General features: G+C 66.0%; 49 protein-coding genes and 1 tRNA gene (2 of these 50 cut by a window edge). 30 read left to right on the forward strand and 20 right to left on the reverse strand.

The window, feature by feature from the left end; translation table 11 throughout:
* On the forward strand, positions 1-4 hold the 3' end of the coding sequence (gene fdhD, locus IPV08_RS08590) for a formate dehydrogenase accessory sulfurtransferase FdhD (protein WP_207411532.1). It extends 854 nt beyond the left edge of the window; 4 of the gene's 858 nt are visible here — the last part of the coding sequence; its start codon lies off the left edge, out of view; its stop codon occupies positions 2-4.
* A gap of 43 nt (positions 5-47) precedes the next feature.
* Entirely contained in the window at positions 48-341 is a 294-nt protein-coding gene (locus tag IPV08_RS08595; RefSeq protein ID WP_207411533.1) for a formate dehydrogenase subunit delta, read from the forward strand.
* An 85-nt stretch (positions 342-426) separates the two neighbouring features.
* On the opposite strand, the gene IPV08_RS08600 is transcribed toward IPV08_RS08595, so the two are convergent.
* A complete protein-coding gene (locus IPV08_RS08600) occupies positions 427-1356 on the reverse strand; it encodes a hypothetical protein (protein WP_207411534.1) in 930 nt (309 codons plus the stop codon).
* A 651-nt stretch (positions 1357-2007) separates the two neighbouring features.
* Here IPV08_RS08600 and gltB point away from each other — a divergent pair.
* The 3 genes from gltB (at position 2008) to IPV08_RS08615 (ending at position 8865) form a co-directional block, all read left to right on the forward strand.
* The gene (gene gltB, locus IPV08_RS08605) at positions 2008-6720 is read left to right on the forward strand and encodes a glutamate synthase large subunit (protein ID WP_207411535.1); all 4713 of its coding nucleotides are present in this window, start codon (positions 2008-2010) and stop codon (positions 6718-6720) included.
* A gap of 7 nt (positions 6721-6727) precedes the next feature.
* Positions 6728-7330 (forward strand): glutathione S-transferase family protein, encoded by a 603-nt coding sequence (locus IPV08_RS08610; RefSeq protein WP_207411536.1) that lies wholly within the window; start codon positions 6728-6730, stop codon positions 7328-7330.
* Positions 7331-7431: 101 nt separating this feature from the next.
* Positions 7432-8865, forward strand: a complete 1434-nt coding sequence (locus IPV08_RS08615) for a glutamate synthase subunit beta (RefSeq protein WP_056431403.1) — start codon at positions 7432-7434, stop codon at positions 8863-8865.
* 78 nt (positions 8866-8943) lie between these two features.
* On the opposite strand, the gene IPV08_RS08620 is transcribed toward IPV08_RS08615, so the two are convergent.
* The 3 genes from IPV08_RS08620 to galE all read right to left on the reverse strand — a co-directional run bounded on the left by IPV08_RS08620 (position 8944) and on the right by galE (position 12678).
* The gene (locus IPV08_RS08620) at positions 8944-10350 is read right to left on the reverse strand and encodes an SGNH family hydrolase (protein ID WP_207411537.1); all 1407 of its coding nucleotides are present in this window, start codon (positions 10348-10350) and stop codon (positions 8944-8946) included.
* A gap of 112 nt (positions 10351-10462) precedes the next feature.
* Positions 10463-11689 (reverse strand): lytic murein transglycosylase, encoded by a 1227-nt coding sequence (locus tag IPV08_RS08625; protein ID WP_207411538.1) that lies wholly within the window; start codon positions 11687-11689, stop codon positions 10463-10465.
* On the reverse strand, positions 11686-12678 hold the full coding sequence (gene galE / locus IPV08_RS08630) for a UDP-glucose 4-epimerase GalE (RefSeq protein ID WP_056431395.1): 993 nt from the start codon (positions 12676-12678) through the stop codon (positions 11686-11688). Before galE ends, IPV08_RS08625 begins: the two co-directional genes overlap by 4 nt.
* A 188-nt stretch (positions 12679-12866) precedes the next feature.
* On the opposite strand from galE, the gene galU reads away from it, so the two are divergent.
* Entirely contained in the window at positions 12867-13733 is an 867-nt protein-coding gene (gene galU / locus IPV08_RS08635; protein ID WP_056431393.1) for a UTP--glucose-1-phosphate uridylyltransferase GalU, read from the forward strand.
* A 330-nt stretch (positions 13734-14063) separates the two neighbouring features.
* Here the strand turns inward: galU and IPV08_RS08640 are convergent, their stop codons facing one another.
* A complete protein-coding gene (locus tag IPV08_RS08640) occupies positions 14064-14972 on the reverse strand; it encodes an N-formylglutamate amidohydrolase (RefSeq protein ID WP_207411539.1) in 909 nt (302 codons plus the stop codon).
* 208 nt (positions 14973-15180) lie between these two features.
* Here IPV08_RS08640 and IPV08_RS08645 point away from each other — a divergent pair, with 208 nt between their 5' ends.
* From IPV08_RS08645 to IPV08_RS08660, 4 genes are all read left to right on the forward strand, one after another.
* The gene (locus tag IPV08_RS08645; protein ID WP_003603128.1) at positions 15181-15537 is read left to right on the forward strand and encodes a response regulator; all 357 of its coding nucleotides are present in this window, start codon (positions 15181-15183) and stop codon (positions 15535-15537) included.
* Positions 15538-15635: 98 nt separating this feature from the next.
* Positions 15636-15908 (forward strand): glutaredoxin 3, encoded by a 273-nt coding sequence (gene grxC, locus IPV08_RS08650; protein WP_207411540.1) that lies wholly within the window; start codon positions 15636-15638, stop codon positions 15906-15908.
* The gene (locus IPV08_RS08655) at positions 15905-16780 is read left to right on the forward strand and encodes a carbon-nitrogen hydrolase family protein (RefSeq protein ID WP_207411541.1); all 876 of its coding nucleotides are present in this window, start codon (positions 15905-15907) and stop codon (positions 16778-16780) included. Before grxC ends, IPV08_RS08655 begins: the two co-directional genes overlap by 4 nt.
* A 25-nt stretch (positions 16781-16805) precedes the next feature.
* A complete protein-coding gene (locus IPV08_RS08660) occupies positions 16806-17291 on the forward strand; it encodes a DUF1178 family protein (protein WP_207411542.1) in 486 nt (161 codons plus the stop codon).
* 18 nt (positions 17292-17309) lie between these two features.
* On the opposite strand, the gene IPV08_RS08665 is transcribed toward IPV08_RS08660, so the two are convergent.
* Positions 17310-17801: a disulfide bond formation protein B gene (locus tag IPV08_RS08665; protein ID WP_207411543.1), complete on the reverse strand. Its 492-nt coding sequence runs from the start codon at positions 17799-17801 to the stop codon at positions 17310-17312.
* The gene (locus IPV08_RS08670; protein ID WP_207411544.1) at positions 17798-18379 is read right to left on the reverse strand and encodes a YqaA family protein; all 582 of its coding nucleotides are present in this window, start codon (positions 18377-18379) and stop codon (positions 17798-17800) included. The genes IPV08_RS08665 and IPV08_RS08670 overlap by 4 nt, the downstream gene beginning before the upstream one ends.
* Before the next feature lie 143 nt (positions 18380-18522).
* On the opposite strand from IPV08_RS08670, the gene IPV08_RS08675 reads away from it, so the two are divergent.
* Positions 18523-18609, forward strand: a tRNA-Leu gene (locus IPV08_RS08675).
* A 42-nt stretch (positions 18610-18651) separates the two neighbouring features.
* Here IPV08_RS08675 and IPV08_RS08680 read toward each other — a convergent pair.
* The 3 genes from IPV08_RS08680 to IPV08_RS08690 form a co-directional block, all read right to left on the reverse strand.
* Positions 18652-19350 (reverse strand): type 1 glutamine amidotransferase, encoded by a 699-nt coding sequence (locus tag IPV08_RS08680; RefSeq protein WP_207411545.1) that lies wholly within the window; start codon positions 19348-19350, stop codon positions 18652-18654.
* A gap of 46 nt (positions 19351-19396) precedes the next feature.
* Positions 19397-20773: an ethanolamine permease gene (eat, locus tag IPV08_RS08685; protein ID WP_207411546.1), complete on the reverse strand. Its 1377-nt coding sequence runs from the start codon at positions 20771-20773 to the stop codon at positions 19397-19399.
* 344 nt (positions 20774-21117) lie between these two features.
* Positions 21118-22278 carry a ceramide glucosyltransferase gene (locus IPV08_RS08690; RefSeq protein WP_207411547.1) on the reverse strand — a complete coding sequence of 387 codons (1161 nt, stop codon included), beginning with the start codon at positions 22276-22278 and terminating at the stop codon, positions 21118-21120.
* 196 nt (positions 22279-22474) lie between these two features.
* Here IPV08_RS08690 and IPV08_RS08695 point away from each other — a divergent pair, with 196 nt between their 5' ends.
* Complete coding sequence (locus tag IPV08_RS08695) at positions 22475-23374, forward strand: histone deacetylase (protein WP_207411548.1); 900 nt, start codon at positions 22475-22477, stop codon at positions 23372-23374.
* A 6-nt stretch (positions 23375-23380) separates the two neighbouring features.
* Here the strand turns inward: IPV08_RS08695 and IPV08_RS08700 are convergent, their stop codons facing one another.
* Positions 23381-23974, reverse strand: a complete 594-nt coding sequence (locus tag IPV08_RS08700) for a TetR/AcrR family transcriptional regulator (RefSeq protein WP_056431361.1) — start codon at positions 23972-23974, stop codon at positions 23381-23383.
* Positions 23975-24062: 88 nt separating this feature from the next.
* On the opposite strand from IPV08_RS08700, the gene IPV08_RS08705 reads away from it, so the two are divergent.
* The 3 genes from IPV08_RS08705 to IPV08_RS08715 are packed head-to-tail and all read left to right on the forward strand — an operon-like array spanning position 24063 to position 29415.
* Positions 24063-25196: an efflux RND transporter periplasmic adaptor subunit gene (locus tag IPV08_RS08705; protein WP_207411549.1), complete on the forward strand. Its 1134-nt coding sequence runs from the start codon at positions 24063-24065 to the stop codon at positions 25194-25196.
* Complete coding sequence (locus IPV08_RS08710) at positions 25193-26278, forward strand: efflux RND transporter periplasmic adaptor subunit (RefSeq protein WP_207411550.1); 1086 nt, start codon at positions 25193-25195, stop codon at positions 26276-26278. The genes IPV08_RS08705 and IPV08_RS08710 overlap by 4 nt, the downstream gene beginning before the upstream one ends.
* A gap of 38 nt (positions 26279-26316) precedes the next feature.
* Positions 26317-29415 (forward strand): efflux RND transporter permease subunit, encoded by a 3099-nt coding sequence (locus tag IPV08_RS08715; protein WP_056431355.1) that lies wholly within the window; start codon positions 26317-26319, stop codon positions 29413-29415.
* On the opposite strand, the gene IPV08_RS08720 is transcribed toward IPV08_RS08715, so the two are convergent.
* The gene (locus tag IPV08_RS08720) at positions 29416-30111 is read right to left on the reverse strand and encodes a GDSL-type esterase/lipase family protein (RefSeq protein ID WP_207411551.1); all 696 of its coding nucleotides are present in this window, start codon (positions 30109-30111) and stop codon (positions 29416-29418) included. It lies immediately after the preceding gene.
* Positions 30108-30629 carry a tRNA (N6-threonylcarbamoyladenosine(37)-N6)-methyltransferase TrmO gene (gene tsaA / locus IPV08_RS08725; protein WP_207411552.1) on the reverse strand — a complete coding sequence of 174 codons (522 nt, stop codon included), beginning with the start codon at positions 30627-30629 and terminating at the stop codon, positions 30108-30110. Before tsaA ends, IPV08_RS08720 begins: the two co-directional genes overlap by 4 nt.
* A gap of 238 nt (positions 30630-30867) precedes the next feature.
* Here tsaA and IPV08_RS08730 point away from each other — a divergent pair, with 238 nt between their 5' ends.
* On the forward strand, positions 30868-32337 hold the full coding sequence (locus IPV08_RS08730; protein WP_210348319.1) for an AMP nucleosidase: 1470 nt from the start codon (positions 30868-30870) through the stop codon (positions 32335-32337).
* 37 nt (positions 32338-32374) lie between these two features.
* On the opposite strand, the gene IPV08_RS08735 is transcribed toward IPV08_RS08730, so the two are convergent.
* Both IPV08_RS08735 and IPV08_RS08740 read right to left on the reverse strand, forming a co-directional pair.
* Positions 32375-34849 (reverse strand): PBP1A family penicillin-binding protein, encoded by a 2475-nt coding sequence (locus IPV08_RS08735; RefSeq protein ID WP_207411554.1) that lies wholly within the window; start codon positions 34847-34849, stop codon positions 32375-32377.
* A 436-nt stretch (positions 34850-35285) separates the two neighbouring features.
* Positions 35286-36476, reverse strand: coding sequence for a transglycosylase SLT domain-containing protein (locus IPV08_RS08740; RefSeq protein WP_207411555.1), 1191 nt, complete (start codon positions 36474-36476; stop codon positions 35286-35288).
* A gap of 316 nt (positions 36477-36792) precedes the next feature.
* On the opposite strand from IPV08_RS08740, the gene IPV08_RS08745 reads away from it, so the two are divergent.
* The 11 genes from IPV08_RS08745 (at position 36793) to IPV08_RS08795 (ending at position 48875) form a co-directional block, all read left to right on the forward strand.
* Positions 36793-37986: an inositol-3-phosphate synthase gene (locus IPV08_RS08745; RefSeq protein ID WP_056431348.1), complete on the forward strand. Its 1194-nt coding sequence runs from the start codon at positions 36793-36795 to the stop codon at positions 37984-37986.
* 23 nt (positions 37987-38009) lie between these two features.
* Positions 38010-38906 carry a hypothetical protein gene (locus IPV08_RS08750; RefSeq protein WP_207411556.1) on the forward strand — a complete coding sequence of 299 codons (897 nt, stop codon included), beginning with the start codon at positions 38010-38012 and terminating at the stop codon, positions 38904-38906.
* A 31-nt stretch (positions 38907-38937) separates the two neighbouring features.
* Positions 38938-40122: a methyltransferase domain-containing protein gene (locus tag IPV08_RS08755; protein WP_207411557.1), complete on the forward strand. Its 1185-nt coding sequence runs from the start codon at positions 38938-38940 to the stop codon at positions 40120-40122.
* Positions 40122-41147, forward strand: a complete 1026-nt coding sequence (locus IPV08_RS08760) for a Gfo/Idh/MocA family oxidoreductase (protein WP_207411558.1) — start codon at positions 40122-40124, stop codon at positions 41145-41147. Before IPV08_RS08755 ends, IPV08_RS08760 begins: the two co-directional genes overlap by 1 nt.
* Before the next feature lie 180 nt (positions 41148-41327).
* Positions 41328-42914 carry a YcaO-like family protein gene (locus tag IPV08_RS08765; protein WP_207411559.1) on the forward strand — a complete coding sequence of 529 codons (1587 nt, stop codon included), beginning with the start codon at positions 41328-41330 and terminating at the stop codon, positions 42912-42914.
* Positions 42911-43756, forward strand: a complete 846-nt coding sequence (locus tag IPV08_RS08770; protein ID WP_207411560.1) for a sugar phosphate isomerase/epimerase family protein — start codon at positions 42911-42913, stop codon at positions 43754-43756. Before IPV08_RS08765 ends, IPV08_RS08770 begins: the two co-directional genes overlap by 4 nt.
* Positions 43753-44976 carry a glycosyltransferase gene (locus IPV08_RS08775; protein WP_207411561.1) on the forward strand — a complete coding sequence of 408 codons (1224 nt, stop codon included), beginning with the start codon at positions 43753-43755 and terminating at the stop codon, positions 44974-44976. Before IPV08_RS08770 ends, IPV08_RS08775 begins: the two co-directional genes overlap by 4 nt.
* Positions 44977-44978: 2 nt before the next feature.
* Positions 44979-45752, forward strand: a complete 774-nt coding sequence (locus IPV08_RS08780; protein ID WP_207411562.1) for a PIG-L family deacetylase — start codon at positions 44979-44981, stop codon at positions 45750-45752.
* Entirely contained in the window at positions 45736-46392 is a 657-nt protein-coding gene (locus tag IPV08_RS08785) for a uracil-DNA glycosylase (protein ID WP_207411563.1), read from the forward strand. The genes IPV08_RS08780 and IPV08_RS08785 overlap by 17 nt, the downstream gene beginning before the upstream one ends.
* Positions 46393-46517: 125 nt before the next feature.
* A complete protein-coding gene (locus IPV08_RS08790) occupies positions 46518-47576 on the forward strand; it encodes a lysylphosphatidylglycerol synthase domain-containing protein (RefSeq protein WP_207411564.1) in 1059 nt (352 codons plus the stop codon).
* A gap of 30 nt (positions 47577-47606) precedes the next feature.
* Positions 47607-48875, forward strand: coding sequence for an ATP-binding protein (locus IPV08_RS08795; protein WP_207411565.1), 1269 nt, complete (start codon positions 47607-47609; stop codon positions 48873-48875).
* A 10-nt stretch (positions 48876-48885) separates the two neighbouring features.
* Here the strand turns inward: IPV08_RS08795 and IPV08_RS08800 are convergent, their stop codons facing one another.
* Positions 48886-49116 (reverse strand): hypothetical protein, encoded by a 231-nt coding sequence (locus IPV08_RS08800; RefSeq protein ID WP_246747866.1) that lies wholly within the window; start codon positions 49114-49116, stop codon positions 48886-48888.
* Between the two features lie 132 nt (positions 49117-49248).
* Here IPV08_RS08800 and IPV08_RS08805 point away from each other — a divergent pair, with 132 nt between their 5' ends.
* The 3 genes from IPV08_RS08805 to IPV08_RS08815 all read left to right on the forward strand — a co-directional run bounded on the left by IPV08_RS08805 (position 49249) and on the right by IPV08_RS08815 (position 53482).
* Entirely contained in the window at positions 49249-51726 is a 2478-nt protein-coding gene (locus tag IPV08_RS08805; protein ID WP_207411566.1) for a heavy metal translocating P-type ATPase, read from the forward strand.
* Positions 51723-52172, forward strand: a complete 450-nt coding sequence (gene cueR, locus IPV08_RS08810; protein WP_207411567.1) for a Cu(I)-responsive transcriptional regulator — start codon at positions 51723-51725, stop codon at positions 52170-52172. Before IPV08_RS08805 ends, cueR begins: the two co-directional genes overlap by 4 nt.
* A 140-nt stretch (positions 52173-52312) precedes the next feature.
* Positions 52313-53482 (forward strand): M20 aminoacylase family protein, encoded by a 1170-nt coding sequence (locus tag IPV08_RS08815; protein ID WP_207411568.1) that lies wholly within the window; start codon positions 52313-52315, stop codon positions 53480-53482.
* A gap of 64 nt (positions 53483-53546) precedes the next feature.
* Here the strand turns inward: IPV08_RS08815 and IPV08_RS08820 are convergent, their stop codons facing one another.
* From IPV08_RS08820 to truB, 4 genes are all read right to left on the reverse strand, one after another.
* On the reverse strand, positions 53547-54125 hold the full coding sequence (locus tag IPV08_RS08820; RefSeq protein WP_207411569.1) for a TadE/TadG family type IV pilus assembly protein: 579 nt from the start codon (positions 54123-54125) through the stop codon (positions 53547-53549).
* Positions 54125-54709: a TadE/TadG family type IV pilus assembly protein gene (locus IPV08_RS08825; protein ID WP_207411570.1), complete on the reverse strand. Its 585-nt coding sequence runs from the start codon at positions 54707-54709 to the stop codon at positions 54125-54127. The genes IPV08_RS08820 and IPV08_RS08825 overlap by 1 nt, the downstream gene beginning before the upstream one ends.
* Positions 54706-56247, reverse strand: coding sequence for a TadE/TadG family type IV pilus assembly protein (locus tag IPV08_RS08830; RefSeq protein WP_246747867.1), 1542 nt, complete (start codon positions 56245-56247; stop codon positions 54706-54708). Before IPV08_RS08830 ends, IPV08_RS08825 begins: the two co-directional genes overlap by 4 nt.
* A gap of 181 nt (positions 56248-56428) precedes the next feature.
* On the reverse strand, positions 56429-57300 hold the 3' portion of the coding sequence (gene truB, locus IPV08_RS08835) for a tRNA pseudouridine(55) synthase TruB (protein WP_207411571.1). 154 nt of this gene lie beyond the right edge of the window; only the last 872 of its 1026 coding nucleotides appear in the window; the start codon falls outside the window, past its right edge; its stop codon occupies positions 56429-56431.

Below are 57300 nucleotides of genomic sequence, written 5' to 3' on the forward strand. Positions count from 1 at the left end.
CTAAGTCGCGCGCGGCCGATCCTTCACCCGTCGACAGAGCCAGTCCCATGAGCGCCCTGACCACCAACGACAAGCTCGTCCGCATGGCGAACCAGATCGCCGGCTTCTTCAGATCCTATCCGGATGACGAAGCCGTGGCGGGTATCCACAAGCACATCGTGGCATTCTGGACGCCGAAGATGCGCCGTGCCCTCGAAGCCTATGGCCCGACCGAGGGAAGCAACCTCGACCCGCTGGCGTTGAAGGCGATCACGACTTCGCCGAGCCAGAGCGACAGCCCCGTCCGGGCGGCCACGAACGACCCCCATTTACAGGGCGCCGGCGCGAGTGACGCTGGCTGATTGGCCGCGAGCGTGTTCAAGAAAAAGGCGCCGAGCCTTCGTCGCTCGACGCCTTTGTTTGTCTCGGTAACGATGACGACGTCGGCTACTCGGCCGGACGGTCGCCTTGCTGATCCTTGTCGGTCGATCCCGGTACGACCGTCGCGCCACCGATGACCCGAACGGCTTTCCTGTCCGCAGGCGGATCGCTCCACGCCTGAGCCTTGGGCGAGGGAGCCTGCGCGGCGTCTCGGCGGGGCTGATTCGCGGCGGGTGTCGAGGGTTCGACCTTCGGCTGCTCGATGGCGGCAACCGGAGGCGTGGTGGTCCGGGCATCGGACGTTGCGTCCGTCGCGACCGGGGAGGGGGCTTCCGGAGCGAGCCGGGGCGCTGCCGGTTTAGCCGGCGGGGCCAACTTGGTGATTTTGCGGGCTGGCGCCGGTTCTGCCGGGCGTCTCGCGTCGCCGGTGCGGGCATCGGGGTTCAGCCCCAACGGGTTGCGATCGGCGGGTTCCGCGCGGGCAGGCGCGTCTGGGCGCGCCGCCACGTCGAAACGCGGCTGCCGGCTCACACCATCTCCGTTCGGGATCCTGCCGGGGGGAACAGGCCTTGCCGCCTCGCGCATCGGTTGACGGGGCTGCTCGTCTGCCTCGGTCCAGCCATAGCCGGGCGCCGCCGGACGGGCGACGGGAATCGGTGCAGGCGGCAACGGTGCACCGAGACGCTGGCGGTCGAGGACCGCGCCGTCCCGTGCATCTACGAAGAGCCGCACCCTGTCGCCATAGGGGCCCGTCGCTTCGACGATATAGGCACGGCCGTCGAATCGCGGCCGCGTCACCTCGGTGAAGCCGCGGTCGTTCAGGCGCCATACGACGGCGCGAGGGGGAAGGATAAGGTCGGGCTCGTAACCGTATTGCGCTTGAGCGGTGACAGTCCCGAGGGCCGACAGGGAGATGAACCCCGCCAGCATGGTCAGGCCGATCTGAGACCGGCTGAACTTATGGGAGCGCACAGGCGCCCTGCGGCTCGATTCCATGGTGCCTCGTCTTGCTTGGTCGTTCGTTCCGTAGCCTACTGTTGACGCAGGTCTATGGAGGTCTCCGTGCGGTCCATCACCCCGCATGCCGCTTGTGCTTGGCGAGCCCTGTAGAGCGCCCGATTGGGGCGGGAATGCGGGTGAAGCGCGGCAAGTCGCGGGCGATCGGTATCCGTCGGTTTCCCGGCCCTGTCACCGATCCCGCTGTCAGCATCGGCCCGTGTTGTTGGCCTCAAAACGTATGCATGGTCGCAGCACACATCAAACCTGTCCATCACGCGCGTGAGCCTCTTGCTGGAGCGTTTAAAATCTGTCACCTTCCGTAATTAGGACAGTACGGCTGTCCCATTTTTGGCAGGGTGTTCCGGCGGCGATTCGTCTCCGAGGACAATTGCCGTCGAGGAACGCGGAAGGTCTCGAGCGGGTGTCGAATCTCACGAAAAAACGAGATTCCAAGCCGGTCGCCATTGAGGCGATCCGGGCCCGCACGGCTTGAACTCAAGCCGGCGTTGAGCCCGCGGAGTGCGGGCGCTTCCTTACCGAAGGTCCTGCACGAATCCGACCGCGTCGAGGTAGGGGCCTGAGTGCCGGATGGCATTCGGGCATGAAACATGCTCGCATGCGGGCACGGACGAATGAGGCTGAGGGGTTATGAGCATGGCCGCATCTGAGGTTGCCGGGATCGTCCAGAACCCGATCCCCGCCACGCGGGACGGCGTCGCGCCGCTCGTCGTTCGCGATTCCGCCCTGCCGCATAAGCAGGGTCTTTACGATCCGGCCCGTGAGGGCGATGCCTGCGGTGTCGGCTTCGTCGCGGACATGCATGACCGGCGGACCCATGCCATCGTGGCTCAGGGCCTGCTCATCCTCGAGAATATCGACCATCGCGGCGCCGTCGGCGCCGATCCGAAGATGGGCGACGGCTGCGGCATCCTCACCCACATCCCGCATTTCCTCCTGAAGGAAGAGTGCGAGGGCCTCGGCATCGCTTTGCCCGAGCCTGGCCATTACGGTGTCGGCCAGTTCTTCATGCCGAAGGACGAGGAAGGCCGCCGCATCGTCGAGGAGATCGTCGAGAAGTCCCTCCAGGACGAAGGGCTCCCCTTCCTCGGCTGGCGCGACGTGCCGGTGGATTCGAGCGACCTCGGCGTGCGCGTCAAGGAGACGGAGCCGCACCACAAGCAGGTCTTCATCGGCCGCCCGGCCGCGATCACGGACGAAGACGCGTTCGAGCGCCGTCTGTTCATCGCGCGCAAGGTCATCTCGAACAAGGTCTACGGCCTCAACGATCCGCGCGTGAAGGCCTATTACCCGGTCTCCGTCTCGACCCGGACCATCGTCTACAAGGGCATGGTTCTGGTCACGCAGCTCGGCCATTACTTCAAGGACCTGCAGGACGAGCGCTATGTCTCGGGCCTCGCCCTCGTGCACCAGCGTTTCGCCACCAACACCTTCCCGACCTGGCAGCTGTCGCACCCCTACCGGATGGTCGCCCATAACGGCGAGATCAACACCCTGCGCGGCAACGTGAACTGGATGGCGGCGCGTCAGGCCAGCGTCGATTCGGATCTGTTCGGCAACGACATCTCGAAGCTCTGGCCGATCTCCTACGAGGGCCAGTCCGACACCGCCTGTTTCGACAACGCCCTCGAATTCCTCGTGCAGGGCGGCTACTCGCTCGCCCATGCCATGATGATGCTGATCCCGGAGGCCTGGGCCGGCAATCCCCTCATGAGCGAGGAGCGCAAGGCGTTCTACGAGTATCACGCCGCCCTGATGGAGCCGTGGGACGGCCCCGCAGCCGTCTGTTTCACCGATGGCCGCCAGATCGGCGCGACCCTCGACCGCAACGGCTTGCGCCCCGCCCGTTACATCGTCACGGAAGACGGCCTCGTCGTGTTGGCCTCCGAGATGGGCGTTCTGCCGATCCCGGACGAGAGCATCGTCGAATCCTGGCGCCTGCAGCCCGGCCGCATGCTGCTCATCGACCTGAAGAAGGGTCGCATCATCTCCGACGAGGAGATCAAGAGTGAGCTCGCCGCGGCCAATCCCTACGCACAATGGGTGAAGAACACCCAGATCGTGCTGGAAGACCTGAAGCCCGTCATCCCGCGCGCCTCGCGCTCCGACGTGTCGCTGCTCGATCGGCAGCAGGCGTTCGGCTACAGCCAGGAAGACCTCAAGCTGCTGATGGCCCCCATGGCCGTCACCGGCCAGGAGGCGGTCGGCTCCATGGGAACCGACACGCCGCTCTCGGCCCTCTCCGATAAGCCCAAGCCGCTCTACACCTATTTCAAGCAGAACTTCGCGCAGGTCACCAATCCGGCGATCGACCCGATCCGCGAGGAGGCCGTGATGAGCCTCGTCTCGTTCATCGGGCCGCGCCCGAACCTGCTCGACATGGAGGGGGCTTCCCGCAAGAAGCGCCTCGAGGTCCGTCAGCCGATCCTGACCAACGGGGACCTCGAGAAGATCCGCTCGATCTCCCATTTCGAGGACCGTTTCGACACCAAGACCCTCGACATGACCTTCCCGGCCGAGTCCGGCGCCGTCGCCATGGAAGGCGCGGTCGACCGGCTGTGCGACCGGGCCGAGGCGGCGGTGCGCGGCGGCTACAACATCATCATCCTGACCGACCGCGGCGTCGGGCCTGACCGTATCGCGATCCCGGCCCTGCTGGCCACGGCGGCGGTGCACAACTACCTGATCCGCAAGGGACTTCGGACCTCCGTCGGTCTCGTGGTCGAGTCCGGCGAGCCGCGTGAGGTGCATCACTTCGCTTGTCTCGCGGGCTACGGCGCCGAGGCGATCAACCCCTATCTCGCCTTCGAGACGGTGATCGCGATGAAGGACGAGTTCCCGCCGGATCTCACCGACGACGAGATCATCTATCGCTACATCAAGTCGATCGATAAGGGCCTGCTCAAGGTCATGTCCAAGATGGGCATCTCGACCTACCAGTCTTATTGCGGCGCGCAGATCTTCGACGCGATCGGCCTGAACTCGTCCTTCGTGGCCCGTGACTTCTTCGGCACGAAGACCACGATCGAAGGCATCGGCATGGCCGAGGTCGCCGAGGAGACTGCCCGTCGTCACGCCGACGCGTTCGGCGACGCTCCGGTGTTCCGTCACGCCCTCGATGTCGGCGGCGAATATGCCTACCGCCTGCGCGGTGAGAGCCATACGTGGACACCGGATTCGGTTGCCACCCTTCAGCATGCGGTGCGTCTCGGCCTGCCCGAGCGCTACCGTGAATATGCCCGGCTCGTGAACGAGCAGGAGAACCACCTCAAGACCATCCGCGGCCTGTTCCGCATCAAGCAGGCGGCCGAGCTCGGCCGGGCGCCCGTCGACATCTCCGAGGTCGAGCCGGCCGTGGACATCGTCAAGCGCTTCGCCACGGGCGCGATGTCCTACGGTTCCATCTCCAAGGAAGCCCACGAGACCCTCGCCATCGCGGTGAACTCGTTCGGCGGCCGTTCGAATTCCGGTGAGGGCGGCGAGGAGGTGGAGCGGTTCAAGCCGATGGCCGACGGTCGTTCGCGTCGCTCGGCGATCAAGCAGGTCGCATCCGGTCGCTTCGGCGTGACGACGGAATATCTCGTCAATGCCGACATGATGCAGATCAAGGTCTCGCAGGGCGCCAAGCCCGGTGAGGGCGGCCAGCTGCCCGGCCACAAGGTCGACGCCAAGATCGCCAAGGTCCGCTACGCCACCCCCGGCGTCGGACTGATCTCGCCGCCGCCGCATCACGACATCTACTCGATCGAGGATCTCGCCCAGCTGATCTTCGACCTGAAGAACGTCAATCCGGCCGCCGATGTGTCGGTGAAGCTCGTCTCCGAGGTCGGTGTCGGCACGGTCGCCACCGGCGTCGCCAAGGCGCGCGCCGACCACATCACCATCTCGGGCTTCGACGGCGGCACCGGCGCGGCGCCGCTGACCTCCATCAAGCACGCGGGCGGGCCATGGGAGACGGGTCTCGCCGAGACCCAGCAGACCCTGGTGCTCAGCCATCTGCGCGGTCGTGTCGTGCTTCAGGCCGATGGCGGCATCCGCACGGGCCGGGACGTGCTCGTCGCGGCTCTGCTCGGCGCCGACCAGTTCGGCTTCTCCACCGCGCCGCTCATCGCGGCCGGCTGCATCATGATGCGCAAGTGCCACCTGAACACCTGTCCGGTGGGCGTGGCGACGCAGGACCCCGTCCTGCGCAAGCGCTTCAAGGGCACGCCGGAGCACGTGGTGAACTACTTCTTCTTCGTGGCGGAGGAGTTGCGCGAGCTGATGGCGGAGATGGGCTACACCAAGCTCGAAGACCTCATCGGTCGCGCCGACTTCCTCGACACACTGGAGGTCATCAACCACTGGAAGGCGCGGGGCCTCGATTTCTCGAAGCTCTTCCACCGTCCCGATGTCGGCCCCGACGTGGCGATCCGCCATACGGAGAAGCAGAAGCACCCGATCGACACGGTACTCGACCGCCGCCTGATCGAGGGCGCCAAGGCGGCCATCGAGACCGCCGAGCCGGTGGTACTCAACGAGGTGATCCGGAACTCGGACCGCACGGCTGGGGCGATGCTCTCGGGCGTCGTCGCCAAGCGCTACGGCCATGAGGGATTGCCCGACGACACCATCACGGTGAACCTGTCCGGCACCGCCGGCCAGAGCTTCGGAGCTTGGCTGGCCGCCGGTATCACCGTGGTTCTGACGGGTCATGCCAACGATTACGTCGGCAAGGGGCTCTCGGGTGGTAAGCTGATCATCCGGCCGAGCGACGCGTTGCGGTCACCCGCCGGGCGGACGATCATGGCCGGCAACACGGTGCTCTACGGGGCCATCGCGGGCGAATGCTACATTCGCGGTTCGGCCGGCGAACGCTTCGCCGTACGGAATTCCGGCGCCATCACGGTGGTCGAAGGCATGGGCGACCATGGCTGCGAGTACATGACCGGCGGCGTCGTGGTGTCCATCGGCGAAACCGGGCGTAACTTCGCGGCCGGCATGTCGGGCGGCATCGCCTACGTGCTGGATGCGGACGGCTCCTTCGCCGCGCGCTGCAATCTCTCGATGGTCGATCTGGAGCCCATCGAGGAGGAGGACGACGTCATGCGTCGCTTCCACCAGGATGGCGACCTCGAGACCAAGGGCCGCGTCGATATCCTGGCCGACATGTCCGGGCACGACGAGGAGCGGCTGAGCCAGCTCATCACCAATCACCTGAAGTACACGGGGTCCCCGCGTGCCAAGGCGATCCTCGATGATTGGGCGGGTTACCGCACTAAATTCGTGAAGGTGATGCCGGTGGAATACCGCCGCGCCCTGCGCGAAATGGAGATGGCGCGGATGCCGGTGGCGGCTGAGTGAGGCCGGTATGCGGATCTACGGTGATCTCGTCTCGGGCAATTGTCTCAAGGTCAAGATCGTCGCCGATTACCTCCGCGTTTCCTATCGCTGGGTGCCGATCGACATTCTGAAGGGCGAAAGCCGAACACTCGACTACCTGTCCCGCTTTCCGGCGGGGCAGGTGCCGGGGGTCGAATTCGAGGACGGCCGGTGTCTGGCCCAATCGAACGCGATCATCCGCTATCTTTCCCGCGGGAGCGCGTTGATCCCGTGTGACGCGTTCCTCGCGGCGAAAATGGACGAGTGGCTGTTCTGGGAACAGTACAGCCACGAGCCCGCCATCGCGGTCTGCCGGTTCGACATGCGCTACCTCGGCAAGCCGAAGGAGGCGCGCGATCCGGCCCGTGTGGCCCGCGGCGAGGCGGCTTTGGACGTGATGGAGCGCCATCTCGGCGGTGTCGAGTGGCTGGTTGGAGAAGAGCTCAGCGTCGCGGACGTGTCGCTCTTCGCCTATACGCAATGGGCCGATGAGGGCGGATTCGACCTCGCGGCGAGACCGTCGATAAGGGCGTGGCTCACCCGTTGCACGAATGTTTTCGAGCGCGCCGACCACAGGCTGAAGACGGGTTAGTCGGCGGCACCGGGCGGCACAACAGGGATGACGAGCTGAGGCGGACCGGGCCGGTCAACCGCCGCTCGACGGATCAGACAGACTCGCGAAAGACGATCACGATGGGCAAGATCACGGGTTTCCTCGAGTTCGACCGGCAGGAGCAGAAGTACCAGCTCGCAGCGGACCGCGTGCGGCACTTCCGCGAGTTCACGCTGCCCCTCGACGAGCACGACCTGAAGAAGCAGGCCGCGCGCTGCATGGATTGCGGAATCCCGTTCTGCCATGGGCCGACTGGCTGCCCCGTGCACAACCAGATCCCGGACTGGAACGAGCTCGTCTTCCAGTCGGATTGGGAGGAGGCCGCGCGCAACCTCCATTCGACCAACAATTTCCCCGAATTCACCGGCCGCGTCTGCCCGGCGCCGTGCGAGGAGGCCTGCACCCTCAACCTTGAGAACCAGCCCGTCGCGATCAAGACGATCGAGCAGGCCATCGCCGACCGCGCCTGGAACAACGGTTGGGTGAAGCCGGAAATTCCTGCGTCCCGCACCGGCAAGAAGGTCGCCGTCATCGGCTCGGGGCCGGCGGGCATGGCCGCTGCGCAGCAGCTCGCGCGCGTCGGCCACGACGTCCATGTCTTCGAGCGTGAGCCGAAGGCCGGTGGTCTGCTGCGCTACGGCATCCCCGACTTCAAGATGGAGAAGCGCCATATCGACCGGCGCGTGAAGCAGATGGAAGCGGAGGGCGTGACCTTCCATTACGGCGTCAATGTCGGCGTGACGAAGCCGCTCGACGAACTCACCGCCGAGTTCGACGCGGTGCTCTTCGCCGGCGGCGCCGAAGATCCGCGCAACCCGCAGCTCCCCGGCCAGGAACTCGCCGGCGTGCATTACGCGATGCCGTTCCTCGTCCAATCGAACCGGCGTGTCGGCGCCGAGCCGATGCCGGGCAACGGCGAATTGCCGATCCTCGCCACCGCCAAGAACGTCGTCGTGATCGGTGGCGGCGATACGGCGTCGGATTGCGTCGGCACGTCCTTCCGCCAGGGCGCCCTCTCGGTGACGCAGCTCGACATCCGACCGCGCCCGCCCGAGCGCGAGGACAAGCTCTCGGTCTGGCCCTACTGGCCGACCAAGATGCGGACCTCTTCGAGCCAGGCCGAAGGCGCCGAGCGCGAGTTCCAGGCCGCCACCCTGCGCCTGGAAGGCAACAAGAAGGGTAAGCTCACCGGCGTGGTCTGCACCCGCGTGGATGAGAAGCGCCAGCCCATCCCCGGCGGTGAGTTCACCCTGCCGGCCGATCTGGTGTTCCTCGCCATCGGTTTCGCCGGTTCGGTTCGCAAGGGCCTACTCGAGGAATCCGGCGTCGTCATGGACAAGCGCGGCAACGTCACCGCCAACGAACTCGATTATCGGACGTCCAACGAGAAGATCTATGCCGCCGGTGACATGCGCCGTGGCCAGTCCCTGGTCGTATGGGCGATTCGCGAAGGTCGCCAGGCGGCTCGCTCGATCGACGAAGCCCTGATGGGATCGAGCGTCCTGCCGCGCTGAAACCAAGGTCCGGGGCCGGCTCCATGCCGAGCCCCGGCACCGGATCTCTTCGCGCTACCCGGCGCAGACGTGCCGGGATCAGCCCGGCGGCCATTTGAAATCGTCGGCCCGGCCCGGCTGTGGCATCGGCGCCGAGCCACGCTGAAGCACCCGCTCCACGTTCCCCGATGCGTCGCCGTCGCGCGGCCGCCCGCTCATTAAAGTCCCGCCCGGCGTCACCTCTGCGCGGCCGAGGGGAATGACCGGGCCAGCCGCCGGTTTCACCGGCAGGGCCGGGATACCCGGGGGCTCCGGCAGGCTCGGCAGCATCGAGGTGATCTGGCGATCGATCGCCGCGGTGTCATCGAGCTTCGGGGCCTCACCGTCCAGGAGGGGACCTGGAACCGTCGCTACGGGCGCCACCGTCGGCGCCTCCGTGGGGTTCGTGCCCATGAGACGCTTGAGTTCGACATCGGCGAAATGCGCGACCTTGCGGGAGCCCGCCTTGGTGAAATGCACGCCGTCCGACGTCCGCAGCTTGGCCTCCTGCCCCTCCAGGTCGGGCCCCGTCATGGTGAAGCGATTGCGATCGTCGACGAAGCCCGGCCAGATGTCGACATAAGTCCCGCCCGCCTTCGCCACGCGGTCGCGGATGAGGTCGTTGATGGTGGCGATGTCCTTCGTCAGCGGCTCGCTGCGCATCGGCGGCGCGCCGACCCAGATGAAGGGGATCTTTTGGGCGGCGAAGACCTTGGCCAGGGCATCGACGCGGTCGCGGTAGATCTCGCGCCAGCGTTCCGTTCCCGGTTCCACGGTCTCGGTCCCCTCCCGGATCGGCTGGCGGTCGTTGGCGCCGAGCATCACCACCGCGTAGGCGACTTTCGGGCTGGTTTTCAGAAAATCCTCCGCCGCCTTAGGCCAGTCGACCACGTCTTTCCGGACGAGACCGCTATCGGCCTTCGAACGGTCGAGGATCGCCACGTCGGCATTGTCTTCGAACACGTCATCGAGGCCACGGCCGAGAGAGTTCGCCAGCGAATCGCCGAAGACCGCGATGCGGATCGACGGCTCCGCCTTCGGCTGGACCGGTTTCGGCTGGGCGACCACGGGGGCCGGACGCGGCCGCCTCGTATAGGAGCGCTGGCTCTCCCCGATCGTCGGTGGCCGCGGCCGGGTGGGTCGGGCCGAAGGCACCGGGGCCGGGGTCGGTTGTACCTGCTGCGGACGATCTTCCCAGGGCCAGTAGAACTGACGCGGCGCCTCCTGCGGGGGAGGGGCGTAGCGCCGGTTGGCTTGGCGGCCACCGTAATCCCCCTCCTCGCGCGGCCGGCGGCGCGGCGCGTAGTAAGAATCGCCGCGAGGGGTATCGTAGGAATCGCCCCATTGCGCCGCGGCGAACGGGCCAGAGGCGAAGAGCAGGGGCGTCGCGAATATGGTGAGGAGGCAAACACGGAGAAGAGCGTCATTCACCTGTCCCGCAACGGCCACCCCGTACGCTACGTTCATGAAGGTCCTTGGTGCCACGCTGCGACCTGCCTGCTGATCGTCGAAGGACGAGACCGTGCCATCCTATCGGACGATCGGCCCCGCGTCTAAATCCGACTCACGAGGCGGAGCATTAGGGGCGCGCCGTGACGTGCTCCAGAAGGCTGGGCGTAGCGTAGCCGTCGGCCACGAGACCTTTCATGATCTGATATTGGCGGACCGCCTCCCGCAGCTTCGGTCCGGCGCGGCCATCTGCATCGCCGGCATAGAGGTTTCGGGCGGCCAGGGCTTTCTGCAGTGCCTGCAGGCCCGCTTTGTCGAGGCGTGGCGCGCCGGTCGGCCAAGGTGCCGCCAGTGGCGGCCCGCCGGCAAGACGGTCGGCGAGATGGCCGACGGCGAGCGCATAGGAATCCGAGGTGTTGTAGCCCCGGATCACCTCGAAATTGTCGGTGATCAGGAAGACCGGGCCGCCCGAGCCGCCGGGCAGGAACAGGCTGGCCGCACCCGATCCCGGCAGCGCCTCGCCATCGATCCTGCGGACGCCCCGTCTGGCGAAGTCCGACAGGTCCGCCCGATACGTCGTCAGGTCGAATTCGCCGGGAAGCGTCACGGCATAGCCCCAGGACAGGTCGCGGTTCCAGCCGAGAGACTGGAGATAGCCGGCGATGGAGGCCAGGGCATCCGGCTCCGAACGCCAGATGTCGCGGTGACCGTCCCCATCGAAATCCACCGCGTGTTTGAGGAAGGTCGATGGGAGGAACTGGGTCTGGCCCATGGCGCCGGCCCAGGATCCCTTCATCGCCTCGGGGGCGATGTCGCCGCGCTGCAGAATCATTAATGCGTCGAGGAGCTCGTTCCGAAACAGCGTGCCGCGAAAGCGCGCCTGCGCCAGGGTCGCCAGGGCGCGGATGGTCGGGACGGTCCCGCCGCTCGCTCCGAAATCCGACTCGACTCCCCAGAAGGCGAGGACGATCCAGCGCGGGACGCCCGTCCGGGCTTCGATCGCCGCCAGCGTGGTGGACAGACGGGCCGCTTGTGAGCGGCCCCGTGCGATCCGCCCGGTCGAGACCGCGCCGACGAGGTAGTCCCAGACGGGGCGTCCGAACTCCCCTTGAGCGGTGGTTTTGGCGAGGATGCCGGGATCGGGCGAAGACACGCCGCGAAACGCCGCGTCGAAGGTCGCAGCACTGACCCCGCGCGCCTCGGCATCGGGCCGCAGGGCATCGACGAAGCTGCGAAACGAGGCGTTTGCCGCCGCCTCCGGTTTGGCAGGCGGTGCCGGCCGAGTAGAATCCTGGGCCCTACTCTCCGCTGCAAGAAATGCGCAGAGGGCGATGGCGGTGCGGAGGGCCGTCTTCATAGGCGGTTGCGCCGGGCCAGGGTCTCTTCCCAGGCGAGGGCCTGGGCCACGATCCCGTCGAGGTCGTCGTAACGTGGCTGCCAGCCCAATTCAGCGCGGATCCGGTCGGCCTTCGCCACGATCTGCGCCGGGTCGCCGGGCCTGCGCGGCGACAGCCTCACTTCGAAATCACGGCCCGAAATGCGCTTGACCACCTCGATCACCTCGAGGACCGAGTAACCGCGCCCGTAGCCGCAATTGAGCGTTTTGCTCGCGCCACCCGAACGTAGATGATCGATGGCGACGCAATGGGCGTCGGCGAGATCGGAAACCTGGATGTAATCGCGGAGGCACGAGCCGTCGCGGGTGGGGTAATCCGTACCGAACACGCTCAGATGACTGCGCCGGCCCAGCGCCGCCTGAGTGGCGACCTTGATGAGATGGGTGGCTTCGCTTGAAGATTGGCCGCTGCGTCCGCGAGGATCGGCACCCGCGACATTGAAGTAACGCAGGATGACGTAGCTGAAGCCGTGGGCCTTGGCCGCGTCGTCGATCATCCACTCGCTCATGAGTTTCGAGCGGCCGTAGGGGTTGATCGGCGCGGCCACGAGGTCCTCCGGCACCGGGACGATTTCGGGCTCGCCGTAGATTGCGGCGGTGGAGGAGAAGATGACGTGCTTCACCCCGCCATGCACCGCAGCCTCGATGAGCGCCCGGGTCTTGACCGTGTTGGCCAGATAGTAGCCGAGCGGGTCGGCCACCGAATCCGGCACGACGATCTTAGCGGCGAAATGCGCCAGCACATCGATTCCGTGTTCGGCGATGACCCGTTTCACCAGGGCCTGATCGGCCACGTCGCCCACCACCAGCGTCACGTCCGGGGGAAGCACCCAGTCGAAGCCGGTGGACAAGTCATCGATGACGACGATGTCCTTGTGGCCGGCATCCAGCAACGCCAGCACCATGTGGCTGCCGATATATCCCGCGCCGCCCGTCACCAGAATCGCCATGGCCCCACTTCCATTCCCGCGCACGTCGCGGAAGATATACCTCAAACCCTTCGTGTGATCATGCGGCGCTTTAGGCTGAGTCGGGCGTGGAAATGGTTTTGTTCTTGCTCGCTCCATCACGACAACGTGCTATCGTCCCCCGCCTCCGGGTTGTTCCCACCGCATTTTAAGAGACCGGGTCCCGCTTGATGAAACCGATTCGTAAAGCCGTCCTGCCTGTCGCAGGGTTGGGTACCCGCTTCCTGCCCGCCACCAAGGCCGTCCCGAAGGAAATGCTCACCGTGGTCGACCGGCCGGTCGTCCAGCATGTGGTCGACGAGGCTCGCGAGGCCGGGATCGAGCATTTCATTTTCGTGACCGGCCGCGGCAAGGCCGTGATCGAAGATCATTTCGACATTGCCTTCGAACTCGACCGCATGCTGCAGGAGCGCGGCAAGGAGGCGATCTACGAGGAGTTGAAGCGGGATCTTCCGGCTGCCGGGCAAACGAGCTTCACCCGCCAGCAGGCTCCTCTCGGCCTCGGCCATGCGGTCTGGTGTGCCCGCGAGATCGTCGGCGACGAGCCCTTCGCCGTGCTGCTCCCCGACATGCTGAGCAAGGGCTGCATGCAGCAAATGCTTTCCGCCTATGAGCGCCATGGCGGCAACGTCATCGCCGTGGAGGAGGTCAAGCCGGAGGAGACGCATCAATACGGTATCGTCGGCGTCGGTGAGACCTATGGGCAGACCTTCGAGATCAACGGCATGGTCGAGAAGCCCAAACAGGGCACCGCGCCATCGAACTTCATCATCTCCGGGCGCTACATCCTGCAGCCGGAGATCTTCTCGATCCTGGAGAAGGGCGAGAAGGGGGCCGGCGGTGAGATCCAGCTGACCGACGCGATGATCAGGCTGGCCGAGAAGCAATCCTTCTTCGGCATGCATTACGAAGGCCGGACCTACGATACCGGTTCCAAGCTCGGCTTCCTCACGGCGAACATCGCCTACGCACTGCAGCGCAAGGAACTCGCCGAGCCGCTCAAGGCCGAGATCGCCCGGCTGCTCAAGGAACATTGAGGGAAGGCTCGGGAGGAGTACGCGCAAACCGGGAGTGTCGAGCCAAGACCTGCAAGCTGCGCCGTACGGTGCGTGCGACGCGGGCATGGCATGCACCGCGTGCAGCCTTTCGACGGCGAAACACTCTTGCGCTTTGTGCGGCGCACTGTACTTTGTGCATTGCGAGATCGCGATGGCGTCGCGGTCCCGTAGCCCTTCTTGGGCGTTTCCTCCCTAGACTTCGGGCCGCTCTTCGGAGCGGCCTTTTTTCTTGGGAAATCGGTTTGTGATTTGGCGGTTTGTGATTTGGGACGTCTGCTCGCGCGATACGCGCGGCAGAACCCATCCCGTCTATTCGGCGGCGATCCTGCGGAGTGTCAGGCTGTCCATTTCCTCGGCTACCGCCTTCACCACCTCGCGTAGCGTCCAGACCAGATCCGCGAACCCCTGCGTCACCGCGAGGTTGCTCTCGTTCATGTAGAGCCCGCGGTTGATCTCGATCTGAAGCGCGTGGCGGCCGATATTCGGCTCTCCGTAATGTTCGGTGATGAACCCGCCCGCATAGGGCTTGTTGCGCAGGGTGCGGAAACCGCGCGCGCGCAGATGATGCTCGAACGCGGCGATCAGGATCGGCGTGCAGCTCGTCCCGAACCTGTCGCCCAGCACGAAATCGGCCTTCGCATCCTCGTCGCGGGGGAGGCTCGAGGACGGCATCGAATGGCAATCGATCAGGATGGCGTGGCCGAAGGCACGTGCGGTGCGCTGGATGAGGCCGCGCAGGGTACGGTGATACGGCTTGTAGAGCTCCTCGATCCGCGCGACCGCTTCCTCCACGGGGAGCCGCGTGCGGTAGATCTCCTGTCCGTCGGCCACCACCCTCGGCACCGTACCGAGGCCGCCGGCGACACGCATGGACCGCGTGTTGGCGAAGGGCGGAAGGCGGCCGTCGAACATGCGCGGGTCGAGCTCGTAGGGCTCGCGATTTACGTCGAGATAGGCCCGTGGGAAGTTCGCGCGCATGAGCGGCGCGCCGAGATCGACCACGGGCGCGAACAGGCGGTCGACATAGGCGTCTTCCGAGCGGCGGAGCGCCAACGGGTCGAGGCGTGAGCCCGCGAGGAAGGCTTTCGGATAGACCGCCCCGGAATGAGGCGTGTTGAACACGAACGGAAGCGTGTGCTCGCCCGGCTCGTCGATGGCGAAGGGCGGTACGAAATCTCCCGGATTCGCTGCATTCCAGCGAGGGCTAGGCTCGGTCATCGCGGCGTGTGCGCCCAGGTGCTGGAAGGGAAACGCATCGCCACACTTTGCGGCGTGTGACGGTGCGTGTCCACTGCGACACCCCCCGTCGCGAAGTGACCGGTGTGCCGTCCTGCACCCGGTCCGGGTGCCAATCTCAACACCTTGTTTACCAAGTCTGCGCTTTATGAAAAGAACACAGCGACTCAAGGGTGCGGGACACCGACCGATGAAGATCCTCTTGGCCGAAGACGACAACGACATGCGCCGGTTCCTGGCCAAGGCGTTGCAGAATGCCGGCTATGACGTGCTGTCGTTCGATAACGGCCTCTCGGCCTATAACCGCCTGCGCGAGGAGCCCTTCGAACTGCTCCTGACCGATATCGTGATGCCGGAAATGGACGGGATCGAGCTGGCGCGCCGCGCCACCGAACTCGATCCGGACATCAAGGTGATGTTCATCACGGGCTTCGCGGCCGTCGCCCTGAACCCGGATTCGAAGGCTCCGAAGGACGCGAAGGTGCTGTCGAAGCCCTTCCACCTGCGTGACCTCGTCAACGAGGTCGAGAAGCTGCTGGCGGCCTGAAACCGATTCGCGCGTCGGCGCAATGACGCCTTCGCGGTAGGAAGACGTCCGCCATTCCCCTATATGCTCAGGGGAGCGAAGCGGGACGTCTGCAAACCATGCCTCCGGTGACCATCTACACGACAGCCTGGTGCCCTTACTGCACCGCCGCCAAGACCTTGCTGCGCGAGAAGGGCGTGACCTTCACGGAGGTCGACGTCGAGAAGACTGTCGGCTCCCGTGCGGCCATGACCCAGCGTGCGGGTGGCCGAACCAGCGTGCCGCAGATCTTCATCGGCGAGACGCATGTGGGTGGCTGCGACGACCTCTACGCCCTCGACCGGTCGGGCAAGCTCGATCCGCTTCTGTCGACCGAGGCGCCGCAATCATGAGCGACGGTTCGCCGACGGAACAGGACAAGACCGAGCCCCGCTTCGTCGCGGCCTGTGTCCAGATGCGGTCCGGACGCGATCCGCTTGCCAATCGGGATGCCGCCGTCGCCCTGGTACGAGAGGCTGCGTCCCAGGGGGCAGACTACGTACAGACACCGGAAATGACCTCGCTGGTGGATCGGGATAAAGCCAGCCTGTTTGCCAATGTGCGCGAGCAGGACGAGGACGTGACCCTCGCCGCCCTGCGCGATGTGGCCCGCGAGCGCGGCATCGTCGTCCATATCGGCTCGCTGGCCGTGCGGAACGGCGACAAGATCGCGAACCGCGCCTTCCTCATCGATGCGGAAGGCGCGATCACCGCCTCCTACGACAAGCTCCACCTCTATGACGTGGACCTTCCCAACGGTGAGCGCTGGCGCGAATCCAATACCTATACCGGCGGTGCCTGCGCGGTCGTCGCCGAAACGCCCTGGGCGCCCCTCGGGATCGCGATCTGCTACGATCTGCGTTTCCCGGCCCTGTACCGGGCTCTGGCGGAAGCCGGGGCGACGATCCTCAGCGCGCCCGCCTGTTTCACCAAGCAGACGGGCGAGGCGCATTGGCATGTCCTCCACCGCGCCCGCGCCATCGAGACCGGATCGTTCATGATCTCGGCCGCTCAAGGCGGTCGCCACGAGGACGGCCGCGAGACCTACGGCCACTCGATCATCGTCGATCCCTGGGGCAAGGTGCTGGCGGATGCCGGCGGTGCCGAGCCCGGCGTGATCCTGGCCGAGATCGACCTCGCCCGCGTCACCGAGGCGAGGGGGCGGATCCCCGCCCTCAAACACGCACGCCCCTTCACGGTCGAGCGCGTCGGGCGGGCTGGGTGACCATGCGTCCGGCCCAATCCCGCCCATGATCCGCTACACGCTCGTCTGCGAGAACGGACACGATTTCGAGGGCTGGTTTCGCTCGAGCGATTCCTACGACGCACAGGCGGCGGACGGTCTCGTGGAATGTCTCGCTTGCGGCTCGACCCGGGTCGCCAAGGCCATGATGGCGCCGGCGCTGGCGAAGACCGTCGCATTGGCGCCGGATCGGAGCCGCTCGACTGCCGAACCTGCTACGAGCGCGCCCGTTGCCGTGCCTTCTGCGGACGTGCCGGTGATGGCTGAGCCGGAGCGGCAGTTGCGCGCCCTGATGCGTGCCATGCGCGAGCACGTGATCCGGACGGCCGACAATGTCGGTCCGCAATTCCCCGAAGAAGCGCGGCGCATGCATTACGGCGAGGCCGAGTCTCGCCCGATCTACGGCGTCGCCAGCCCTTCCGAGGCCCGTGCCCTCGTGGAGGAGGGGATCGACGTCGCCCCGCTCCCTGCCTTGCCCGGCGACCTCAACTGAAGATTCGCCGCCGCCCGTTCAGCGTTTGAGGGCGGCCGTTCCGGCGATGGAGGCCAGGATGAAGGCGATGGCCGCATTCCAGCCGGCCAGCGAGATGCCGAGGAAGCGCCAGGCAGCAGTGGAGCAATCGGCGACTCGTGTCGCCTTTAGGGTATCGAGGAAATCCCCGACATCGCTGGGATTGGCACCGCTGCCGCCGCCGCAATCGGACGGCCCGGCCCAGAGCGCCCATTCGGCACCGGCGTGATAGACGCTGAGGCCCGCACCATAGAGCAGGCCGAGGGCGGCGATCCCGAGGATCAGCCGCGTCACGCGCTCCGGGGTGAACAGGGCCAGCAGGGCCAGCGGAATGGCCGCGTAATAAGGCAGGCGCTCCGTCAGGCAGAGCTTGCACGGCACGTAGCCGAGAACCCACTGAAAATAGAACGCGCCGGCAATCGCCAGGACGGACCCGATCAGGACCGCCAGCGCGGCCCGGCGAAGACGGAGAAGGGTGGAGTAATCGATCACAGCAGCACCTTGAACAGGACGAAGCCGAGGATGATGACGGCCACCGTGATGGCCGCGACGACGTTCAGATGCCGGTCGAGGACGGCGCGAATGGATACGCCGTAGCGCTTCAGAAGCCCAGCGAGGAGAAAGAAGCGCGCGCCTCGTGTGATGAGCGAGAGCAGGACGAACCAGAACAGGTCGTAATGGGCGAAGCCCGACGTGATCGTCACCAGCTTGAACGGGATCGGTGTCAGGCCCTTCAGCAGGATCACCCAGTGACCGTACTGAGCGTAGGAAGCCTGAAAGCTCGCCGCCTTCTCGTTCAACCCATAGAGCGAGAACAGCCAAACCCCGATGGAATCGTAGAGCAGCGCGCCGATGGCGTAGCCGAGCAGACCGCCGGCCACGGAGGCCAGGGTGGTGATCGTCGCGTAGAACCAGACCTTGTCGGGCCGGCTCACCGCCATCGGCACCAGCATCACGTCGGGTGGGACCGGAAAGAACGAACTCTCCGAGAACGCCACCGCACCGAGCGCGTAGGGGGCCGATGGCTTGCCCGCGAGCGCGAGTATCCACTCGTAAAGGCGGCGGATCATGAAGAGCTTCTATCCGATAGGGGAGGGCGCGAGGCCCTTTGAGCACAACCCGGCCGGACTTGCGAGCGGGAACCACCGCGGCGCGGTCTCGCTGCAAAACCCCTCTGGCCGTCGGCGCGATCCTGTGCCATGAGGCGGATGTTGCGGGCGTGGTGGAACTGGTAGACGCGCCGGACTCAAAATCCGGTTCTGGTGACAGAGTGTCGGTTCGATTCCGACCGCCCGCACCAATCGTCCCGGCAACGCAGCTGTGAGCCAGCCCTGGGCAGCCCCTACCTCGATTGCAGGAAGCGGCGGATCCAGCCGCCAACGCGGGGAGCATCGCTCTCGCCGCGCAGCGAGGCGATGGCCGCGGCTTGAAACGTTTCGTCGTGGGGCTCAGTCGGCCGGTGCCCGGCAATCAGAGCCGTGGCGTAATCGGTTTCGAATTCCGGATGGACCTGGAACGAGATCGCCCGACGTTGCGGGTAGGACAGGATGCCGTAGGGCGTGAAGACGTTGCCGCCGAGAACGCGCGCGCCCGAAGGGGGGACGATCACCTGATCCTGATGGATCGCCGGCACCGAGACGCGGCGCGCGTCGTCCATCCAGTCCGCGCGTTCGAACAGGTCATAGGTGTGGAGGCCGATGCCCCAGCCCTTGGCCGATTTCTCCACCGTACCGCCGAACGCCGCCGCGAGGATCTGGTGACCGAAGCAGAGCCCGACGAGCTTGGCGCGCCCGTCGACGTCGCGCAGGAAGCTCTTCAGCGGCGCGATCCACGGCAGGTCGTCATAGACGCCCGCCGCCGATCCCGTCACCACGAACGCGTCGAACGCCTCGGGGGCGGTGGGAAACCGTCCCTCCGCCACCGGAAAGATCGTGACATCAGCGGGGTCGCCGAGGAGCCTCTCCACCATGCGGCCGTAGGACGGGTAGGATTCGGCCAGGCGAGCGGGCGGTGCGCCCGCCTCGATGATACCAATTTTCATCGCTGCCTTATGGCCAAGCCCCGCGCGTGATGCGAGCCCCAGCCCCTCAGATAGCCGGATCGAGCGTCGGGGCGGGAACGGTTGCGACCGGCTTTGCCAGGAAATGCGAGGCGGAAACGGCCACGACCATCACGGCCAGGAAGATCGCGAAGATCACTGGATTGAAGACGACCAGAGCGATGAAGCAGATGCCGGCCATGGCCAGGGCGAAGGCGGGGGCGATGGGGAAGAACGGTGCCCGGTAGGGACGTGCGAGGTCGGGCTCGCTGCGGCGCAGCTTGAACAGGGCCGCCATGCTCATGCCGTACATCACCAGCGCGCCGAACACCGCCATGGTGACGATGCTCGCGGTGAGGGACTGGCCCGCGATCTCGATGAGGTTGTCGCTGTAGATGGCGGCGATGCCGACGAGGCCGCCGGCCACCGTCGCCACGTGAGGAGTCTGGAAGCGGGGATGCACCTTGGCGAGGAAACCGGGTAGGTAGCCGGCGCGGCCGAGGGCGAAGATCTGGCGCGAATAGCCCATGATGATGCCGTGGAACGACGCCACGAGGCCGAACAGGCCGAGCCAGACCAGCATGTGAAGCCAGCCGCTCGACTCGCCCACCACCGTCTTCATGGCCTGGGGCAGCGGGTCGTTGAGGTTGCTCAGGGCGCGCCAGTCGCCCGAGCCGCCAGCGAAGATCATGACGCCGAAGGCGAGGACCGTGAGCGTCAGTACGCCGGTGATGTAGGCGATGGGGATCGTGCGCTTGGGATCCTTGGCCTCTTCCGCCGCCATGGCGACGCCCTCGATGGCGAGGAAGAACCAGATGGCGAAGGGAATGGCCGCGAACATGCCGCCGATCGCGGCGAGGCTGAATGTGGATTCCCCGGCCCAGCCATGGGCGGCGAAATTGGTGAAGCTGAAGGCGGGGGCGACGACGCCCATGAACACCAGCAACTCACCCACCGCCAGGATGGTCACGAACAGCTCGAACGTGGCGGCGATCTGAACGCCGACGATGTTGAGGGTCATGAAGATCAGGTAGGCGGCGAGCGCTGCGTGCTTCGGGTCGAGGCCCGGAAACTGGACGTTGAGATAGGCGCCGATGGCCAGCGCGATGGCAGGTGGCGCGAAGACGAATTCGATCAACGTCGCATAGCCCGCGATGCAGCCGCCGATCGGCCCGAAGGCGCGTCGGCTATAGGCGAAGGGGCCGCCGGCCTGTGGGATGGCCGTGGTGAGTTCGGTGAAGCTGAAGATGAAGGCGACGTACATCGCCGCGATGAAGGTCGTCGTCACCAGGAAGCCGAGCGTGCCGGCGCTGGCCCAGCCGTAGCTCCAGCCGAAATACTCGCCCGAGATCACGAGGCCGACGGCGATGCCCCAGAGATGGAACGCGTTCAGGCCCTTATGCAGGCCGGTGGATTCGCTTTGCATGGTGGGTTCCCGTCATCGGCGAAGGCTGCCGTCGGGGAATGGCCAAGCAAGAGTTTTGCCGTACGAGAAAGAGGGCGTGCGACGCCCGTATCCGGTCAGGGCTCAGAACTCCGGTGAAAGCGCGATGGTGTGACATTCGTCGGCACACCTCCGTCATTCCGGGTCGCCGACGGCGAGCCCGGAATCCAGAACCACCGAGGCTGCCATGTCGAGCACAGGTTGCGGCTCTGGATTCCGCGCTCCGCTCCGCGGACCCGGAATGACGGTGAGGGGACAAAACTCCAGAGACTGTATCGAATAAGTCTGTGCCGTTGAGCCGGGTTCGGAGTCCGCCGTATCCGCCGTCAGGCCGCGGTGGCGCGGGTGCGCAGGCGCGGCGTCTCCTTGGGGCGGATGTCCATGGCGTTGCCGCGCCAGACGATGGCGCTCTGCATCCAGGCGCTCACCCACATGATGGGGAGGATGGCGTCGCGAAGCAGGAAGGCGAGGAAGAGCCGGGGCGAGCGGTGCCACCCGGCGCGGGCCGCGAGCGCGTATTCGGCGCCGTACCAGAGCATGGCCATGGCGACGACGCCAATCAGAACTGGAACGCTGGGAACGCAGAGGGCCGCGATCGCGAAGGGCAGCACCGTGCCGGAGCCGATCTCGGGCGCGAAGAAGTGCGGGAAGGTGACCCGGCGCAGACGCGCCCAGCGGACCTGCCGCGACCAGACCTCGCGGAACGCGCGGGTGCCCAGGGGCTGGTCGAAGGGCGAGGCCACCAGGTGGACCCGCTTGCCGGCCGCGCGAACGAGCTTCGTCGCCGCCGCATCCTCGGCGATCTCGGCGGCGAGCGCACGTATTCCGCCATGCCCGTCCAGGAAGGGCTTGTGCCAGAGCATGCTCTTGCCCTGCGCGAAGCCGAGGCCGAGGCTCTCTCCGGTATATTGCCAGCGCGCCTGGAGCGTATTGAGGAAGGCGCATTCCAGTTCGGCGAAGAATCCGCGCGGCCGTGCGCCGATGGGCGTGGAGCAGACGAGACCCGTATCGGGCCGCCACGAGGCCTGCAGCCGCTGCAGGTAGTCCGGCGGCATCAGAACGTTGGAATCGGCCAGCACCACCCATTCGTGCCGGGCCGCCTCCCAGCCCCGCACGCAATTGTTGAGTTTGGGATTGTCGCTGATCCGCTCGTCGCCGACGATGAGCCGCGCCGGCACCGTGGGATGGGCCGCCATCAGGCGGTGCAGGAGCGGGACGATGGGATCCCGGCCGTCGGCGACGCAGAAGATCAGCTCGTAATCCGGGTGGTCGAGATGGAAGCCGCGCTCGAGCATCTCCTCGCTGAACGCTTCGAGGCCGCAGACCGGGCGAACGAGGGAAATGGGCGCGGCGCTGGGAAAGCTCGGGGTCCCGCGATTCCGGCCGATGCGCCATGCGGCGATGGCGATGCTGAGAAGATTGACCGAGGTCAGTGCGGCACAGAGCGAGAGCGCGACGATCGCGCCGGTCTCGATACTGCCGAACATGCCGCGCTCCCTCCGGGCCTCCGCCACCTGACGGAACCAGCCCCTGCCCAAGGCCGTAACAGACGGGCTATTTCAGTCGTATGACAGCGGCGCGGCCCCGATCTGCCGCCCCTCAGAGGGAAGGCCAGGGCGTGAGCGAGACGAGACCCGTTGCCGTTCGCGGAACTGCCGTTCGGCCCGGCCGGTTCGATCCGGCATGACCCCGCCCATCGTCGTCCACCCTGCCTATCAGGCCGTCCTGCCGGAGGGGCATCGCTTTCCGATGCGGAAATATGGCCGTCTCGCAGAAACGCTCGCGACGCTCGGCCTCGCCCCCGCCGGTTTCGTCAGACCGGAGCCGGCCGACGCGGACATGCTGAAGCGCGCGCATCGATCGGATTACGTCGATGCCGTCCTGTCCTGTTCGGTCTCGCGGGAGATCGAGCGCGAGATCGGCCTTCCGGTGGATGAGAGCGTCGTGGCCCGCTCGTGTGCCTCGGCCGGCGGCACCCTCGCGGCGGCGCGGCTCGCGCTGGAGCATGGCCTCGCAGGCAGCGCCGCCGGCGGCAGCCACCATGCGCGGCGGGAGACCGGCGCGGGTTTCTGCGTGTTCAACGACGTCGCCGTCGCCGCCCTGGCGCTTCAGGACGAGGGCACGATCCGCCGGGCGCTGGTGGTCGATTGCGACGTGCATCAGGGCGACGGCACCGCCGATTGCCTCGCCGGCTCAACGGACCTGTTCACGTTCTCGGTCCATGCGGAGAAGAACTACCCGACGCGCAAGATCCCCGGCGACCTCGATCTGGGCCTCGTAGATGGCGTCGACGACGCGGCCTACGCGGCCGTTCTCGCGGCGCATCTGCCGGGCCTCTTCGACGGCCTCTCGCCGGACATCGTGTTCTACAATGCCGGGGTCGATCCGCACATGGACGACCGGCTCGGGCGATTGGCCCTCACCGATGCGGGCCTCGCCGCACGGGATCGCTACGTCATCGGAGAGGCGCGCCGGCGTCGCATTCCCCTCGTGGCGGTGATCGGCGGCGGCTATGCCACCGATATCGACGCCCTGGCCGCCCGCCACGCCCTCGTCTTCCAGGCCATGGCCGCCCTCGCGTGAAGCCGCTCAGGGCGTCCCGCACGCATCCGGAGGGATCTCGCCCTCTGTCACGCAGCGCGCCACCTTTTCGAGGCCGTCGAAGAGCCGTTCGAGCTGCGCGCCCTCCATGGAATGGAAGCCCAGCGTCCGGGTGATCAGCAACCCCAGTGTCGAGAACACCAAAGCTGCGCCGATCCCCGGACAGGTCTCGATCTTCTCGAGGCCGGCGAGCCGTTCGCGGAGGAACGCGTTGAAGCCGGCGAATGCCTCGGGATTCTCTGCGGAGGCCAGCAGGAAGGCCCGCGGGAACCCCTCTTCCTCAGCGTAGACCTGCCTCGCATGGGCGATCAGCGCGAGGGGGAGGGCCGAGGGACCCGGAACCTGCTCCGCTTCGAGCCGGGCAATGCCTTCCTTGACCTCCTTCAGCTTGCGCTCGGCCATGGCCGTTATGAGCGCTTCCTTCGAGGAGAAATGATGGAGGACCCCGCCCTTGCTCAGGCCCGCCTCCGCCGCGACCGCGTCGATCGTCAAGGTGCGCGTACCCGCACGACGGATCAGGCTCTCGGCCGCATCGAGGATGATGCTCGCCCGGTCCTCGCGCCGTGTGCGCGGCTTTGCCATGTCATTGCCTTTTAGAAACCGTCTGGACGGTCGGTAAGATACCCGATAGAGAAGCGGTTCGATAGAGCTTATCCGGAATGGGGTCGTGGTGTCTGGTCTGACCAAGTCCATTCGACGAATCCGTGGCGCGGGGGCGGTCATCCTCCTCGGCCTTGCGGTCTCGGCCTCGCTTCCGGCTTCTGCCAAGGAGGCGGAGGACGTCTCCGCTGCCGGCGCGGCCAAGCAGAGCCTCGCCATCGTCCGGACGGCGAAGGCCGAGCGCAGCACCATCTCGGCCGATCTCGTCTTCACGGGCGACATCCAGGCCCAGTCGCAGGTCAACGTGGCGTTCCGCAACAACGGCAAGATCGCCACGCGACTGGTGGAGGTCGGCGATCACGTCACCGCCGATCAGGTCCTGGCCAAGCTCGATCCGCAGGAGCAGCGCGCCAACCTCAACAACGCTCAGGCCGCGCTGACCTCCGCCGAGGCGCTGCTGACCCAGGCAAAGGTCAATTTCAAGCGCCAGGAGATGCTGCTCTCCAGCGGATACACCACACGGCCGAGCTATGACGATGCCGAGCAGCAACTCCGCACGACCCAGGCCTCGGTCGAGTCCGCCAAGGCGGCACTGGGCACGGCCCAGGAACAGTTCTCCTACACCGATCTGAAATCGGGCGTGGACGGCATCGTCCTGAGCCGCAGCTTCGAGGTGGGGCAAGTGGTCCAGGCGGGCCAGACCGTTCTCACCATGGCCGAGGACGGGCCGCGCGACGCGGTGTTCAACGTGTTCGAGGCGGTTCTCGCGACCCCGCCCGAGAGCAAGCAGATCGACGTCACCCTTCAGGCGGACCCGAAGGTGCGGACCGTCGGCACGGTGCGGGAAATTTCCCCGAGCGTGGACGCCGCCTCCGGCACCGTCAGGGTCAAGGTCGGGCTGAAGGACACGCCTTCCGCCATGACGCTCGGGGCCATCGTCGTCGGCACCGGCAAGTTCCGGCCGCAGACGGCGATCGTCCTGCCCTGGTCCTCGCTCTACCGCTGGGAGAACGCACCGGCCGTGTGGGTCCGCGATCCGGCCAGCGGCAAGGTCGCGCCGCGCAACGTGACCATCGACCGCTACTCGCCCAACACCATCGCCCTGTCAGGCGGTGTCGAGCCGGGCGAGGAGGTGGTCATCGCCGGGATTCAATTCCTCCGCCCGGGCCAGACCGTCTCGGTTGCCGAGGAGATCGGCCGATGATCCATTTCGGCTTACGCCTGACGCTGATCGCAGCGGTCGTGTCCACCCTCGGTGCCTGCCATGGCGAGGAGGAGAATGCCGGCCCGCCTCCGGTGCGGCCCGTCCTCTACACCGTGGCCAAGCCCATCGACACGATCGTGTTCGGGCCGTTCGCGGGCTTCGTGGCCCCCCGCTACCAGTCCGAGATCGGATTCCAGATCGCGGGCCGGGTCATCGCCCGCGACGTGACCGTGGGAGATGTAGTGAAGAAGGGCCAGCGCATCGCCGCCCTCGATCCCGTCGTCACGCGTTTCGCCCTGACGCGGGCGGAGGCGGAACTCGCCGATGCCACGGCGCAGGCGGAGAACGCCATCGCCACCGAGGCGCGGCAGAGGCGGCTCATCGCCAATGGCAACGTCACCCAGGCCCGGCTCGACAGTGCCGTGGCGAGCCGGGACACGGCCCAGGCCCGTCTCGCCCAGGCCCAGGCGAACCTGCAGAAAGCCCGCGACCAGATGGGCTATACCGAGCTGCATGCGGATTTCGACGGCGTCGTCACCGTCCGTAGCGCGGAGGTGGGACAGGTGCTCTCGGCGGGACAGGCGGTGGCGACCCTGGCGCGTCCCGAAGAACGCGAGGCCGTGGTCGACATCCCCGAGGATCTGGTCGGAGCCATGCCCAAGGACGCGGTCTTCACCGTGGCGCTTCAGAGCGCGCCCGACGTGACGGCCACGGGCAAAGTCCGCGAGGTCTCGCCCTTCGCCGACCAGAAGACCCGCACTCGCCGCATCAGGATGACTCTGCTCAAGCCACCGGACGCGTTCCGCCTCGGCTCCACCATTACGGTCGGACTGTCGCGCCACATGGCGCCGCGTTTCCAGTTGCCGGCGACCGCCGTCTTCGAGGCCGACGGGCGAAGCGCGGTCTGGATCGTCAACGAGGCCGGGGATGCCGTGTCCCGCCGCGACGTCACCGTCGCGGACAGGAACGGCGAGCGTGTCTCCATCACCGAGGGGCTGAAGCCCGGGGAGCGCGTCGTGTTCGCCGGTGCCCGCAGTCTCAGTGAAGGCCAGCGCGTCCGTCTCGCCGACACATCTCAATAGCCGCGCCGATCCGAACAGCGTCACGCGAGAGCCGCCCCGTGAAGAACTTCAACCTGTCCGAATGGGCGCTCGAGCATCGCTCCTTCGTCTGGTTCCTGATGCTCATTTCGATGCTGGCGGGCTTCCTCGCCTACGAGAAGCTCGGCCGCGAGGAAGACCCGCCCTTCGCCATCAAAACGATGATCGTGCAGGCGCGCTGGCCGGGCGCCACGATCAGCGACACGCTCGATCAGGTCACCGAACGGATCGAGAAGGAATTGCAGCAGATCGATGCCGTCGATTTCAGCCGCAGCTACACCACGCCGGGCCAGACCACGGTCTTCGTGCAGCTGCGCGAGACGACGCCGCCCAAGACCATCCCGGGCATTTTCTACCAGGTCCGCAAGCGTATCGGCGATATCGGCAGCACCTTCCCGCAGGGGATCCAGGGGCCGTTCTTCAACGACGAGTTCGGCGACGTCTTCGGCAACGTCTATGCGTTCACCGCCGACGGCGTCTCCATGCGCCAGCTTCGCGACTACGTGGAGCGGGTGCGGGCCGACCTGAAGAAGGTCAACAATGCCGGCAAGATGCAGCTGCTCGGCGCGCAGGACGAGGCGATCTACCTCGACTTCTCCACCCGTAAGCTCGCCGGCCTCGGCGTCGACCAGGCCGCCGTCATCGCGACGCTGCAGGCGCAGAACGCCATTGCCCCCTCCGGCGTGATCCAGGCCGGGCCCGAGCGCGTCTCCGTGCGCGTCGGCGGCCAGTTCGTTTCCGAGGATAGCCTCAGGACCATCAACCTCCGGGTGAACGACCGCTTCTTCCGCCTGTCCGACGTGGCGGAAATCTCGCGCGGCTTCACCGATCCGCCGACCGCCCTGTTCCGGTTCAACGGCCAGCCCGCGATCGGCCTCGCCATCGCCATGCAGCCCTCCGGCAACCTTCTGACCTTCGGCCACGACCTGAAGGCGCGGATGAAGAAGCTCGAAGGCGAGCTGCCCTACGGCGTCGGCATCCACCTCGTCTCCGACCAGCCGAAGATCGTCGAAGAGGCTGTGGGCGGCTTCACCAAGGCGCTGATCGAGGCCGTCGTCATCGTCCTCGGCGTCAGCTTCATCAGCCTCGGGTGGCGCGCAGGGCTCGTCGTCTCGTTCTCCATCCCCCTCGTCCTCGCCGTGGTCTTCGTGGTGATGCAGGTCATGGGCGTCACGCTGCAGCGCATCTCGCTCGGCGCCCTCATCATCTCGCTGGGTCTCCTCGTCGACGACGCCATGATCACGGTGGAGATGATGGTCGCGCGGCTGGAGGTGGGCGACACCCTGAAGAAGGCGGCGACCTTCGCCTATACCTCCACCGCCTTCCCGATGCTCACCGGCACCCTCGTCACGGTGGCGGGCTTCCTGCCCATCGGCTTCAACGGCTCGGCGGCGGGCGAGTACACCTACAGCCTGTTCGTGGTCATCGCGGCGTCTCTACTGATCTCGTGGGTGGTGGCGGTGCTGTTCGCGCCGCTCATCGGCGTGAAGCTGCTGCCGAAGACCATCAAGAAGCACCACGACAAACCGAGCTTCCTGCTCCGTACCTTCCGGGCGATGCTGCTGCCGGCCATGCGCTTCCGCTGGATCACCGTGGCCTTCTGCGTCGGCCTGCTCGGCCTGTCGCTCTACGGCATCCAGTTCGTGCAGCAGCAATTCTTCCCGGCCTCCGACCGTCCCGAGATCCTCGTGGACATGACGCTGCCGCAGAATGCCAGCATCGCCGAGACCAAGGCCCAGATGGACCGGTTCGAGGCGACGATGAAGGGCGATCCCGACATCCTGCGCTGGAGCTCCTATGTCGGGCAGGGCGCGGTGCGCTTCTATCTTCCCCTCGACCAGCAGCTCGGCAACGCGTTCTTCGGCCAGATCATCGTGGTGACCTCGTCGCTCGAGGCGCGGGACAAGATGATCCAGAAATTCGAGGCGCTGGCGGCCAAGGAATTCGTCGGTACCGACGTGTTCGTCCACTCCCTCGATCTCGGCCCGCCGGTGGGACGCCCGATCCAGTACCGGCTGAGCGGACCCGATCTGCAGAAGGTGCGGGGCCTCGCGCTCCAGCTCAGCAACATCGTCGCCTCGAACCCGAATGTCGGCCTGCCCAACCTCGACTGGAACGAGCCCGGCAAAGTGCTCAAGGTCGAGATCATTCAGGACAAGGCGCGCCAGCTCGGGGTCACTTCGGAGGATATCGCCGGCCTGCTCAACGGCATCGTCGGCGGCCGCGCGATCACGCAGGTCCGCGATTCGATCTACCTCGTGGACGTCATCGGCCGCGCCCAGGCGGTGGAGCGCAACTCCGTCGAGACGCTCCAGAGCCTGCAGGTGCCGCTATCGAACGGCAGCGTCGTGCCGCTGCTCGCCTTCGCCACGGTGAGCTACGAACTCGAACAGCCCATCGTCTGGCGCCGCGACCGCCTGCCCACCATCACGGTCCGGGCGGCCATCGTGAACGACACCCAGGCCCCGACCATCGTCAACGCCCTCGATCCGGCCATCAAGGCGTTCGAGAAGACCCTGCCGGACGGCTACACCCTCGCGGTCGGCGGTGCGGTGGAAGAGAGCGCCAAGGGCAGCGGACCCATCGCGGCGGTGGCGCCGGTGATGCTGCTCGCCATGGCGATGTTCCTGATGATCCAGCTTCAGAGCTTCCAGAAGCTGTTCCTGGTGGCGAGCGTGGCGCCGCTCGGCCTGATCGGCGTGGTGGCGATCCTGCTGCCCTTCGGCAAGCCATTGGGCTTCGTCGCCATCCTCGGCGTGCTCGCCCTCATCGGCATCATCATCCGCAACTCGGTGATCCTGGTGATGCAGATCGACGAGTACGACCGCGAGGGCTACGCCCCGTGGGATGCGGTGGTGGAGGCGACCTGCCACCGGATGCGTCCGATCCTGCTCACGGCCGGGGCGGCGAGCCTCGCCCTCATCCCCATCGCCCGTGAAGTGTTCTGGGGGCCGATGGCCTATGCCATGATCGGCGGCATCATCGCCGCCACCTTCCTGACCCTGTTCTTCCTGCCCGCCCTCTATGTCGGCTGGTACCGCATCAAGGCACCCAAGGGAGACAGGCCGGAAGGCGGTGCATCGACGGCGCCGGCGGCGCCCCATCACGCCGGGGCCTGATCAGGGCCTCGCCGCGCAGAGAGCGGGCTCCAAGGCCCGCATCACGCGGCGGTAATCCGCGATGTGCAGATCGTCGCGCAAGGTGCCGGGCAGGGCGAACCCGGTATCGCCGTCGCGCAGCTCCGCGAAAGGATCCGCGTAAACGCAGGACAGGCGTTCGCACAGGACCCTGATCCGGGCGGAATAGGCCGCTACCGCCGCCGGTTCGAGGCGCTTCTCCACCGAACGCGAGATGGGCGGAATGGCGGCAACCACGACGCGGTCGCTTTCGGCCTGCAGCCGTTTCACGATCCGCTCCACCGATTCGTCGAAGATCTGGGCCGTTCTGTCGGACAGCGGCTCCTTCTTCCGCAGAAGATCGTTGGTTCCGATGAAGGCCACCACCGCGCGGGGGCGGGTCTTCACGGACAGGTTGGCCACGAGATCTGCATAGACGGAGGCCGAGGCGCCGCTCACACCGGCATTGACGATCTCCGCGCCGCAGACCCGCTGCGCCGGGTTCTGCAACTCGGCCTGCGAATCGCCGGCGAGGAGGATGTAGCCGTCCGGTGCATCGTCGAGATGGGCCTGGATCGAAGGCAGCCGGTCCGTGGCGTAGAGCCGGGTGTTGAGACGTAGAGGCTTCTCGATCCATCCGATGGCGAAGCCGACGCCGAGGATCGCCAACCCGGCAAGGCCCAGGCGCAGAGCCCTCACCGGGCCGCTCCCGATCCGTCCACGATTTTTGCCGTGCCGGCTCGGTCGATGGTCGCCTCCGGCCGCGAATCGGTGCTGGCGTAATAGGGCTTGATATCGAGGAGCGGCGTGCCGTCGAGGCAGTCGAGCCCTCTGACTCTCAGGGTCGTCCCTTCGATGCCGAGGAGTTCCACCACAGACAGCGCGATGGGGTTGGGCCGCGCCGGGGAGCGCAGGGAGAACGTGCCCCGGCTGCCCTCCGCATGGCGCGGCATCTGGCGCACGATGTCCCGGGCCGCCCGGTCCATCCAGTAGAGCACGATGAGGTGGCTCGCCCCCTCCACGTTCTGCAAACCGGGGGCGAATGCGGCATCCACCTCCAGGGTGCAGATGGCGTCGGTCTGAAGCCCGTTCTTCGGGCATTCGGCGCGGGTCGCCCATGGGGTCCGGACACGGCCGATGAAGTAGAGCCCGGCATCGTGGGAGGCGGGCAGCGTGACGGTCTCTTCGCCGGGCCGCCGGTCGATTGGGTCGCTCATCTTGCGCATCGGTTTTGGAGAGGCGTTACCCGGCGGGACCGCGCGAGCCGTTCGAAGCGAGCATGTCGGACAACTCGCCCCCGTGCGCAAGCCGGTCGACAACGAGCCGCCATGCGGGCCGCATCGTTCCATCCACGGCCGGCGGGGTATAGGTTTCCGTCGGCAATTCAATCTGCCCAACCACCTACGGGCCGAAGCCTTTCGAGGAGAGAGCGTGACCACCAGCGAATGGCGCCCGATGGAATCCGTGGGCGATGCCGAGACCGCCGTCGATCGCCTCGCCGCCTTGTACGCAGGTGCGATCCAGTCGCTCCAGACCGCCCTGACCCGCTATCTCGACGGGGGCGCCGCGCCGGACCATGCCGAGCGGCTTCAGTTCCGCTATCCCGAACTACGGATCACCTATCACCCGGCCGGGCCGATCCCGCGTTTTTCCCGCGCGACGGCGAAGTTCCAGTCTCCCGGCACCTACGCCACCACGGTGACGCAGCCGGCACATTTCCGGCCGTATCTACTGGAGCAGCTGACGCCCCTGGTGCGGGATTACGGCGCCACCCTCGAAGTGGGGCTGAGCGCGCAGGAGATTCCCTATCCCTATGTGCTGGAGCCCGGCGCCAACCTCTCGGGCAGCGGGATCACGCCGCGCGACCTGGCGACTTACTTCCCCGTCCCGCTGCTCTCGGTGGTGGGTGACGAGATCGCCGACGGGCTCTGGGTCGCTCCGGCGGAGGAGCCGAAGCCCCTGGCGTTGTTCGACGCGATCCGGGTCGATTACTCCCTGCGCCGTCTCGTCCATTACACCGGCTGCGACTGGCGCGACGTCCAGCCGTGGATCCTGCTCACGAACTATCATCGCTACGTCGACGGCTTCATCCGGCACGGTTTGGAGCAGCTCGCCAGCGGAAAGGATGGCTACGAGCGGATGATCCTGCCCGGCGGCATCACCGTCTCGCGGGCGGAGGCGGCGAGCATCGATCCGGCGGCCCTCATCGCCGCCTCGCCCTGGCACAAGTTCCAGATGCCGGCCTACCACCTCGTGGCGCGCGGCTCCGACGGGTCGATGCAGGGCACGACGCTGGTGAATATTGGCGTCGGCCCCTCCAACGCCAAGACGATCACCGACCATCTCGCGGTCCTGCGTCCGCATTGCTGGCTGATGGTCGGTCATTGCGGTGGGTTGCGGCAGTCGCAGACCATCGGCGACTACGTCCTCGCCCATGGCTATCTGCGCCGCGACCGCATCCTCGACGAACTCGTGCCGCCGGACGTGCCGGTGCCGGCCCTGGCCGAAGTCCAGCTGGCGCTCCAGGCCGCCGCCGCCAACGTCACCGGCGAGACCAGCGAGAACCTGAAGCGCCGCCTGCGCACGGGCACGGTGGTGACCTATGACGACCGCAACTGGGAGCTCCGCTTCAGCCAGGAACGGCGGCGGATCAACTTGTCCCGCGCCATCGGCGTCGACATGGAGAGCGGCACCATCGCGGCGCAGGGCTACCGCCTCCGGGTTCCCTACGGCACGCTCCTCTGCGTCTCCGACAAGCCGCTCCATGGCGAGATCAAGCTGCCGGGCGCGGCGAACGCCTTCTACGAACGGGCTGTGGCCGAGCACCTGCTCATCGGCCTGTCCGCCCTCGATATCCTCCGCGCCGACCGCAACGGCCTGCATTCGCGCAAGCTGAGGAGCTTCGACGAGCCGCCGTTCCGCTGACCGGTCCCAGACGGGAAAAGCCGGCGGGCCGCAGGTATCAGCGCTCGCGCCGCCACAGGCCGGCGCGCTCGGAGCGAGCCTGCTCCTCGGCGGCCAGAAGGTCCGATGGGGCATCCTCCGACGCGCGGGCACCGCCGGCCGTGAGGATCAACGATGCGAGGTCGTCGCCGTCGATCTGGCAGCGCAGGCCCGCAGGCTGGGCCTCGTCGACCGCGCCGTTGGCCGCCGGCTCGCAGACGACTTCGCGCCGGCGCAGATAGCGGGCGAGCTGGCGTGCCAGGGCACCGCGTTCGCCATCGACGCCGAGGAGGCGCACCGTCCGGCCGCGGAACGACAGGGTTCCGGTATCGATCACCTCCGGCACGCCGCGCAACGCCCCGGCGGCGGTGGTTTCCTTGGCGGCGGGGGTCGGCTCGGCGCGGGCGGTGGAGGGGCGCTTGCGCCGCGACGCCATCTGGACGGTGGCGCGCTGGGTGAAATCCTTGAAGATCGCCGCCGGCAGGTCACCGCCGCCGACCTTGTTCATCGAGGTGTTGTCGTCGTTGCCCACCCAGACGCCGACGACGAGGTCCGGCGTCACCCCGACGAACCAGGCATCGCGGTAATCCTGCGTCGTCCCGGTCTTGCCGCCCACCGCGAGATTGGTGATCCGCGCGGCCCGTCCGGTTCCACTATCCACCACGGCCTGGAGCGAATCCAGCATCATCGCGCGGCTCTCGCCCGGCAGGGGCGTCGTCGGTTTGGTTTCGGGGCGCAGGTAGAGCGGGTCTGGGCCGGGTCCGCGAATGGCATGGACGCCGTAGGTGTCGAGGGGCTGGGCGCTCGCCAGCACACCGGCATAGGCACGTGTCATCTCCAGCAGGGAGACTTCGGCCGAGCCGAGAGCGAGGCTCGGGACGTTGGGAAGATCGGACGTGACGCCGAGCTTGCGTGCGGTCTCGATCACGGAGGCCATGCCGATCTCGTCGGCGAGCTGCGCGGCGATGGTGTTGATCGATTGCGCGAAGGCGGTGCGGAGGGGGACCGCGCCCCGGAAACGGCCGCTCGCATTCTGCGGCTCCCAATCGCCGATTTGGATCGGCCGGTCCACCAGCACCGTCTCCGGCGAGAGGCCCTTCTCATAGGCGGTGAGGTAGACGAACAGCTTGAACAGCGAGCCGGCCTGACGCTTGGCCTGGATCGCCCGGTTGAACTGGCTGTCCTCGTAGTCGCGCCCGCCGACCATGGCGAGGATCGCGCCCTCCTTGTTCAGGACGACCATGGCGCCCTGGTTCGCCTTCTTCTTCGCCCCTTCCGCATCGAGCCGGCGGGCGACGACGCCCTCCGCCAGGCTCTGCAAATCGAGGTTCAGGGTGGTGCGCAGCGTGACGTCGCCGGGCGTGTCCGACAGACGCTTGGCGTCCGCCGACACCATGTCGAGGAAGTAATTGGTGCCCGGCGGAGTCTCGGGCGGTGTCCGCAGGGTGATCGTCTCGGCGCGCGCCTTGTCGGCCTCGGCGGCGGTGATCGCGCCGGTCTCGACCATGGTCTGCAGCACGATGTCGGCGCGCTCCTTGGCGCCGCCGAAATTGCGCGTCGGCGCCAGTTGCGACGGTGCGCGGACGAGGCCCGCCAGCATCGCCGCCTCGGGAAGCGTCAACGCCTTCGCGCCCTTGCCGAAATAGCGCCGCGACGCGGCGTCGATGCCATAGGCGCCGGCCCCGAAATAGGCGGTGTTGAGATAGCCGAGGAGGATGTCCTCCTTCGACATCGTGCTCTCGACGCGCAGGGCCAGGAACGCTTCCTGGATCTTCCGGCGCAGCGTCTTCTCCTGGGTGAGGGAGGTGAGCCGGACATATTGCTGCGTGATGGTGGACGCGCCCTCGCGCACCCCGCCGCTCACGGTGTTGCGCCAGAGCGCCCGCACCAGCCCGCGCGGATCGACTCCCCAATGCGAGTAGAAGCGCCGGTCCTCGATGGCGACCACGGCCTGGGCGAGATGGGCCGGCATGTCGGCCGCCGTCAGCTTCTGGCCCTGGAAGGCACCGCGCGTGGCGAAGACCCTTCCGTCATCCGCCTCCACCGTGAGGGCGCGCTGGCCGCCTTCCGGCACCACCCCGCCGAGCGGGGGCAGGGTCGCGAAACTGTAGAGGACGAGGCAAGCGACGAAGACGACGGGGAGGGCGAGGGCCGCGAGGCCGGCGGCGAGGTAGGGCCGTTGCCGCAGACGGCCGCGCCAGCCCGATTGTGGCGTCTGCGCCGCCGGAGCGCTCCCTGCCGCAGGCGGAGTGTCCGTGCCGCTCGTTCGCGCGGAGGCGGCGCCTGCGGTGAGCTTCGCACCGAGGGTGCCGAGCGTTCGGCCCGCAGCGCGCCCCGTCGAAAGCAGGCCGCGTGCGAGGCCGCGTAAGGCCGTGACGAGAAGGAAGCCGAGATGCCTGAACAGGACACGGGCCGCTTGTCCGGCTTCGCGGGCGGCGGTTCGGGCATCCGGCGTTTCGCCGGTCTTCGGCCGTTCCGGTTCTTGATCTGTCATCGGCCGCCGGTGGTCATCCAGGAGCACAGGTCCCGTCGGCTTACCGTCGGCGCTGGCTTGGCGGTTCTAGACCGGAAAGAACCTTGGACGCCATGCCGGAAGCGGCGTCGCCAGGGCTCCGAACTCGGGCAAAATGCAGAGACGTGCTCGCCAGAGCTCTCTGAGGTTTGTCCCTCGCCGTCATTCCGGGTCGCCACAGGCGAGCCCGGACCCGGAGGGCCGCGCCAGAGGCGTGCAATCCAGAACCGCCGACGCTGCTATGTCGAGCACGTGTAGCGGCTCTGGATTCCGGGCTCCGCTGCGCGGCCCCGGAATGACGGAGGTGTGTTCATGAATGTCATGGCCTACCGCGCTGGCCTGCGTTCGGACCCCCAGCGGCATCACTCCGATTCAGCGGCCCGGTTAGCCGCCCGAGCGACGAATCTCGGCCGTAGCTTTATTCTCTCGGCAAGGCCTCGGTCACCTGCATCCGCCCGGTGGGGGTCGAAACGCGCAGGCTGGCATCGAGGAGGGCCGAGGCCTGGCTCGGATCGCTGTTCGTCTCCGGGGTGACGTCCTGGGTGCCGACCAGGGCGGTGACGCCTTCATACTGGTCGAGCCGTCGGTCGATCATGTCGCCGAGGCGCTCGCGAACTTCCGCGACGGTGAGGCTGCGGCGGTGCTTGCCGGCTTTCGCGGTGAAGAGGCTGCGGTTGGCGCGGGCGGCGGCGCGGAAGGCCTGCTTGGCCACGAGGTCCGGGTTGTCGTCGCTCAGCGTCAGGAACTTGCCGGCGCTCGACGTCCCGAGGAAATGGGCGAGATAGAGTTCGGAAGTCTTCAGTTCGCGGCCGATGCGCTGCTCGATACGGGCGCGGTCGCGCTTGATCAACTCGCCGGCCATGAGCGCCGCCACATAGGGGTCCTGCCGAAGGCGCAGCACGCGGGTGCGGGTGGCTTCGTCCTGGATCGTGATGGCGCTGCCGCGGCCGGTGATGGCGTTGGCCTCGGTCTCATAGCCGTAACGGGCGCCATAGGTCCGCACCAGTTCGAGCCAGGTGGCGGAGAGGAACTGGAACAGGCCCTCGGCCGAAGAGGTCGAGGCCTTCACCGTGGTCGAGAAGCTCGATTCCTTGTCGGCCAGCGCCATCATGTAGACCGGATCGACCCCGGTCTCGGACGACGCCTTCAGGATCGTCTCGACGATGTCACGCGGCACATTCATGTCGCCGAACCGAAGCACGTCCCGGCCGTCGCTCTCGCGGCTCTGGGGAAGCGAGGCGAGGTCGTTCTCGATCAGGCTGGCCGTCGCAGGTTCCTGGTCGAGGAGGGGAACCCCATCCCAATCCGTGGGTTTGTCGATTGTGGCCGCCGCAAAATCGTTGGCGACGTAGGCGCGGATGTCGATGCGGTCATGGGCGGTCGCTGCCGGCGTCAGTGCGCTCTGCGGCAGTCCCGAGCCGAGCAGCAGGCCGATCGCGATCTTCGCGACGGTGAGTTTGGCCGATACCGTGGCGCTTGCCTTCTTCCTGCCGTGAAGGGAGCCGGGCTTCAGCCAAGCCACCGTCTCGTCACGATCCAGGGTCTCGTTAGGCACGAGACGGCACGCGTCGTCGGCGCGGTGCGCCGGCTCCGGGAAAAGCCCCATCATTGTTCCTTGTTCGTGCCGCGGCGTTCTAGGACGCGGCTTCGATCAGTTCAGCGAGCGGACATCTCGCTGGGAGCTGTGACCACAATGGGACAGCTCCGTGATTCAAGCGTGGCACGCTTAAGGAACGGTTAAGGCTATGATTTAATGATATTTTAAGTAATCGTTCGGGCGCGGTTCAGCGTGGCCGCGTCAAAAAGGCATTCTGGCCGGGGTTGGAACGAAGGCTCCGTAGCCCAGTTACGATGGTCCCAGAGGGCGATCTCGAAATATCGACGAGACACGCCCCGATGGACCCATTGAAGGAAGCCTTTTTCCAATGAGCATGCAGACCGGTCGCCGCGTCGGCGTTGCCTTCGTCGGTATGGGTGGCGCCGTCGCCACCACCGCCATCGCCGGCATCGAGATGATCAAATCTGGCTCGAACCGCCTCGACGGATTGCCCCTCGCGGGTCTCTCGGTCGCGGGATTGGCCGATTACAAAGATCTCGTCTTCGGCGGCTGGGATCTCAACGACGACGATCTCGCCTCCGCCGCCACCGGCCACGGTGTGCTCACCAAGCAGGATATCGAGAACGGCGCCCAGGTGCTGAAGGGCATCAAGCCCTGGCCGGCTGTCGGCAGCGCCAAGTTCTGCAAGAACATCGAGGGTGCCAACCGCATCGTCGCCGCCGATCACCGCGAGGCGGTCTCCGTCATCGCGAACGACCTTCGTCGTTTTCGGCTTGAGAGCAATCTCGACGAAGTCGTCGTGATCAATCTCGCCTCCACGGAACGCTGGCCCAACCTGGATGCGCCGGCTCTGAACTCCCGCGAAGCTTTCGAGAAGGGTCTCGATTCCAGCGACGAGGCGATCAGCCCGGCGATGCTCTACGCCTATGCGGCGATCCAGAGCGGCGTGCCCTACGCCAACTTCACCCCGAGCGTGGCCGCCGACATCCCGGCCCTGCTCGAACTCGCCCGCGAGAACGGTGTGCCGTTGGCGGGCAAGGACGGTAAGACCGGCCAGACCATGATGAAGACCGTCCTGGCGCCGGCCCTCAAGGCTCGCGCCCTCCACGTGGATGGTTGGTTTTCCACCAACATCCTCGGCAACCGCGACGGTCTCGCCCTGAACGACAAGGATTCGCTCCAGTCGAAGCTCAACACCAAGGGTACGGTGCTGGATTCGATCCTCGGCTATCCGGTCGAGGACCATCTGGTCCACATCCACTATTACCGTCCGCGCGGTGACGACAAGGAAGCCTGGGACAATATCGACGTCACCGGCTTCCTCGGTCAGCGGATGCAGATCAAGGTCAACTTCCTCTGCAAGGATTCCATCCTGGCAGCCCCCCTGGTGATCGAGATCGCTCGCGTGCTCGACCTCGCCAAGAAGCGTGGCGAGAGCGGACCGCAGGAGCAGCTCTCCTCGTTCTTCAAGGCGCCCATGGTCGCCAACGGCCACGGACCCGAGCACGATTTCGGCAAGCAGCAGCACATGCTGCTCGAGTGGCTCGGCGGCCAGCAATGATCACGTCCGATACGGGGGGCGGCATGGCTGCCCCCTTCGCACTGCGTGAGTTGTTCGTCGAACTCAACGACCTCAAGCGCGTGCATTCCGCCGGCCGTATCGGCTCCATCGCCGAGCGGCTGTTCGCCCAAGGGTGGTCGGCGCTGACGGGCGGCGCCGATCCTGAGACGGTCGCCATCGACATCACCGCCAAGGCGCTCGCGGCCTCCCGGCTCTGCGACCTCGATGCCGCTTTTCTCGCCTCCGCCGGTCTCGGCGAGGCGGAAATCGGCGACGTTCTGACGTCCGGACTCGACGCCGTCACCGCAACGGTCGACCCCGAACTGAAGCGGCGTCTGGCCGTCGCGTTGCGCTCGAACGAGGTGTTGCATGGCGGTCCTTTGCCCGCCTTCGTGGCGGCACTGAGCCACCAGCCGCGCGCCGGCGTGACCTGTCCCGGCAAGCCTCGCATCCTGCTCGAGCCGCCCGAGAACCATGCCGAACATTGCCTGATGGTGGCGGTCTACGGCGTCGTTCTCAGCCCCTTTTACCGGGCCGATCCCACCCTGGTTTTCCTGGCGGCCATGAGCCACCACTTCCACAACGCGGCAATGCCCGACGCCGGCTTCACCGGCGAAATGCTGCTCGGCGACCACCTCGTTCCGATCATGGCGCGGACCACCCAATGGGCCCTCGACGAGTTGGACGCCCCCTTGCGCGAGACCATCGAGCGGGCGCGTGCCATCCTGCCCGACGATGCGACGGCCGAGGGTCGCGCCTTCCACGCCGCCGATTGCATCGACCGGGTTCTGCAGATTTCACAGCACCTTAGGGCCGCCTCGCTGACCATGGACACCGTGCTGGTGGAGATGGAACTGGTCCATGCCGGTCCGGTGAAGGGCTTCCACGACCGGGTCCTCAGGGACATGCGAATCCCGTGATGGTTCGTCGCCGCATGACGGGACATCACAGATGATCCCGTTCGAACTCCTTTCCCCGGAGACGGGGAACGCGCTCAAAGCCGATACGCCGCATTCCCTCCGCGACGTCGTCACCGGTGAGCGCTGGCCGGTCATCGACGGGATTCCCTATCTGCGAATTGGCCGCTTGGAGCTTCTGGGCGCGACGCTGGACCTGCTCGATCGGGATAAACACGAACTGGCACTGGAGGGGCTGCTCGCCGATCAGGACGATTGGTGGACCGGCCCGCCAGCAGATCCCCTCGATCTTCATGCTCTTGTGCGAGATCGTGACAGGGCGAGCCTGCGGGACGCAGTGCGTTTGCTCGGCTGGGGCAGAGTCGGCGACTATTTCCTGCATCGCTGGACCGATCCGACCTTTCTCGCTGGCTTGACGTTACTCGAAGCGCATTGGAACGACCCCGTTTGCGCGTTTGAATTTGCCTGCGGCATCGGCCATTACCTGCGCGAGATGCAGATGCGCGGCGTGAAGGTGGCTGGGGCCGATGTCGTTTTCGCCAAGCTCTGGGTCGCCCGGCACTGGGTCGTCGGCGATAAGGCGCAGCTCGTCTGTTTCGATGCTGCGTCGCCGCACTGGCCGATCCCCGGCGCACCCGTCGATCTCGTCGTGTGCAACGACGCTTTCTACTTTCTCGATGACAAGCCCGGCATTCTGGAATGCCTTCGCCACAATGCCGGCGACGATGGTTGGCTTGTTCTCAGCCACATTCACAATGCCGAGCGGCCCGGCTTCTCGGCCGGTCGCGCGGTCTTGGCCGAGGAGATCGAGGACCTGTTTCCCGATGCCCTCGTCTATGATGACGACGAACTCACCCGTGCCCTCGTGGAGAAGCGCGCGCCCTCGCCACAGCGGCCGTCCGACCTTCGCCACGTGGAGGCGTTCTCGGTGGTCGCCGGTGCGGGGATGCGGCCTGCACCCCGCGCCATACTCGACGGACTGACATGGCCCCATGAAGGGACGTCGCTCCGGTTGAACCCCCTCTATGAGCCCGATCCTTCCGGCGGCTACGTGGTCGCATGGCCCTCGGATCGCTACGAGGCCGAATATGCCCCCAGGGTCACCTATCCGCTTCGCTCGGAAGGCCCGGAGACCCTCGACTGGGTTGGAGGCGAGCAATCGCCGCACGAGGATCGCGTCCGCCGCCGCGAATTCGTCGACCTGCCGGAGCGCTGGTGATGGGTGATTCCATCGGATGGGGCATCGTCGGCTACGGCTGGGTGGCACGGGATTACATGGCTCCGGGCATCCGCGCGGCGGGTCATCGGCTCGTGGCCGTGTCCGATCCCGGAGAAGCTTCGCGCGCCGCTGCCGAGCGAGAAGGCGCGCGCGCCCATCCTGATTTGGCCGGATTACTGGCCGAACCGGAGGTCGAGGCCGTCTATGTGGCGACCCCCAATCACCTCCACCGTGAGGCGGTCGAGGCCTTGGCGGCATCGGGCAAGGCCGTGCTGTGCGAGAAACCGATGGCGGCCTCGCTCTCCGATGCCGAGGCCATGGTCGCGGCTGTGCGAAATGGTGGCATCTTCTACGGCACGGCCTTCGACCAGCGCCATCATCCGGCCCACCGGGCCATGCGCACCGCGATCCGCGACGGGCGCATCGGCGCCGTGACCACCATCCGCATCGTCTATGCCTGCTGGCTCGATCGGGCTTGGACCTCGTTCGCCGGCCAGGACAATTGGCGTATCGACCCGCTTAAAGCGGGCGGCGGCGCGCTCATGGATCTGGCTCCTCACGGCATCGATCTCGTCGATTTTCTTCTCGATGAGTCGATCGAGGATATCGCCGCTCTGACGCAGGCAAGGGCGCAGGACTACGCTGTCGACGACGGCGCGCTCCTCATCGGCCGCACCGGCTCCGGCATCCTCGCCAACCTGCACGTCGCCTATAATTGCCCGGATGCCCTGCCGCGTCGCCGTCTCGAAGTCATTGGCACCGGTGGCGCGCTCACGGCTGTCGATACGATGGGACAGGTGGCCGGGGGCACACTTTTCATCACCGATGGTGCGAGTGGGCAGACCGAGCCGGTCGCCTTCGATGCGGAGGCCTCGCCCTTTCTCGAACAGGTCCGTGCCTTCGGCTCTGCCCTGCGCCGACCCGCCGAGCGCGACGCATACAGCGCCGGGCGCGACCTCCACACGATGCGGCTGCTGACGCGGGCTTATGCCGGCTGTCGGAGTGGCCGGGTCAACGAGGACTAGATCGGGACGCAACCCTTCTTCCTAACGCGGTCTCATCCTGGAGGTGCTGCCAAGCTGCTTCGAAGGACTTTTCCCAGGATCACCCTCGGCTCTGGGAGCCCTTTCGAAATCGCAGCTTAGCTGGGGCACTGTGGGGTGAGGTCGGCGGTTGGAATTACCTGAACCTGAGGGACGATCGACGTGAGCGAACACGACCAGGACGCCAGGGCGCGTGATCCGCGCATCAAGGCCCCCCGTCCCTACACCTACGGCGGGCCACGCATCATTGAGGGTCTGCCAGCGTCTTTGCCCGAGCCGGTGCGTGCCTATCTCGACATCCTTCCGAAGGGGCGCATCGTCGGCTTCCCTCTGGCCCCTCTCGACCGGACGGGTATTCCGGTCTGGTTCGTCTCGCTGTTCCTCGACGATCCGTTCTTTATCGGCGCCATGCCGAGCGGCATCGGCTACGGCGCCACCGATGACGAGGCGCTCATCGGCGCAGTCGCGGAGATCGCCGAAAATCTGATGCCGTCGCTCGCGGTGATGCCGCGCAAGAAGGAACGAGGCTCCTACAACGACCTCGCCAAGGTCTTTGGCGCCGCGGCGGTGGCGGACCCGCTCACCCTGTGCCTGCCTGCCGGTTCCCCGGTCGGCCGGAACACTGTTCTGGAATGGACGCCGAGCGTCCGGCCGCGTACCGGCGAAACCGTGCTGATGCCCCTCGACATCGCGGCCACCGATTATTTCGAGCTGTCGGAAGGCTACAAGCCTTTCACCAACCTGATCACGAACGGCCTCGGCGCCGGGCCGGACGTCGATTTCGCCCTGGGCCACGGCCTGCTCGAACTGCTTCAGCGTGACGGCAACGGATTGCTTTTCCGCGCCCTCGACCAGGGCGTCATGCTCGATCTCGACGGGATCGGTCCCGAGAACAGGGCGATGCTCGACCGTCTCGACGATCTCGGTATCCGCGCGCTGCCGAAATTCGCCACCGACCAGTTCGGTCTCACGAACATCTATGTCGTCGGCTACGACAGGAATCCCGCCGATGCGCCGGTCCCCGTCGCCCTCTCCGCCTGTGGCGAAGCCTGCGACCCGGACCGCGAGCGGGCCCTCCGCAAGGCACTCCTTGAATTCCAGGCGGCCCGCGTTCGTAAGGCCTTCGGGCATGGTCCCCTGAGCTTCGCCGAGCGGGTGACGCCGCCGGGCTACGTCCAGGCTTTCATCCAGAAGGCACTGCCGAGCCTCGATCTGGAAGAGAGCCGTGCCCTAAGGGCAATGCTGGAATGGATCGTCCTGCCGCCTGAGGGCCTGCGCGACGTCCTGAAGGACAGTGTCTATTCCGAGCGAAGCACGAAGGCCTTCACCGATCTGCCGACCGCCCCGGCACCGGATGGCCATGCACGCGGCCGCATCGCCCGCGAACGTCTCGAAGCGTCGGGTTTCGACGTTCTCTATGTCGACTGCTCGCCGCCGGGCGGTGGCGTCGGCGTGGTCAAGGCGATCGTGCCGGGGCTGGAGGTCGAGACGATGAGCTATCACCGCATCGGCGAGCGCAACACCGCCAAGCTCATCGAGCGGGATCACCCGCTGATTTCATTCGGCGAGCCCAGCGAAACGAGGCTGCCCGTGCGGCTTACGCCCGAAGCGATCGAGCGTCTCGGCGGCCAGCCGCTCTTCGACGTCGCGTTGGCAGACGAAATCGTCGGGCGCCATTACCCGCTCTATCGCGAGCCCGAATCGCACCACGCGCCGTTCCGTCTCGAGCAGCAGGGACGCGCCGCATGAGTCTGCGCTTCGCCTACAACACCAACGGTACGGCCAACCATCGCCTGGACGACGCCATCGATCTCATCGCCGATGCCGGCTATCAGGGCGTGGCGCTCACCCTCGACATCCATCATCTCGATCCGTTCTCGGAGAATTGGACCCAGGAGGCCCAGCGCCTGTCGAGCCGACTACAAAGGCTCGGCCTCGGGAGCGTCATCGAGACGGGTGCCCGCTTCCTCCTCGACCCCAAGGCCAAGCACGAGCCGACCTTGGTAAGCGGCGACGCTTCCGGACGCGTGAGGCGCATCGGTTTCCTGAAGCGCGCGGTGGACATCGCCGTCATCCTGCATTCCGAAGCGGTTTCGTTCTGGGCCGGCGTGCCCAAACCCGGCATCGATCGTGATGAGGCCCGGCTCTGGCTCGGCGAGGGCATCGCCGAGATCGTCGCCTATGCTGCGGAGCAGGGTATCGTCGCCTGCCTGGAGCCCGAGCCGGGCATGCTGATCGAGACCCTCGACGACTTTGCCGACCTGAACATCGAAGGCCTCAGGCTTGCCCTCGATACCGGCCATTGCCTCGTCACGGGCGAGCGAGACCCGGCCCTGGCCGTAGCGGAATTCGCCGACCGCATCGGCACCGTGGCGATCGAGGACATGGCGCGCGGAGAGCATATCCATCTGCCCTTCGGCGAGGGCGACATGGATGTCCCGAGCGTCCTCGACGCCCTCGACGGCATCGGATTCCAGCGCCTCGTCTGCGTCGAACTCTCCCGCGAGAGCCACCGCGCCGATGTGATGGTGCCGATATCGCTCGATTACCTGCGGACCTGCCGCAACCACAAAGCCGAGGTAAGCGCGTGAGGATCTGCTTCGTCAGCCGCCGTTATTTTCCGGCGATCTCAGGCATGAGCGTCTACGCGCAGAACCTTCTGCGCGAACTCGTGGCCGCCGGCCATGACGTGACGATGGTCAGCCAGTACCGGGGCGACGCGTTCGGCACTCGCGTCTATGGCGGTGGGCCACCGCCATCCGTGCCGGGCGTACGCGTCATCGGCCTCGAACAGGTGGGCGAGCAGACGAACGGCGATTTCGAGCGCGACATCGACACGATGGTCGAGACCATCGTGTCAGAGCATCGCGAACGACCGTTCGACGTGCTCCATGCGCAATACGGCTATCCGACCGGCTGGGCGACGCTACTCGCTTCGAAGCGGGTCGGAATTCCCAATGTCGTCTCGATCCAGGGGGGCGATGGCCACTGGGTCGGCTCCTGTTGCGAGACCCATCGCATCGCCATGTGCGAAGTGCTGGCCCATGCCAACGCCGTCCTCATCGGTGGGCGCTCCTTCGTCGAGGAGGTCTGCGACCGGCTGGGTTCCGACCCGGACCGCTTCACCATCGTGCCGGGCGCCGTGGACACAGCGCGCTTCACGCCCGGTGTCCCCGGGCATGCGGGGCCGGTGCGACTGTTCTATCATGGTCGCGTCGATCGCCGGAAAGGCGTGCTCGACTTCATCGCCGCCCTGGGTCTGTTGCGCGCGCGCGGGGTCCCGTTCGAGACGACGATCTCCGGAATCGGGCCGGACGTGGATTCCTCCAAGGCACGCGCCGCTGAATTGAACTTTTCCGAGGCCGAGATCCGCTTCACCGGCTACGCCGATTACGACACCGTACCCGACCTCTACCGCCAGGCGGATGTTTTCGTCTCGCCGACCTATGCGGAGGGTTTCTCTAACACGATCCTCGAGGCCATGGCGGCGGGGCTCGCCGTGGTCTCCACCCATGCGGTGGGCGTGTCCGATTGTCTGCGCGACGGCGAAAACGGCCTCTTGGTACAGCCCGGCGACGTGGCTTCCCTGGCGGATGCGCTTCAGCGCGTCATCGAGGACAAGAACTTGCGCCAGCGGCTTGCAGCGGACGGGCTCGATGAATGCCGCCGCGTCTATTCCTGGACCGCCGTCGGTCGCCAGATCATGGACATCTATGCCGAGGTAGTTGGACAGCGGCCGCATACGACGTTCGATGAGGTTCTGCCGCACGATCCGAACTGCCGCTTCCGCGCAGAACCGCATCTGCTCTGACCATGCCCGTTGCCCTCGCACTCTCGCCTCATCTCGATGACGCCGCCTTCTCCTGTGGCGGCACTCTGGCGACGCTGGCCGATGCCGGCTGGACGATCGTAATGGCGACGATCTTCACCGCCTCCGTCCCCGATCCCAAAGGCTTCGCGCTCGCTTGCCAGACCGACAAGGGTCTAGGTCCGGAGGTCGACTACATGTCGCTTCGGCGGGCCGAGGATCGACGAGCAGCAGAGGCGCTCGGCATCGCTCCTCCTTTGCATGTCCCGTTCCGCGAGGCCCCCCATCGCGGTTACGGCGCGCCCGCCGACCTTTTTGCCGCTCCAAGGGATGACGATGACATCGTCGGTGCGCTCGCCGATACGGTCTCCGCACTTATCAAAGACGTGTCGCCCGATCTCATATTCGCCCCTCAATCCGTGGGCGGCCATGTCGATCACGTCCAGCTAGTCCGGGCCATTGGTCACGTGGCGGGGGATGCGCCCATCCTGTGGTGGCGGGATTTCCCCTACACGGTGCGTCATACGCAGCCGCAGGAGCCGTTTGGGTCCCGCTTCGCCAAATTGCCCGAGCACGCGGTTCACTATTGTGCGAGCGCGGAAGAGAAGAAGGCGCTCGCCTGCGCTGCCTACGCCACCCAACTCGGATACCAGTTCGGCGGCGTCGAGGGTCTGCTGCGTCGGCTCGCAGATGAGGCACGGTCAGAGCGGTTCCGACTCGCGGGCGTGCTCCCCTTGCAAGCCGCCGTGTTGTTCGAGGATCATGCTACCGTTTCCTGAACCGACCCGGCCCAGGAGCTTGGCCGATCCGGAGCAGGTCGCTATCCGCCGCTCACTCCTGGAGGCTGATCGCTTCATTCCCCTGCGCCGCCTGGCGCGGTCGATCGCCATCGAACGATCGGCGGAGGTGCCGGATCCCGATCCGCTCGATGGCGGTACGGAAGCACAGCTCCTCCTTCTCCTCGAAACACCGGGCCCCGGCATCGGCCGTACCGGCTTCGTCTCCCGTGACAACCCCACCGGGACCGCCGCCAACCTGTTCCGCTTCATGGCGGAGGTTGGCATCGCTCGGCGCGAGAGCCTCATCTGGAACGCAGTACCCTGGGTCATCCACGCGCCGGGAGCCGTCAACCGTGCTCCGCGGAAAGCCGAGATTGCGACGGCCACCACCTATCTCGCTCCCCTCATCGAGTTGCTTCCGGCGCTCGAGGTCGTTGTCCTCGCCGGCCGTGTCGCTGGTCTGTCGCGTGAAACGCTCCGGCGCCTGCGGCCGGCGATACCGCTCATCGCCGTCCCGCATCCGAGCCCAACCTACGTTTGCACGTCGCCAGAGGTCGCCCAACGGATCGCTCTCGGGCTTAGCGAGGCAGCTGCGATCCTGCGGGGGATCTCTTCGTCACCAACTCAAGAGGGCAGATGACTGGCCTTCGGGACACAAAGACCCTAAATGCCGGGTCACGGGCCGCGGTCCGGCAAAAGCTCGGTCCCGTTCCACGCCGCCGTCGAGGTTGGTCGGGAAGGCCGGCGGAGGCGGACGCCGACGACATGAATTTTGCGGGAGAGCATCAGCGGCGCGCCGAGTCCGAGGCGGCCAGCGCCTTGGCGACGTCCGAGGCAGAAGATTGCGCGCCGCCCGTGCCCAAGCGCTCCTACAAGAACCGATACGCCTGGCTGGGCACCGCTGCCAGCATCGTCATCTTCGCCGTGTCGCTCGGCGTGCTGTGGAAGCTCTCTCAGCAGGTCACCTGGGCCGAATTGCACGCGGCTTTGACGGCGGCGACCGGGGAACAGCTCGGCCTGGCCTTCCTGTTCGTCGGGGTGAGCTATCTCTTCCTCACCTGCTACGACGCTCTCGCACTCCGCCAACTTAAGATCAAAGTCCCCTACAGGACGACCGCGCTCGCCTCGTTTACCAGCTACGCCGTGAGCTTCACCCTGGGGTTCCCCCTCCTGACAGCGGGGACGATCCGCTATTGGATCTACTCGAAGAAGGGGTTGAGTGCGTCGAAGATCGCGGCGCTCACCGTTATCGCCGGCTTCACCTTCTGGCTTGGCATGGGCGTCGTCCTTGGGCTCAGTCTCGTCGCCGAGGCCGGGCAATTAGCGGCGCTGACCTTCACCAGCATACGCCTCAACCAGGGCGTTGGCTTCGCGGCCCTGCTCATGGTGTTCGGCTATCTCGGCTGGGTCTCGCTCAAGCGCCGCCACGTGAGGGTGAAAGGCTGGTCCCTGGAGCTTCCCGGCGCGACGGTGTCCATGAGCCAGATGGTGGTGGGCATCGGCGATGTCTGCGCGGCAGCGGCCACGCTCTACGTCCTGCTTCCGGCGGGTTCGACCATCGGTTTCACGACTTTCGTCGGCGTCTACGTGCTAGCGGCCATGTTGGGTATCGCCTCGAACGCACCGGGCGGGCTCGGCGTGTTCGAGGCCACGATCCTCCTCGCCCTGTCGAGCCTGCCACGGGATCAGGTCCTCGGCTCGCTGCTGCTGTTCCGGGTTTGCTACTACCTCGTTCCCTTCGTCGTCGCCCTGGCGATGCTCGGATTCTACGAGATCGTCCGGCGTATGCGCGAATCGTCTCCTTCCGCGTCTGATGGGTCCTAAGCAATGTCTCCAATCCTGGAACGCTAAGCGATGGCCCGGGGCGCGCGAAGATCGGCCTGGATCGGCGCAGGGATCGCCGTCGCGATCACGACCTCGGCCGCTTCCCTCAAAGGTGATCTCGATGTCATTACCATCGCCTTTGGAGCGGCTGCCATCGCCGCCGGTGGCCTTGCCGGCAGTCTGAGCCGGCCCCGAACAGTCGCTCTCCCGGAGAGAACCGCTCGCCAGCGGCATTCCATCGCCGAAGCCCTGCTGGCGAACATCCCCGATCCGGTGATCCTTGTGGATCGGCGCAGCGTGGTCATCGAAGTCAATCCGGCTGCGCGTACGCTTCTGCCGGCATTGAAGGTCAAGCACCCGCTTTCCTTCGCCTTGAGAGCCCCCGACGTACTAGACGGGATCGAAGAGGTGCTGCGCACCGGCGCCCCGCTGAAGACGCTCTACACGACGCGTGTGCCGACGGAGCGGGCCTTCGAGGTTCAGATCGGTGCGCTGCCCATGCCGGACGGGCCGGGGGGCGGACAGCCCAACGTGGTCCTGTTCCTTCGCGATCTCACAGCGGCGCGTCGCCTCGAGGCGATGCGGGTCGATTTCGTCGCCAATGCCAGCCACGAGCTTCGCACGCCGCTCGCCTCACTTCTGGGTTTCATCGAGACCCTGCAGGGGCCGGCCAAAGGCGATGCACCCGCAAGGGAGAAATTCCTGGGCATCATGAAGACCCAGGCCCAGCGCATGGCGCGCCTCGTCGATGACCTGCTTTCGCTCTCTCGTATCGAGCTGCGCGAGCACGTTCCGCCGACACAGATCGTCGATCTCGGTCAGATCGCGCGGCAGATGGTGGATATGCAGGGGCCGCTGGCGCGCGAGCGCGGCGTGACCATCACCCTCGACGCGCCGGACGCCGCCTATCCGGTTCTAGGAGAGCGCGACGAACTCACTCGCGTGGTCGAGAATCTCGTAGAGAATGCGGTCAAGTACGGCGGCGGCAACGTGGTGGTCGGCCTCGAACGGACCTTGCGCTCGGCATTCGGAAAACCACTGATCGCACTGAGCGTGAAAGACGACGGACCCGGCATCGCGCCCGAGCATATTCCCCGCCTGACCGAACGGTTCTACCGGGTCGATGTCGCATCGAGCCGCCAAAAGGGCGGGACGGGCCTCGGCCTCGCCATCGTCAAGCATATCGTCAATCGCCACAGCGGCAGGCTCGTCATCGAGAGCGAACTCGACCGGGGCACGACCGTCCGTGCCCTGCTCCCGGAACAGCCATCGATCGGGGGAGCGTCGACGACCGGATGATCCGGGTCGGTCAGTTCCGGCTGGTGCCGAGGCGCCGGTATTGCGCCTCGATGATGGCCTTCAGCACGGGAAGGAAAGGCGAGGGGCTCAAGCGCTGGTCGACGGCACGGTCGAGCATGCTGAGAGCGGCCACCTGCTTCGCCGGGCCGGGAAACGTCGCGAGATAGGTCTCGATACAGGCATTCGCCTCTGCCTCACCCGCCGGGATGTCGGAGGTGATCAGCGCGCTCAGGGTTCGCATGCAGGTGTCGAGAGGCTGTATCATCGCCTCCCTATGACAAGGAAACGCCCCGGACGCCATGCACACGCGACGTGATGAGCCATGCGTCGCAGCCTTGACCTTCCCACGATGGGAAGCCCCACATAGTCGTGCATGGATAACGTGATCGCTCCCCCGAAGCAGCGTCCCGGCACGGGACGTCGTCTCACTCTTCCCGTTGCCGGCATGAGCTGCGCGTCCTGCGTCGGCCGCGTCGAACGGGTGCTCGCCGCACTTCCCGGCGTATCGGACGTCTCCGTCAATCTCGCCACCGGACGGGCCAGCCTCATCCTCCACGGCGACCCTGCCCATGCCGTCGCTGCCATCGGAAAGGCCGGTTACGAGGTGCCGGAGGCGGTGACGGAGTTGTCTGTCCGTGGCTTGTCCTGCGCCTCATGCGTCGGCCGCGTGGAGCGCGCGCTTCACGCCGTCGCCGGTGTGACGATGGCCAACGTGAACCTCGCCACCGGGCGGGCGACTGTGCACCATGCTGACGGCGTCATCACGATCGTGGATCTCGTCGAAGCCGTGAACGCTGCCGGTTACGACGCATCGGGCGTCGAGAACGGGGGAGGGGACGCGCAGGGGAACCGGCAAGAGCGCGAGACCATCGGCCTTCGGCGGGATCTCATCTTCTCAGTCGTGCTGTCGGCGCCCATCGTCATCCTCGACATGGGAGGACATCTGCTCCCTGGCTTCGGCGACGCGATCCATGCTCATTTCGGAGACGCAGCCGGAATGGTGCAGGCCGTTCTGGCGACGCTTGTCCTGGCGTGGCCGGGGCGGCGCTTTTTCCGTCGAGGGATTCCCGCTCTATTGAACGGTCATCCCGATATGAACGCCCTCGTCGCTCTCGGGTCGGGAGCGGCCTATGTCTACTCCCTGGTTTCGGTCCTCTCTCCCCGGATTCTGCCGCCGGGAACGGCGCATCTGTACTTCGAGGCCTCCGTTCTCATCGTCACCCTGATTCTCCTCGGTCGCGCCCTTGAGGCCCGCGCAAAGGGGCGTACGGGGGCGGCGATCGCACGCCTGATCGCCCTGGCGCCTTCCACGGCCCGAATCGTGCGGGACGGTCGCGAGGGCGACATTCCCCTGGCTGACTTGCGGCTCGGCGATATCGTTCGTGTCCGCCCGGGGGAACGTGTGGCTGCCGATGGAGTGGTTGTAGCGGGTAGGAGCTTCGTCGATGAGAGCATGATCACCGGCGAGCCGGTGCCCGTGGCGAAGGACGAAGGCGACCGCACGGTGGGCGGCACGCTGAACACCAATGGCAGCCTCGATCTGCGCGTCGATACGATCGGCGCGCGGACCGTGCTGGCGCAGATCGTGGCGATGGTCCAGGCGGCGCAGGGCACCAAGCTTCCGATCCAGGCGCTCGTCGACCGGGTGACGGGTTGGTTCGTCCCGGCGGTTCTCGGCGCTGCGTTGGTGACGTTCCTGGCGTGGCTGGCATTCGGACCGAGCCCCGCCCTCGGCTTCGCCCTGGTGAACGCCATCGCCGTTCTAATCATTGCCTGCCCCTGCGCCATGGGGTTGGCGACGCCGACCTCGATCATGGTCGGCACGGGGCGTGCGGCAGAACTGGGCGTGCTGTTCCGCAACGGTGCCGCCTTGCAGGCTCTCCGCGACGCCAAGGTCGTCGCCTTCGACAAGACCGGGACGCTCACCGAGGGTAAGCCCGCACTCACCGACTTCGTGGTGGCACCGGGCTTCGAGGCGGATACAGTGCTTGGACTTGCAGCATCCGTCGAATCTCGCTCGGAGCATCCGGTCGCGCGCAGCATCGTCGATGCGGCTCTGAAGCGGGGCCTGACTCTCATTCCCCTAGATCGATTCGAGGCTTTACCCGGCCACGGTGTCGAGGGGAGCGTCGGCGGGCGGAAAGTCATCGTCGGTGCGCGACGCCATATGGACAAGCTGGGCATCTCCGGGAACGATCTGGCGGAAGCTGCATCCCGGCTGGAGGGTACGGGAAAAAGCCCCCTCTACGTCGCTGTCGAGGGACGGATCGCTGCCCTCGTCGCCGTATCCGACCCTATCAAGGCAGGTGCAGCCGAGGCCGTGTCGGCGCTCAAGGCACAAGGTCTGGTCGTCGCCATGGTGACGGGTGATGCGCGGGGAGCTGCCAGCGGCGTCGCGGCAAGGCTCGGGATCACCGAGGTCGCCGCCGAGGTGCTCCCCGGCGGTAAGGTCGAGGCCGTGCAAGCCTTGCGGGCCCGGTTCGGACCTGTGGCTTTCGTGGGGGATGGTATCAACGATGCGCCAGCCCTCGCCGAAGCCGAGATCGGCATTGCCATCGGGACCGGTACGGACATTGCCGTGGAGAGCGCCGACGTGGTGCTGATGGCGGGTGCTCTATCCGGCATCGTCTCCGCCATTGCGCTCTCGCGTGCAGTGATGCGCAACCTCGCGCAGAACCTGTTCTGGGCTTTCGCCTACAATGTGGCCCTGATCCCGGTTGCGGCGGGCCTGCTTTACGTTTTCGGCGGACCCCTGCTGTCGCCGGTTCTGGCCGCGGGCGCCATGGCACTGTCGAGCGTATTCGTCCTCGCCAACGCCCTTCGCCTCCGGCATGCCGGAGATCGGGGATGAGCGGTTCCGTCACCATCGGCGAGGCGGCGAGGGCCACGGGCGTCTCGGCCAAGATGATCCGGTATTATGAGGAGACCGGCCTCCTGCCACCGGCAGACAGGACGGCCTCCGGTTACCGGCTCTATGCCGAGAACGACTTGCACACCTTGCGCTTTGTGCGCCGATCCCGTGATCTCGGCTTTTCCGTTGAGGATATCGCCGGCCTCCTCGCCCTTTGGCAGGATCGCGGACGTGCCAGCGCCCAGGTGAAGGCCCTGGCCGTGCACCATCTGACGGATCTGCGCCGCCGCATCGCCGAGTTGGAGGCGATGGCTCGCACCCTGACGTCGCTTGCGGATCATTGCAGCGGTGATTCCCGGCCGGATTGCCCCATTCTCGATGACCTCGCCGCAGAGCATTCGCCACAGTCACGAAGCCCTCGCCGGACGAAGCCGCTCTCCCGCTAGCCCCTGGCGCCACGTTCTGCACATGATCCGTCGGCCGCAGCCTTTTAAATCGATCTAAATGGCCTCGCCTTTGCTGGGATGCGCTATGGTCGGGAGGCTCTGCCCGAGACGAGCCAAGACGCGCGAAGAGACGTGACACCATGCCCATCGTCGACCGGATCGCAGCTCTGGCGGATGAGATCACCGCATGGCGGCACGACCTCCACGCCCATCCGGAGCTGCAATACGATGTCCATCGCACCGCCGGCTTCGTCGCCGACAAGCTGCGGGATTTCGGCTGCGACGAGATTGCCACCGGCATCGGTCGCACCGGAGTCGTCGGCCTCATCCGGGGGCGGTCGCACGGTTCGAACCGTGCCATCGGCCTGCGCGCGGACATGGACGCGCTACCGATCCAGGAGGTGCGGGATCTGGCCTATCGTTCCACCGCGCCGGGGCGGATGCATGCCTGTGGCCACGATGGCCATACCGCGATGCTTCTCGGCGCTGCCAAGTACCTCGCCGAGACCCGTGATTTCGACGGGACCGCAGTGATGATCTTCCAGCCTGCGGAAGAGGGCGGCGGCGGCGGCGAAGCTATGGTCCGAGACGGAATGATGGAGCGTTTCGGCGTCGAGACCGTCTATGGCCTGCATAATATTCCGGGCCTGGAACTCGGCCGTTTCGCAATCCGTCCCGGCCCGATCATGGCGTCCACCGACCGCTTCACCATCACGATCGAAGGGCGCGGCGGCCATGCCGCGCAACCGCATCTCGCCATCGACAGCGTTCTCGTGGCGAGCCATGTCGTGATCGCACTGCAATCGGTGGTCGCGCGTAGCATCAACCCGCTGGAAAGTGGCGTGGTGTCGGTTTGTGCCCTCGAAGCCGGCGATGCCTTCAACGTACTACCCCAGCAGGTGACCATGCGGGGCACCATGCGCGCGCTCTCGAAGACGGTGCGCGCCACCATGCAGGAGCGCATCGGCGCCATCGTGACGAACACCGCCGCCGCCTACGGTGCCACCGCCCGCGTCGATTACAGCGGCGGATATCCGGTGACCGAGAACCACCCGGCCGAAGCGGATTTCATCGCCGACGTAGCGGCGGGCATCGTAGGCGAGGAACGAGTGGAGCGTGATGTCGCGCCGATGATGGCGGCGGAGGATTTCTCCTACATGCTGGCTCACCGGCCCGGCGCCTATATCTTCATGGGCAATGGTGACAGCGCAGGCCTCCACCATCCGCATTATGATTTCAATGATGCCGCCATTCCGTACGGCGCCTCGCTCTGGGCTCGGGTAGTCGAGACGGCGCTGCCGGCTCGCTGATCGTCGTCCTGATCGTCTCGGAGACAGCAGGCCGTCGCAGCCGCCACGGACTGCGATTGATCTGTCACGTTGCGGGGCAGGGCACGCCACCGGGGAGTATGATCTCCTTCCCGTTGGTAGCGCGAACCGACCAAGTGACTTCTTTCTCGAACGAGAAGGAGGTCAACGCCGGAAAGACAGGGAAGATAGGCTTATAGGAGATCGTCATCTTTGCGATGACATAGCGAGCCTTCTTCATAGCTTCCGATGGGGGCGGCGCACCAAGGATCGTGGAAGCTGCATATTTCGGGGCGTTGACCGCCGTGCTCGAGCAGACTTTGGCTATGAGGGATCCGTCGTTCTGCTGGTAGACGCCCGCCGCCGTGAGGACGATCTTTGCTCCGCTGGCGTCGTAGGGCGCCATGATGTTGCGTCCAAGTTTATAGACGCCCTCTATTTCCGTCGTGGTCAATGTCGTTCGGGAGATCAGATCCGCCATCGAACGCGCGGCGCGATTGGCATGCTGTCCTGTCGTGTAAGCACGCGGCAACTCGATCGAACCCATGAAGAGCAGAATCATCACGGGGGCGATGAGGGCGAATTCCATGGCGGAAACGCCCGACTGGTCGGTGATCATCCGTCGACACTGAATGATCGCCCGCATCAATTCGCCTCACATTTTCCCTGCGCGTATGGCTCCGCGCGAAAGACCACCATCGAACGGATCATTTGCTCGTTGTTGGGGAGAGGCGGCAGCATCAGCTTCGACGTCGGAAAATAGCGAGGTATCGCCGCGATCGCGCAGATCGTCACGATGTCGTCTCCGTTGGGACACTCGAACTTCTTTCCGAAGCCCGTCGCTATCGACTGGCTCACATTATCGTAGGGCGAGCAGGTCACGAGGGTGTTGCTGCTCTCCGTGGCAGTGACCTCGATCTTGATCTTGTCCGTGCTGCAGTTGAACAGCGTGGCACCGCTACACATTTCCTGAATGAGCCGGATCGCCGGACTACTATTGTTGGATCCTTGCTGAAACGTGCCGGTGAAGACGGCCCGCGCCGCCCGATCGAGGGCGTTGTCGAACGAGATCTGGGCGACCATCAACATGGCGCCTTCGATCAACGCACCGAGCAGCATGAAGAACGGAATACCGACGATCCCGAACTCGACTGCCGTTACGCCGCGACGATTGCCTGGAAAATCCCGGAATGAGCGCGAAAGCAGGCGGGACGGCCAGCGGATCCTCATCGCGAAATCCGCATCTCGCTCATCTGCGACCCAATAGCCCTGAAGGCGTCGGTCAGCGTCGCGGAATTCTGGACATCGTAGAACTTGTCGGTGCCGCTCGAACAGTTGCGGAGGATGTCGCTGGCCCCTTCAGTGACCTCGACGCGGACCGTAAAGATGGTGATGCCCGCATTCTTTATGTTCGTGCAAAGGGTTGAGAGCCGTGCATTCATGGCCGCCGTCCGGGTCGCGGTCGTGTTGGCATTGGTCCACATACGATTCTGCCAGCTGAAGCCGAGGCCAGAATAGATCGATGCATTCGCGGAAGAGCTGACAGAGGAGGCGTTCTGTCCGTCCGTCATCAGGATCACGAACTTCCGAGTGTTCTTTTCGTCATACGGCACACCCTCCGCGAAGGGGCCGTTCGGCGACAGCAGATGCCATCCCCAGACCAGACCCATAGCGATGTTCGTATCGCCGACGATGGTCATCGCGTTGATCGCGTTGGTGAGCGTAGATTGTGCCGTGGTGAGGCGCGTGATGGGCTGGAGCTCGCATCCGGAATTCGGCCCGTAGCGATAGGGGACGGTGTCGCTGATCCGGCCCTTTTGTAAGATGGGATTCCTGGAATATTTCGTGATCTGGCCCTGCCGCGTCCGATGCTCGGACTCCGTCGATGTGGTCGTGTAGTCGCTCATGTAATCGTTGACGGCGTTCCGGTCCTTGTCGGATTCGTCGGGTGCGAAGAAGGGCACGAACAGGGTATTGGGATTGGCGATCGACGGCGGTGTATCCTGAACGTCGTAGGGCGCTGGCCTGCTCTCGACGCACCCGCCCCAAGCGACCCCCATTTGGCGGAAAAGGGTCAGGCGGTTCGCCGGGGAGACAAAGATATTCGAGTGATAGGAGGCCTTCGCATCCTTATCGAGCCATGACTGGGTTGCATTCGATGGACCGACATTCACGGTCATCGAGAACGGGACGATTCCGATTTTCAGGGCGTTGGGCTTAGCGGGATCGGCCTCTCTGAACAGACTCGTGACAAGGTCGTTAGCGGCTGCCTTCAAGTTGGTGATCTTCGAACCGCTCATCGATCCGGTATTGTCTAGAACGAGAGCGATCTCGAGATTGCCCGATCCGCGTATACCTGCTGCCGCAACTGAGACAGGGAAGGAATTATAGCCCGCGATCCTGGTCACGCTGGTCGGGCTCTTGGCGATGACTGAAACGGTGATCGTATTCTCCACCCGTGCAACAGTGATCTTCGTGTCGGCGTCCACCAACCTGGGAGCGGCAGCCCTGATCTGGTTCTCGGCCCTGGTCTGAAGCTCGGCAGTTGTCGTGGCCACCGGGAGCTTGAGCAGCGAGATAACTGTTGAATCGGCGGCATCCTGAAGACCCTGTTGGGCCATCGAATTCACGCCGTAATCGATCACCAATCCGGACAGCATCAGCAGGGGAACAGCGAGCAGGCCGAAGAAAATGGCGATCGCACCGTCGGTATCCCGGCGGAAGCGCGTCAGCAGGATCGTTGCAGAATGTTCGCTTCGGCTCATCATAGAGCCACGCGTAGAACGAACTTTCTAATGGAAAAGTAAATCTCTCCCGCCAACGGCTGTCGGCGAGAGATAAGGATATGGGAGCGTCAACAACTCGTAAGTTAAACGGAAGAATTTGGGCTCGTCGATACAATCGGCGCTCGATAAGATGCTACTATCGGTAGCAGTGCTTCTGCCTATTTCACGACTGACGCGCGGTACCACCAAGGTGGAAGACGCGGTGCGGGACGAGCTCACCGCGCTCGACATCGCCTACGGCCACGAGGATGCCGCCGCAGGTCGCAAAGGCCTTGCCTTCCGTGGGGGCATCTTGTCCCCGCAGCAGGACGGGTTGGCCCCGCATGAGCCGTAACGCCATGTCCCGTGAGACGGCCACCGAAACGACCGCATCGAGCGCAGTCTCCACCGGACGGAGATGTGCGGCGTTTCCATCCGGTCCGCCCTCTTCGAGGGTGGCGACGAGGCAGGCCTCAGCCTCCGCGAAGGGCCCGACGCGCGTGCGGCGCAAGGCGGAGACATGCCCGTAGCAGCCGAGCACCCGGCCGAGATCGCGGGCGATGGCGCGCACATAGGTGCCCTTGCCGCACTCTGCCGCGATGACCGTGCGATCGGGCGTATGTTCCACCACGGAGAGATGGTCGATCTGGACCGGACGCGCCACGAGCTCCACCACTTCGCCGTCGCGCGCGAGATCGTAGGCACGTTCACCGGCGATCTTGATCGCCGAGTAGCGCGGTGGCACCTGCTCGATGGCTCCGACGAAGGCGGGCAGCGCGGCCTCTACGAGCGCGCGGTCAGGCCGTGTGTCGCTCGTCGCAACCGGACGGCCTTCCGCATCGTCGGTATCCGTCTCGATGCCCCAGGTCACGGTGAAGATGTAGGCCTTGCGGCCATCCATGACGAAGGGGACGGTCTTGGTCGCCTCGCCGAGGGCGATAGGCAGGATGCCGGAGGCCAATGGATCGAGCGTGCCGGCATGGCCCGCCTTCTTCGCATTGAAGGCACGCTTCACCACCGCGACCGCATGGGTCGAGGTCATTCCGACGCCCTTGT

This window comes from Methylobacterium sp. SD274, from assembly GCF_017355285.1.
GTDB lineage: Bacteria > Pseudomonadota > Alphaproteobacteria > Rhizobiales > Beijerinckiaceae > Methylobacterium.

Bases quoted from the DNA above. Each gene is read 5' to 3' on its own strand.
- IPV08_RS08750 (WP_207411556.1), top strand. From the start codon at position 38,010: ATGGCTGCCCCCTTCGCACTGCGTGAGTTGTTCGTCGAACTCAACGAC.
- IPV08_RS08830 (WP_246747867.1), bottom strand. From the start codon at position 56,247: ATGATGAGCCGAAGCGAACATTCTGCAACGATCCTGCTGACGCGCTTC.
- IPV08_RS08700 (WP_056431361.1), bottom strand. From the start codon at position 23,974: ATGGCAAAGCCGCGCACACGGCGCGAGGACCGGGCGAGCATCATCCTC.
- IPV08_RS08815 (WP_207411568.1), top strand. From the start codon at position 52,313: ATGCCCATCGTCGACCGGATCGCAGCTCTGGCGGATGAGATCACCGCA.
- IPV08_RS08770 (WP_207411560.1), top strand. From the start codon at position 42,911: ATGAGTCTGCGCTTCGCCTACAACACCAACGGTACGGCCAACCATCGC.
- IPV08_RS08645 (WP_003603128.1), top strand. From the start codon at position 15,181: ATGAAGATCCTCTTGGCCGAAGACGACAACGACATGCGCCGGTTCCTG.
- IPV08_RS08755 (WP_207411557.1), top strand. From the start codon at position 38,938: ATGATCCCGTTCGAACTCCTTTCCCCGGAGACGGGGAACGCGCTCAAA.
- IPV08_RS08655 (WP_207411541.1), top strand. From the start codon at position 15,905: ATGAGCGACGGTTCGCCGACGGAACAGGACAAGACCGAGCCCCGCTTC.
- IPV08_RS08740 (WP_207411555.1), bottom strand. From the start codon at position 36,476: ATGATGGGGCTTTTCCCGGAGCCGGCGCACCGCGCCGACGACGCGTGC.
- IPV08_RS08640 (WP_207411539.1), bottom strand. From the start codon at position 14,972: ATGACCGAGCCTAGCCCTCGCTGGAATGCAGCGAATCCGGGAGATTTC.
- IPV08_RS08595 (WP_207411533.1), top strand. From the start codon at position 48: ATGAGCGCCCTGACCACCAACGACAAGCTCGTCCGCATGGCGAACCAG.
- galE (WP_056431395.1), bottom strand. From the start codon at position 12,678: ATGGCGATTCTGGTGACGGGCGGCGCGGGATATATCGGCAGCCACATG.
- IPV08_RS08795 (WP_207411565.1), top strand. From the start codon at position 47,607: ATGGCCCGGGGCGCGCGAAGATCGGCCTGGATCGGCGCAGGGATCGCC.
- tsaA (WP_207411552.1), bottom strand. From the start codon at position 30,629: ATGAGCGACCCAATCGACCGGCGGCCCGGCGAAGAGACCGTCACGCTG.
- grxC (WP_207411540.1), top strand. From the start codon at position 15,636: ATGCCTCCGGTGACCATCTACACGACAGCCTGGTGCCCTTACTGCACC.
- IPV08_RS08620 (WP_207411537.1), bottom strand. From the start codon at position 10,350: ATGAACGTAGCGTACGGGGTGGCCGTTGCGGGACAGGTGAATGACGCT.
- IPV08_RS08730 (WP_210348319.1), top strand. From the start codon at position 30,868: ATGGAATCCGTGGGCGATGCCGAGACCGCCGTCGATCGCCTCGCCGCC.
- IPV08_RS08610 (WP_207411536.1), top strand. From the start codon at position 6,728: ATGCGGATCTACGGTGATCTCGTCTCGGGCAATTGTCTCAAGGTCAAG.
- IPV08_RS08615 (WP_056431403.1), top strand. From the start codon at position 7,432: ATGGGCAAGATCACGGGTTTCCTCGAGTTCGACCGGCAGGAGCAGAAG.
- IPV08_RS08660 (WP_207411542.1), top strand. From the start codon at position 16,806: ATGATCCGCTACACGCTCGTCTGCGAGAACGGACACGATTTCGAGGGC.
- cueR (WP_207411567.1), top strand. From the start codon at position 51,723: ATGAGCGGTTCCGTCACCATCGGCGAGGCGGCGAGGGCCACGGGCGTC.
- IPV08_RS08790 (WP_207411564.1), top strand. From the start codon at position 46,518: ATGAATTTTGCGGGAGAGCATCAGCGGCGCGCCGAGTCCGAGGCGGCC.
- gltB (WP_207411535.1), top strand. From the start codon at position 2,008: ATGAGCATGGCCGCATCTGAGGTTGCCGGGATCGTCCAGAACCCGATC.
- IPV08_RS08695 (WP_207411548.1), top strand. From the start codon at position 22,475: ATGACCCCGCCCATCGTCGTCCACCCTGCCTATCAGGCCGTCCTGCCG.
- IPV08_RS08690 (WP_207411547.1), bottom strand. From the start codon at position 22,278: ATGTTCGGCAGTATCGAGACCGGCGCGATCGTCGCGCTCTCGCTCTGT.
- IPV08_RS08805 (WP_207411566.1), top strand. From the start codon at position 49,249: ATGGATAACGTGATCGCTCCCCCGAAGCAGCGTCCCGGCACGGGACGT.
- IPV08_RS08680 (WP_207411545.1), bottom strand. From the start codon at position 19,350: ATGAAAATTGGTATCATCGAGGCGGGCGCACCGCCCGCTCGCCTGGCC.
- IPV08_RS08800 (WP_246747866.1), bottom strand. From the start codon at position 49,116: ATGCGAACCCTGAGCGCGCTGATCACCTCCGACATCCCGGCGGGTGAG.
- eat (WP_207411546.1), bottom strand. From the start codon at position 20,773: ATGCAAAGCGAATCCACCGGCCTGCATAAGGGCCTGAACGCGTTCCAT.
- IPV08_RS08760 (WP_207411558.1), top strand. From the start codon at position 40,122: ATGGGTGATTCCATCGGATGGGGCATCGTCGGCTACGGCTGGGTGGCA.
- IPV08_RS08745 (WP_056431348.1), top strand. From the start codon at position 36,793: ATGAGCATGCAGACCGGTCGCCGCGTCGGCGTTGCCTTCGTCGGTATG.
- IPV08_RS08820 (WP_207411569.1), bottom strand. From the start codon at position 54,125: ATGCGGGCGATCATTCAGTGTCGACGGATGATCACCGACCAGTCGGGC.
- IPV08_RS08670 (WP_207411544.1), bottom strand. From the start codon at position 18,379: ATGATCCGCCGCCTTTACGAGTGGATACTCGCGCTCGCGGGCAAGCCA.
- IPV08_RS08735 (WP_207411554.1), bottom strand. From the start codon at position 34,849: ATGACAGATCAAGAACCGGAACGGCCGAAGACCGGCGAAACGCCGGAT.
- IPV08_RS08825 (WP_207411570.1), bottom strand. From the start codon at position 54,709: ATGAGGATCCGCTGGCCGTCCCGCCTGCTTTCGCGCTCATTCCGGGAT.
- IPV08_RS08710 (WP_207411550.1), top strand. From the start codon at position 25,193: ATGATCCATTTCGGCTTACGCCTGACGCTGATCGCAGCGGTCGTGTCC.
- IPV08_RS08600 (WP_207411534.1), bottom strand. From the start codon at position 1,356: ATGGAATCGAGCCGCAGGGCGCCTGTGCGCTCCCATAAGTTCAGCCGG.
- IPV08_RS08780 (WP_207411562.1), top strand. From the start codon at position 44,979: ATGCCCGTTGCCCTCGCACTCTCGCCTCATCTCGATGACGCCGCCTTC.
- IPV08_RS08785 (WP_207411563.1), top strand. From the start codon at position 45,736: ATGCTACCGTTTCCTGAACCGACCCGGCCCAGGAGCTTGGCCGATCCG.
- IPV08_RS08625 (WP_207411538.1), bottom strand. From the start codon at position 11,689: ATGAAGACGGCCCTCCGCACCGCCATCGCCCTCTGCGCATTTCTTGCA.
- galU (WP_056431393.1), top strand. From the start codon at position 12,867: ATGAAACCGATTCGTAAAGCCGTCCTGCCTGTCGCAGGGTTGGGTACC.